At 67.3% G+C, this 56,221-nt stretch carries 50 protein-coding genes and 1 other RNA gene; 29 read left to right on the forward strand and 22 right to left on the reverse strand.

What is annotated here, in order from left to right; all coding sequences use genetic code 11:
* From AC1D3B_RS27235 to AC1D3B_RS27245, 3 genes are all read left to right on the forward strand, one after another.
* Positions 1–1,177, forward strand: a 1,177-nt coding sequence (locus AC1D3B_RS27235; RefSeq protein WP_478193790.1) for an excinuclease ABC subunit UvrA, incomplete at its 5' end; no start/stop codon positions are given.
* Positions 1,177–2,223 (forward strand): histone deacetylase family protein, encoded by a 1,047-nt coding sequence (locus AC1D3B_RS27240; RefSeq protein ID WP_478193791.1) that lies wholly within the window; start codon positions 1,177–1,179, stop codon positions 2,221–2,223. The genes AC1D3B_RS27235 and AC1D3B_RS27240, both read left to right, overlap by 1 nt.
* Before the next feature lie 90 nt (positions 2,224–2,313).
* Positions 2,314–3,270 carry a Bug family tripartite tricarboxylate transporter substrate binding protein gene (locus AC1D3B_RS27245; RefSeq protein ID WP_478193792.1) on the forward strand — a complete coding sequence of 319 codons (957 nt, stop codon included), beginning with the start codon at positions 2,314–2,316 and terminating at the stop codon, positions 3,268–3,270.
* A gap of 59 nt (positions 3,271–3,329) precedes the next feature.
* Here AC1D3B_RS27245 and AC1D3B_RS27250 read toward each other — a convergent pair whose 3' ends face one another.
* The 8 genes from AC1D3B_RS27250 to AC1D3B_RS27285 all read right to left on the reverse strand — a co-directional run bounded on the left by AC1D3B_RS27250 (position 3,330) and on the right by AC1D3B_RS27285 (position 14,364).
* Positions 3,330–4,361 carry a DctP family TRAP transporter solute-binding subunit gene (locus AC1D3B_RS27250; protein WP_478193793.1) on the reverse strand — a complete coding sequence of 344 codons (1,032 nt, stop codon included), beginning with the start codon at positions 4,359–4,361 and terminating at the stop codon, positions 3,330–3,332.
* 341 nt (positions 4,362–4,702) lie between these two features.
* Entirely contained in the window at positions 4,703–6,001 is a 1,299-nt protein-coding gene (locus tag AC1D3B_RS27255; RefSeq protein WP_478193794.1) for a TRAP transporter large permease, read from the reverse strand.
* Positions 5,998–6,558, reverse strand: coding sequence for a TRAP transporter small permease (locus AC1D3B_RS27260; protein ID WP_478193795.1), 561 nt, complete (start codon positions 6,556–6,558; stop codon positions 5,998–6,000). Before AC1D3B_RS27260 ends, AC1D3B_RS27255 begins: the two co-directional genes overlap by 4 nt.
* A gap of 177 nt (positions 6,559–6,735) precedes the next feature.
* On the reverse strand, positions 6,736–8,667 hold the full coding sequence (locus tag AC1D3B_RS27265) for an acyl-CoA synthetase (protein ID WP_478193796.1): 1,932 nt from the start codon (positions 8,665–8,667) through the stop codon (positions 6,736–6,738).
* Positions 8,667–9,803, reverse strand: coding sequence for an acyl-CoA dehydrogenase family protein (locus AC1D3B_RS27270; protein WP_478193797.1), 1,137 nt, complete (start codon positions 9,801–9,803; stop codon positions 8,667–8,669). The genes AC1D3B_RS27265 and AC1D3B_RS27270 overlap by 1 nt, the downstream gene beginning before the upstream one ends.
* Positions 9,804–9,813: 10 nt before the next feature.
* A complete protein-coding gene (locus tag AC1D3B_RS27275; protein WP_478193798.1) occupies positions 9,814–11,022 on the reverse strand; it encodes an acyl-CoA dehydrogenase family protein in 1,209 nt (402 codons plus the stop codon).
* A gap of 10 nt (positions 11,023–11,032) precedes the next feature.
* The gene (locus AC1D3B_RS27280; RefSeq protein WP_478193799.1) at positions 11,033–12,223 is read right to left on the reverse strand and encodes an acetyl-CoA C-acyltransferase; all 1,191 of its coding nucleotides are present in this window, start codon (positions 12,221–12,223) and stop codon (positions 11,033–11,035) included.
* Positions 12,224–12,234: 11 nt separating this feature from the next.
* Entirely contained in the window at positions 12,235–14,364 is a 2,130-nt protein-coding gene (locus AC1D3B_RS27285; protein ID WP_478193800.1) for a 3-hydroxyacyl-CoA dehydrogenase NAD-binding domain-containing protein, read from the reverse strand.
* A gap of 133 nt (positions 14,365–14,497) precedes the next feature.
* On the opposite strand from AC1D3B_RS27285, the gene AC1D3B_RS27290 reads away from it, so the two are divergent.
* The 3 genes from AC1D3B_RS27290 to AC1D3B_RS27300 all read left to right on the forward strand — a co-directional run bounded on the left by AC1D3B_RS27290 (position 14,498) and on the right by AC1D3B_RS27300 (position 19,431).
* Complete coding sequence (locus AC1D3B_RS27290) at positions 14,498–15,412, forward strand: LysR family transcriptional regulator (protein ID WP_478193801.1); 915 nt, start codon at positions 14,498–14,500, stop codon at positions 15,410–15,412.
* 67 nt (positions 15,413–15,479) lie between these two features.
* Positions 15,480–18,755, forward strand: coding sequence for an adenylate/guanylate cyclase domain-containing protein (locus AC1D3B_RS27295; protein WP_478193802.1), 3,276 nt, complete (start codon positions 15,480–15,482; stop codon positions 18,753–18,755).
* 22 nt (positions 18,756–18,777) lie between these two features.
* Positions 18,778–19,431 carry a redoxin domain-containing protein gene (locus AC1D3B_RS27300; protein ID WP_478193803.1) on the forward strand — a complete coding sequence of 218 codons (654 nt, stop codon included), beginning with the start codon at positions 18,778–18,780 and terminating at the stop codon, positions 19,429–19,431.
* A gap of 28 nt (positions 19,432–19,459) precedes the next feature.
* On the opposite strand, the gene AC1D3B_RS27305 is transcribed toward AC1D3B_RS27300, so the two are convergent.
* Positions 19,460–19,897 carry a JAB domain-containing protein gene (locus AC1D3B_RS27305; RefSeq protein WP_478193804.1) on the reverse strand — a complete coding sequence of 146 codons (438 nt, stop codon included), beginning with the start codon at positions 19,895–19,897 and terminating at the stop codon, positions 19,460–19,462.
* Between the two features lie 98 nt (positions 19,898–19,995).
* On the opposite strand from AC1D3B_RS27305, the gene pyrC reads away from it, so the two are divergent.
* The 4 genes from pyrC (at position 19,996) to htpX (ending at position 23,600) form a co-directional block, all read left to right on the forward strand.
* A complete protein-coding gene (pyrC, locus tag AC1D3B_RS27310) occupies positions 19,996–21,036 on the forward strand; it encodes a dihydroorotase (RefSeq protein WP_478193805.1) in 1,041 nt (346 codons plus the stop codon).
* Positions 21,033–21,782 (forward strand): NYN domain-containing protein, encoded by a 750-nt coding sequence (locus AC1D3B_RS27315; RefSeq protein WP_478193806.1) that lies wholly within the window; start codon positions 21,033–21,035, stop codon positions 21,780–21,782. The genes pyrC and AC1D3B_RS27315 overlap by 4 nt, the downstream gene beginning before the upstream one ends.
* On the forward strand, positions 21,779–22,525 hold the full coding sequence (locus tag AC1D3B_RS27320; RefSeq protein WP_478193807.1) for a DUF3025 domain-containing protein: 747 nt from the start codon (positions 21,779–21,781) through the stop codon (positions 22,523–22,525). Before AC1D3B_RS27315 ends, AC1D3B_RS27320 begins: the two co-directional genes overlap by 4 nt.
* 199 nt (positions 22,526–22,724) lie before the next feature.
* Positions 22,725–23,600 (forward strand): protease HtpX, encoded by an 876-nt coding sequence (gene htpX / locus AC1D3B_RS27325; protein WP_478193808.1) that lies wholly within the window; start codon positions 22,725–22,727, stop codon positions 23,598–23,600.
* 53 nt (positions 23,601–23,653) lie between these two features.
* Here htpX and AC1D3B_RS27330 read toward each other — a convergent pair whose 3' ends face one another.
* Together AC1D3B_RS27330 and cysK are read right to left on the reverse strand one after the other, a co-directional pair.
* Entirely contained in the window at positions 23,654–25,312 is a 1,659-nt protein-coding gene (locus tag AC1D3B_RS27330) for an NAD(P)/FAD-dependent oxidoreductase (protein ID WP_478193809.1), read from the reverse strand.
* Positions 25,313–25,384: 72 nt separating this feature from the next.
* Complete coding sequence (gene cysK / locus AC1D3B_RS27335; protein ID WP_478193810.1) at positions 25,385–26,305, reverse strand: cysteine synthase A; 921 nt, start codon at positions 26,303–26,305, stop codon at positions 25,385–25,387.
* A gap of 67 nt (positions 26,306–26,372) precedes the next feature.
* Here cysK and rnpB point away from each other — a divergent pair.
* Positions 26,373–26,708: RNase P RNA component class A (gene rnpB, locus AC1D3B_RS27340), an RNA gene on the forward strand.
* A gap of 137 nt (positions 26,709–26,845) precedes the next feature.
* Here rnpB and AC1D3B_RS27345 read toward each other — a convergent pair.
* Both AC1D3B_RS27345 and AC1D3B_RS27350 read right to left on the reverse strand, forming a co-directional pair.
* Positions 26,846–27,553, reverse strand: coding sequence for an RNA pseudouridine synthase (locus AC1D3B_RS27345; protein ID WP_478193811.1), 708 nt, complete (start codon positions 27,551–27,553; stop codon positions 26,846–26,848).
* 10 nt (positions 27,554–27,563) lie between these two features.
* Entirely contained in the window at positions 27,564–29,249 is a 1,686-nt protein-coding gene (locus tag AC1D3B_RS27350; RefSeq protein ID WP_478193812.1) for an MBL fold metallo-hydrolase, read from the reverse strand.
* Positions 29,250–29,375: 126 nt separating this feature from the next.
* Between AC1D3B_RS27350 and AC1D3B_RS27355 the strand changes: the two genes are divergently transcribed.
* From AC1D3B_RS27355 to AC1D3B_RS27365, 3 genes are all read left to right on the forward strand, one after another.
* Positions 29,376–30,380: a Bug family tripartite tricarboxylate transporter substrate binding protein gene (locus AC1D3B_RS27355; protein WP_478193813.1), complete on the forward strand. Its 1,005-nt coding sequence runs from the start codon at positions 29,376–29,378 to the stop codon at positions 30,378–30,380.
* 69 nt (positions 30,381–30,449) lie between these two features.
* Entirely contained in the window at positions 30,450–31,847 is a 1,398-nt protein-coding gene (locus AC1D3B_RS27360) for an NfeD family protein (RefSeq protein WP_478193814.1), read from the forward strand.
* A gap of 3 nt (positions 31,848–31,850) precedes the next feature.
* Entirely contained in the window at positions 31,851–32,636 is a 786-nt protein-coding gene (locus AC1D3B_RS27365) for a slipin family protein (RefSeq protein WP_478193815.1), read from the forward strand.
* 26 nt (positions 32,637–32,662) lie between these two features.
* Here AC1D3B_RS27365 and AC1D3B_RS27370 read toward each other — a convergent pair whose 3' ends face one another.
* A complete protein-coding gene (locus AC1D3B_RS27370; protein WP_478193930.1) occupies positions 32,663–33,583 on the reverse strand; it encodes a LysR family transcriptional regulator in 921 nt (306 codons plus the stop codon).
* A gap of 157 nt (positions 33,584–33,740) precedes the next feature.
* On the opposite strand from AC1D3B_RS27370, the gene AC1D3B_RS27375 reads away from it, so the two are divergent.
* Positions 33,741–34,490, forward strand: coding sequence for an SDR family oxidoreductase (locus AC1D3B_RS27375; protein ID WP_478193816.1), 750 nt, complete (start codon positions 33,741–33,743; stop codon positions 34,488–34,490).
* 67 nt (positions 34,491–34,557) lie between these two features.
* Positions 34,558–35,532 (forward strand): magnesium and cobalt transport protein CorA, encoded by a 975-nt coding sequence (locus tag AC1D3B_RS27380; RefSeq protein WP_478193817.1) that lies wholly within the window; start codon positions 34,558–34,560, stop codon positions 35,530–35,532.
* On the opposite strand, the gene AC1D3B_RS27385 is transcribed toward AC1D3B_RS27380, so the two are convergent.
* From AC1D3B_RS27385 to AC1D3B_RS27405, 5 genes are all read right to left on the reverse strand, one after another.
* Positions 35,502–36,302, reverse strand: a complete 801-nt coding sequence (locus AC1D3B_RS27385; protein WP_478193818.1) for a GntR family transcriptional regulator — start codon at positions 36,300–36,302, stop codon at positions 35,502–35,504. The two genes, AC1D3B_RS27380 and AC1D3B_RS27385, sit on opposite strands and share 31 nt — an antisense overlap.
* Positions 36,303–36,367: 65 nt before the next feature.
* The gene (locus AC1D3B_RS27390; protein ID WP_478193819.1) at positions 36,368–37,048 is read right to left on the reverse strand and encodes a response regulator; all 681 of its coding nucleotides are present in this window, start codon (positions 37,046–37,048) and stop codon (positions 36,368–36,370) included.
* Complete coding sequence (locus AC1D3B_RS27395) at positions 37,045–38,559, reverse strand: ATP-binding protein (protein ID WP_478193820.1); 1,515 nt, start codon at positions 38,557–38,559, stop codon at positions 37,045–37,047. The genes AC1D3B_RS27390 and AC1D3B_RS27395 overlap by 4 nt, the downstream gene beginning before the upstream one ends.
* A gap of 54 nt (positions 38,560–38,613) precedes the next feature.
* A complete protein-coding gene (locus tag AC1D3B_RS27400) occupies positions 38,614–39,507 on the reverse strand; it encodes a dioxygenase family protein (protein ID WP_478193821.1) in 894 nt (297 codons plus the stop codon).
* A gap of 78 nt (positions 39,508–39,585) precedes the next feature.
* Positions 39,586–40,212, reverse strand: coding sequence for an ATP-binding protein (locus tag AC1D3B_RS27405; RefSeq protein WP_478193822.1), 627 nt, complete (start codon positions 40,210–40,212; stop codon positions 39,586–39,588).
* Positions 40,213–40,468: 256 nt separating this feature from the next.
* Between AC1D3B_RS27405 and AC1D3B_RS27410 the strand changes: the two genes are divergently transcribed.
* The 5 genes from AC1D3B_RS27410 to AC1D3B_RS27430 are packed head-to-tail and all read left to right on the forward strand — an operon-like array spanning position 40,469 to position 45,185.
* Complete coding sequence (locus tag AC1D3B_RS27410) at positions 40,469–40,684, forward strand: DUF3311 domain-containing protein (protein ID WP_478193823.1); 216 nt, start codon at positions 40,469–40,471, stop codon at positions 40,682–40,684.
* Complete coding sequence (locus tag AC1D3B_RS27415) at positions 40,681–42,156, forward strand: sodium:solute symporter family protein (RefSeq protein WP_478193824.1); 1,476 nt, start codon at positions 40,681–40,683, stop codon at positions 42,154–42,156. Before AC1D3B_RS27410 ends, AC1D3B_RS27415 begins: the two co-directional genes overlap by 4 nt.
* A 37-nt stretch (positions 42,157–42,193) precedes the next feature.
* Positions 42,194–43,405 (forward strand): amidohydrolase family protein, encoded by a 1,212-nt coding sequence (locus AC1D3B_RS27420; RefSeq protein WP_478193825.1) that lies wholly within the window; start codon positions 42,194–42,196, stop codon positions 43,403–43,405.
* Positions 43,402–44,673: a cyanate transporter gene (locus AC1D3B_RS27425; RefSeq protein WP_478193826.1), complete on the forward strand. Its 1,272-nt coding sequence runs from the start codon at positions 43,402–43,404 to the stop codon at positions 44,671–44,673. Before AC1D3B_RS27420 ends, AC1D3B_RS27425 begins: the two co-directional genes overlap by 4 nt.
* 20 nt (positions 44,674–44,693) lie before the next feature.
* A complete protein-coding gene (locus tag AC1D3B_RS27430) occupies positions 44,694–45,185 on the forward strand; it encodes a nucleoside deaminase (protein ID WP_478193827.1) in 492 nt (163 codons plus the stop codon).
* A gap of 39 nt (positions 45,186–45,224) precedes the next feature.
* Here AC1D3B_RS27430 and aqpZ read toward each other — a convergent pair whose 3' ends face one another.
* Both aqpZ and AC1D3B_RS27440 read right to left on the reverse strand, forming a co-directional pair.
* A complete protein-coding gene (aqpZ, locus tag AC1D3B_RS27435; RefSeq protein WP_478193828.1) occupies positions 45,225–45,944 on the reverse strand; it encodes an aquaporin Z in 720 nt (239 codons plus the stop codon).
* Positions 45,945–45,958: 14 nt separating this feature from the next.
* Positions 45,959–46,783 (reverse strand): hypothetical protein, encoded by an 825-nt coding sequence (locus AC1D3B_RS27440; RefSeq protein ID WP_478193829.1) that lies wholly within the window; start codon positions 46,781–46,783, stop codon positions 45,959–45,961.
* A gap of 263 nt (positions 46,784–47,046) precedes the next feature.
* Here AC1D3B_RS27440 and AC1D3B_RS27445 point away from each other — a divergent pair, with 263 nt between their 5' ends.
* On the forward strand, positions 47,047–47,955 hold the full coding sequence (locus tag AC1D3B_RS27445) for a ketopantoate reductase family protein (protein WP_478193830.1): 909 nt from the start codon (positions 47,047–47,049) through the stop codon (positions 47,953–47,955).
* A gap of 18 nt (positions 47,956–47,973) precedes the next feature.
* On the opposite strand, the gene AC1D3B_RS27450 is transcribed toward AC1D3B_RS27445, so the two are convergent.
* Positions 47,974–49,539, reverse strand: coding sequence for a SidA/IucD/PvdA family monooxygenase (locus AC1D3B_RS27450; protein WP_478193831.1), 1,566 nt, complete (start codon positions 49,537–49,539; stop codon positions 47,974–47,976).
* Between the two features lie 21 nt (positions 49,540–49,560).
* Between AC1D3B_RS27450 and AC1D3B_RS27455 the strand changes: the two genes are divergently transcribed.
* The 7 genes from AC1D3B_RS27455 to AC1D3B_RS27485 all read left to right on the forward strand — a co-directional run bounded on the left by AC1D3B_RS27455 (position 49,561) and on the right by AC1D3B_RS27485 (position 55,824).
* Positions 49,561–50,196: a DsbA family protein gene (locus AC1D3B_RS27455; RefSeq protein WP_478193832.1), complete on the forward strand. Its 636-nt coding sequence runs from the start codon at positions 49,561–49,563 to the stop codon at positions 50,194–50,196.
* Positions 50,197–50,224: 28 nt separating this feature from the next.
* Positions 50,225–51,100, forward strand: a complete 876-nt coding sequence (dapF, locus tag AC1D3B_RS27460) for a diaminopimelate epimerase (RefSeq protein ID WP_478193833.1) — start codon at positions 50,225–50,227, stop codon at positions 51,098–51,100.
* Positions 51,097–51,786: a DUF484 family protein gene (locus tag AC1D3B_RS27465; RefSeq protein ID WP_478193834.1), complete on the forward strand. Its 690-nt coding sequence runs from the start codon at positions 51,097–51,099 to the stop codon at positions 51,784–51,786. The genes dapF and AC1D3B_RS27465 overlap by 4 nt, the downstream gene beginning before the upstream one ends.
* On the forward strand, positions 51,783–52,388 hold the full coding sequence (locus tag AC1D3B_RS27470) for a YdcF family protein (protein WP_478193835.1): 606 nt from the start codon (positions 51,783–51,785) through the stop codon (positions 52,386–52,388). Before AC1D3B_RS27465 ends, AC1D3B_RS27470 begins: the two co-directional genes overlap by 4 nt.
* A gap of 114 nt (positions 52,389–52,502) precedes the next feature.
* Positions 52,503–53,495: a tyrosine recombinase XerC gene (locus AC1D3B_RS27475; RefSeq protein ID WP_478193931.1), complete on the forward strand. Its 993-nt coding sequence runs from the start codon at positions 52,503–52,505 to the stop codon at positions 53,493–53,495.
* Positions 53,492–54,694: a class I SAM-dependent rRNA methyltransferase gene (locus AC1D3B_RS27480; protein WP_478193836.1), complete on the forward strand. Its 1,203-nt coding sequence runs from the start codon at positions 53,492–53,494 to the stop codon at positions 54,692–54,694. Before AC1D3B_RS27475 ends, AC1D3B_RS27480 begins: the two co-directional genes overlap by 4 nt.
* A gap of 83 nt (positions 54,695–54,777) precedes the next feature.
* The gene (locus AC1D3B_RS27485) at positions 54,778–55,824 is read left to right on the forward strand and encodes a CobW family GTP-binding protein (RefSeq protein ID WP_478193837.1); all 1,047 of its coding nucleotides are present in this window, start codon (positions 54,778–54,780) and stop codon (positions 55,822–55,824) included.
* Positions 55,825–56,221: the final 397 nt, after the last annotated feature.

Below are 56,221 nucleotides of genomic sequence, written 5' to 3' on the forward strand. Positions count from 1 at the left end.
GGGGTGCCCCCACCCCAACCCTCCCCCAGAGGGGGAGGGAGGACTGCAGTGGCTCACGGTGCGCGGCGCGGATCTGCACAACCTGCAGGACGTGACCGTGTCCCTCCCGCTGCATCGTCTGGTGGCGGTGACGGGCGTGAGCGGATCCGGCAAGTCGACGCTCGCGCGCGACGTTCTGCTGGCCAACGTGTACGCGGTCGTAGTGCAGCGCATGACCAAGGCCGGACGGGATGCCGATGCGGCCGGCAAGCATCCGAAGTGGGTGGGTTGCAGCGCGGTCGAAGGCTACGAGACCATCGACCGCGTGCTGGAGGTCGACCAGACCCCGATCGGCAAGACGCCGCGCAGTTGTCCGGCGACCTACATCGGCTTCTGGGACACGATCCGCAAGCTGTTCGCGGACACGCTGGAAGCGAAGGCGCGCGGCTACGGACCTGCGCGCTTCAGCTTCAACACGGGCGAGGGGCGTTGCCCGGGCTGCGACGGCGCGGGTGTTCGCACCATCGAGATGAGTTTCCTGCCGGACGTGAAGGTGCCTTGCGAGGTGTGCCATGGCGCACGCTTCAATCCCGAGACGCTGGCCGTGAGCTGGCGTGGCAAGAGCATCGGCGACGTGCTGCAGATGGAGGTCGACGAGGCGGTCGAGTTCTTCGCGTCGATGCCCAACATCAGCCATCCGCTGCAGTTGCTGAAGGACGTGGGGTTGGGCTACCTGACGCTGGGCCAGCCGTCGCCGACGCTGTCGGGCGGCGAGGCGCAGCGCATCAAGCTGGTGACCGAACTCAGCAAGGTGCGCGACGACGTCACGCGCCGCGGCAACAAGGCACCGCACACGCTCTACGTGCTCGATGAACCGACGGTCGGGCTGCACATGGCGGACGTCGAGAAGCTGATCCATGTGTTGCACCGGCTGGTGAACGGCGGGCACAGCGTGGTGGTGATCGAGCACGACCTGGATGTGATCGCCGAAGCCGACTGGCTGATCGATCTCGGGCCCGAAGGCGGCAACGCAGGCGGGCGCGTCGTGGCGGCGGCACCGCCGGAAGAGGTGGTGCGCCTGGGTACGCACACGGGGGTGGCATTGGCGCCGGTGCTGGCCCGTTCGCGTGAGAAGCATGTCGTGCTGACCTTGCCGGTACAGGAGATCGAACGCGTGCCGGTTCGGCGCGAAGCCTGATGCTGACGATCTACAACGATCGCCACGCGCTGCATCACGGCAAGGTGGAGATGTTCCGCGGCGAACTCGTGCCGTGCTTCGAGGTCCCCGCGCGCGCGGACTACGTGCTGGAGGCGCTGAAGCAGCGCCGGCTCGGCGCGATCGAATCGCCGGACACGTTCGACGATGCTGCCATCGCTGGCGTGCACGCGCCGCGCTACCTCGACTTTCTCGCCAACGCCTGGAACGAATGGGTGGCCATGGATCCGGCCAATGCCGAACGCGATGCCTTGCCTTCGTACTGGCCGATCCGGACCTTTCGCGCCGATGTGCTGCCGGCGAGCTTTCCGGCGCGGATGGGCCTGTTCTCGTACGACGCGGGCACGCCGCTGACTTCGGGCACGTGGCGTGCCGCACGCGCGGGCGCGGACTGTGCGTTGACGGCTGCGGCGCGCGTGCTGGAGGGGCGGCGCGCGGCCTTTGCCCTCACGCGTCCGCCAGGCCATCATGCCGGCGCGGATTTCTTCGGCGGCTACTGCTTCCTCAACAACGCCGCCATCGCCGCGCAATCATTGCGCGATGCGGGCGTGGAGCGTGTTGCCGTGCTCGACATCGACTACCACCACGGCAACGGCACGCAGGCGATCTTCTACGAGCGCGCGGATGTTCAATTCACAAGCATCCACGGCGATCCGCACACCGAGTACCCCTACTTCCTGGGTTACGCCGACGAGCGCGGCGCGGGCGAGGGCCTGGGCTTCAATCGCAACCTGCCGCTCGCGCGGGGCACCGGCTTCGCCGCATGGCGGGAAGCATTGAAGGACGCCTTGCAGCACATCGCCGCGTTCAAGCCCGGTGCAATGGTCGTGTCGCTGGGGCTCGACACCTTCGAGGGCGATCCGATCGCAGGCTTCACGCTCGCCACGCCCGATTTCCTTCGTATCGGTGAGGACATTGCGCGCGCCGGGTTGCCGACCGTCTTCGTCTTCGAAGGCGGCTACGCGGTGGCCGAGGTGGGCGCCAATGCGGTCAACGTGCTCGACGGATTCATGCAGCAAGCGGGCTGACTCGACCGGGACATTCCCCCATTGCCCATGGAATGTCCCTGCGGCCAAATGGCGGCCCGTCGAATTTCGACCCGTATCCGGAGCCAGCTCATGTTTCGTCGTTCCCTCTTGTGCGCCGCCCTTCTCGGCATCGCTGCCACGGCCGTGCACGCCCAAGGCTTTCCCAGCCGGCCCATCAAGCTCGTGATCGCGTTCCCTGCCGGCGGACCCACCGATATCACGATGCGGCAGCTTGCCGACAACGCGTCGAAGATCATCGGCCAGCCGATCGTGGTGGACAACAAGCCCGGCGCGGGCGGCACCTTGCCCGCGCAGGCCTTGCAGACTGCGCCGGCCGACGGCTATACCATCGGCCAGATCCCGCTCGGGGTGTTCCGCCTGCCATACACCACGAAGATCAACTGGGACCCGGTCAAGGACATCAGCTATGTGATCAACGTCACCGGCTACGCCTTCGGCATTGCGGTCCCGGCCGACAGTCCCTTCAAGACCTGGGCCGATTTCGTTGCCTATGCGAAGGCCAATCCGGGCAAGCTCACCTACGGCTCGACCGGCAACCTGACCAGCCCGCACCTGACGACCGAGCTGATCGCGCAGCAACTCGGCATCCAGTTGCAGCACGTGCCGTACAAGGGCAGCGCCGATCTCTCGCAGGCCGTGCTGGGCAACCACCTGATGGCCATCGCCGACTCGACCGGCTTCGCGCCGCTGGTGGAGTCGGGCAAGCTGCGCGTGCTCAACACCTGGGGCGACAAGCGCCTTGCCAAATTCCCGGATGCGCCGACGCTGAAGGAGCTGGGCATCGACATCGTGCAGAACTCGCCCTTCGGCATCGGCGCGCCCAAGGGAACGCCGCCGGAGGTCGTGAAGAAGCTGCACGATGCGTTCAAGCAGGCGATGGAAGAGCCGAGCTACGTCGCCGCGCTCGGCCGCTACGACATGCTGCCGATCTACATGAGTTCGAGCGACTACGCGAAGTTCGCGCAGACGACATTCACGCGCGAGAAGGCGTTGATCGAGAAGCTGGGGTTGGGCAAGCCGCAGTGAACGCACCAGCCAAATGAAAAAGCCCCGCATCGCGGGGCTTTTTCTTGGGCGTCAGCCTTTTACTGCTTGCGCGCGGCGACGGCCTGCTCGGCCTTCGTGACCAGGTCGTTGCCGATCGTCGGCTTCCACTTGGCATACACCGGCCGCGTGGCCTTCACGAAGGCATCGCGTTCGGTTGGCGTCAACTGGGTCACCGTCACGCCCATGCCCGCGATGTCCTTGAGCACGGGCTTGTCCCCGAGCAGACCTTTGCGGGCCAGGGCGATGTTCTGCTTGCCGGCGTCGATCGCGGCCTGGCGGACGATGGCCTGGTCGGCCGGTGTCCAGGAGGCCCAGACTTCCTTGTTGACGACGAACACCAGCGGGTCGCACACGTAGCCCCAGGTGGTCACGAATTTCTGGCCGACGGTGTGCATCTTGAGCACGGTGAACAGGAAGAGCGGGTTCTCCTGGCCGTCGACAGCGCCGCTGGCGAGTGCGGGCTGTGCATCGGCCCAGCTCATCTGCGTGGGGTTGGCACCGAGCGCGCTGAACATGTCGGAGAAGATGGGCGAGCCGACCACTCGGATCTTCATGCCCTTGAGGTCTTCAGGCGACTTGATCGGCTTCTTCGAGTTGGTGATTTCGCGGAAGCCGTTCTCGCCCCAGGCGAGGGGGACCACACCCGACTTGTCGAGGGTCGCAAAGATTTCCTTGCCTACTTCGCCTTGCGTGAGCGCGTCGACAGCGGCGTAGTCGGGCATCAGGAAGGGCATCGAGAAAAGGTTGAGTTGCTTGACCTGCGGGGACCAGTTGATGGTCGAGCCGACGGCCATGTCGATCACGCCCTGGCGCAGGGCACTGAACTCGCGGGTCTGATCACCCTGGATGAGGGACACGCCGGGGTACAGCTTGATGTTGATGCGGCCCTGTGTGCGCTCCTTGACGAGGTCGGCCCAGATGCGGCCAGCCTCTCCCCACGGCGTGGGCGGGCCCAGGACCAGGGACATCTTGTATTCGGCCTTGTAGCTCTGCGCGGGCGCAGCTACCGAGAAGGTGCTCAGGGTGGCAGCTACGGCCAAGAGGCCTAGCAGGGAACGACGGATATTCATGGGTCAGTCTCCTTGGGGTGAATCTTTGGAACGGTCTTTGTGTTGGGGGGTGCGCCGGTATGCGGTGCGGGCTGTGCAACCCCGCTGCGCCGGCCCTTCGGGCTGCCCTGCAGTGCTCGCCTCAGGCGGGGTCCGCGCAAACTCGCTTCGCTCAAACACGCGCGGCCCTTTTTCCGCCTGAGGCTGCGCGCTTCGGCGGCGCAGAGGGGTTGCACAGCCCGCACCGCATACCGGGCTCCGGGGTTGTGCGACGGACCAGGGTCTCTCGAACGTTGCGAGCCGGCACACAACAACGGTCGTGGAGGCGGACAGTTCAACCCCAACGCACACGTTTCGCATCTTCAGTAGCCCAGTTTGCGAGGCAGCCAAAGCGCAAGCTCCGGCCAGATGATCACCGCCACCATCACAAGGAACATCGCGAACAGCATCCAGCCGACCCAGCGCACGGTCTCTTCCATGCGCACATTGGCGATGCGGCACGACACCATCAGGTTCACGGCCAGCGGCGGCGTGAACTGGCCGAGCGCGACCTTGAGCGTGAGAATCACGCCGAACCACACAGGGTCCCACTTGTAGTACTGCACGATCGGCCACAGCAGCGGGACGAAGATCAGGAAGATCGACACGCCGTCGAGGAACATGCCGACGGTGATCAGCAGCAGGATCAGCAGCGACAGCACGCCGTATTCGCCGAGTCCCGAATTCACGATCGCACGCGTGACGGGATCGATCACGCCCAGCGTCGAGAGCGAATACGCGAAGATGCCCGCGAGCGACACCACCAGCAGGATCACCGCGGACAGCTCGCCCGATTCGCGCAGGATCACGAACAGGTCACGCACCTTGATCGTGCGATGGATCGCCATGCCTACGAAGAGTCCGTAGAACACCGCCACCACCGCCGCTTCGGTCGGCGTGAAAAGCCCGGCGCGCATGCCGCCGAGGATCAGCACCGGTGCCGCGAGGCCCCAGGTCGCTTCACGAAAGCTCTTCCAGAACGGCGGACGCGGCAGGCTCGATTCGAGCGCGCCCATCTTGTGCTTGCGAGCCAGCCACACGGCCGGGACGATCAGCGCGACGCCGGCCAGGATGCCGGGAATCATGCCGGCGGCGAACAGGGCTGGCACCGACGCACCGGGCACCAGCACCGAATAGACGATGAATGCCACCGACGGCGGAATCAGGATGTCCGTCGCGGCCGCCGCACCGACCACGCTGGCCGAGTACGCATCGGGGTAGCCTGCGCGCGACATCGCCGTGATCATCACCGCACCGACCGCAGCCGCGTTGGCCGGGCCCGAGCCCGAGATGCCGCCGAGGAACATCGCCACCACGATCGCCACCAGCGGCAGCATGCCGGGGCCGCGGCCGACGATGGCGATCGCGAAGTTGACCAGTCGCAGCGCGACGCCGGAGCGGTCGAAGATCGAGCCCACCAGCACGAACATCGGGATCGCGAGCAAAGGGTACTTGCCGAGACCCGCATAGAAGTTCTGCGGCACGGCCAGCAGGCCGAACCACTGGGCGTCGCCGTTGGCGAGCGCGATGCATGCCGCGCCTGCGAGACCGAGCGCCGCGCCGATCGGCACGCCGACCAGCATCATCAGCAGGAAGGCGACGAAGAGGAGCGTCGGGATCACTGGTCCGAGCCCCCGTAGTTCGTCTTGCGGCCACGGCGCACGAACAGGCCCACGGCCCGCAGCGCGATCGCGAAAGAGACGATCGGCAGCCAGATCGAATACCACCACTGCGGTACGCCGATGCCGGGCGAGGTTTCCTCGAAACGGTAGTCGTCCCACACCACGCGCACGCTCAGCGCGCCGATCAGCAGGAACAGGATGGCCACCATCAGCGCGCCGAACTGCGCCAGCCGCTTGCGCCGCGCCATGGTGCCGCTTTCGGCGAAGTACTCGATGCGGATGTGCCGGTCGCGCGCGACGGCGGCGGAGCCCGCCACCAGCGCCAGCAGGATCATCAGGAAGACGGAGAACTCCTCGGTCCAGGCAAAGGAGGAGTCGGTGAAGTAGCGCACCAGCACGTTGGCGAAGGTGATGCAGGCCAGCAGGCCCATGATGATCACCGTCGCCCAGTCCTCGATGGCGAGGGGTACGCGCGTCGGCTCGTCGGCGGCTTCGATTTCAGGGGGGAGGGGGCTGGCGGCGTCCAGCACGGGGCCGGACTCGGGGGGAGTGGTCATCGGGGGAAGCAGGAAGGTGTAGCCATCGTCGTGTCACCGGCCGGACGCCGGGACGCGATCCGTACACCTCGACAGGGAAACAGTGATGGATCGTAACGATGGATGACCTTTCATCCATCGGGGGTTTCCTTAGCTGCCGCCCCGTCCGCGGCCCCCGCAGCGCTTCACCCCGCGGCGCTATTTCAGGGTCACCTGGATCTTGACGGGCAGGCGGCCCAGCACCTGTTGCAACTCGCTCCGGAGTGCCTGCGCAGAGGCGCCCACTGAAGTTGCATCGACGATGACCTTCACGGCATTCTCGCCATCGGCCTGAACCTGCGGGTGCGCTGCGGCGTCGATGCCCAGCGCGGCACAGGCTTCATCGACCATCGCCGTGACCACCTTGCGTGCAGCCATCGAGCGCAGCTCGGGCTTGTAGATCTTGCCGACGTTGGTCATCGGCATCGTTTCGATCACGGTCACCGACTTGGGCTTGGCGGGCGCCTCATCGACGCGGCCTGCGGTGAAGGCCAGCAACTCCTCTTCGCTCACCGAAGCGCCGGGCACGAGCGTCGCGAAGACCACCGGCAGTTCACCCGCGTAGGCGTCGGGCGCGCCGACCGCGGCGCAGAGCTGCACGGCCGGGTGCGCGCTCAGTGCGTCCTCGATCACCTTCGGGTCGATGTTGTGGCCGCTGCGGATGATCAGGTCCTTCGAGCGGCCGCTGAGGTTCAGCCGCCCTTGATCGTCCACCCAGCCGAGGTCGCCGGTGGCGAGCCAGCCGTCGGCCGTGAAGGCCTTGGCGTTGTCGGCCGGATCGACGAAGCCCGAGAACAGGTTCGGCGACTTGAACAGGACCATTCCTTGTTCGCCCGCCGGCATGTCGCGGTCGCTGGCATTGCCGTTCTCGTCGAGGGCGACGATGCGCAGTTGCTCGTAGGGCAGCGGAAAGCCGACGCAGCCGGCAGGCCCTGTCACGCCGGGCGGCGTGATGGTCGAGATGCCGGCGGTCTCCGTCATGCCCAGGCTCTCGTGCACGTGCAGGCCGAAGAGGCGCTCGAAGCGCGAAGCGAGCTCCGGCGAGAGCACGGCCGCGCCGGTGCGGCAGTAACGGATCGACGAGATGTCCGCGCCATTCAGCGGCACATTCGCCAGTGCCGCGAGCACGGTCGGCACCGCCGACAGCGAGGTCGGCCGGTATTTCTCGACCAGGCGCCAGTAGTTGGCAAGTACCTCCTTGTTGCGAAGGAGCGAGGGCGTCGGGATGATCACCTCCACGCCTGCCGACAGCGAAGCCAGCGAGGCCGGCAGCACGCCCGCCACGTGGAACAGCGGATAGCCGTTGATGGAGATGTCGTCCGGACCCTGGCCCGTGACGTTGACGCTGGCCCAGGCGGTGAACACCTGGGCACCGTGGCTGTGGCGCGCCAGCTTGGGCGCGCCGGTGGTGCCACCGGTGTGGAAGTAGGCGGCGATGTCGCCGGGCTGGATGTCGCGGCCGCTCACCAGGCGGTCGGCCGGCTCGCGTGCGCGCACGGCCTTGAAGTCCGCCACGCCCTTGGGCAACACGCCCGCACTGCCCGGTGCTTCGTCATGCGGTGCCACGCGCAGCACGGTGGTGAGCGTGGGCACCTGGGTGCGAAGACGCATCGCCTTCGACCACATGCCGGACTCCGCATCCGAACCGTAGGCGATCAGCACCTTGGCGCGGCCGGCCGTCATCAGCGAGACCAGCTTCTCGTCCGTCAGCAGCGGATTGAGCGGTTGCACGATGCCGGCCGCCTCGCCACCCCACAGCGCGAGGTGGGACTCCAGGCACCCCGGCAGGAGCACGGCAACCGCATCGTCGGGCCCGACGCCGAGCGCGTGCAGCGCATTGGCGGTCTGGTGGATGCCGGCAAGCAGTTCGGCATAGGACCAGCGGATCGGCTCGTCCTCCGGCTTGCCCGTGCGCAGGAAGGTCAGCGCCGTCTTGTCGCCGAAAGCGGCGCCGGAATTGCGGAAGATCTCGTAGGTGCTGCGAACGGTCAGGACTTCCTGCAGCGGCGTTTCCTCGAGCCGGCGGATGTCCGCGAGGCTGTGGATGGGAAACGACGCGCTGAAGGGCTTCCCTGGCAGTGCGCCGGTCATCAATGGCGCTCCTGCCCCAGCGCGATGTAGCGCTGGAGGTGATGGTCCTCGTCGCCGAGCTGGTGATCGATCATCACCAGGCGCTTGGCATAGTGGGCCAGCGGCAGTTCCCAGGTCATGCCGATGCCGCCGTGCATCTGGATGCTCTCCTCGGCCACCAGCGTGCCGATGCGGCCGATGCTGACCTTGGCCGCCGACAGCGCGCGCTCGCGCGTCACGCGATCGGCATCGATGGCCGCGGCGGCGTTGATCACTGCCGAGCGCGCCTGCTCGATCTCCAGCAGCAAGTCCGCCATGCGGTGCTGCAGCGCCTGGAAGCTGCCGATGAGCGTGCCGAACTGCTTGCGCGTGCGCAGGTACTCCAGCGTGGCGGTCTTGGCGGCTTCCATCGCGCCGAGCGCCTCGGCGCACAGGGCGAGCAGGCCACGACCCGTCGCGCGTTCCAGCGTTGCGTAGCCCTGGCCTTCGGCGCCCAGCAGTGCGCTGGCGCCGAGCTTGACGTTGTCCAAGGTGAGTTCGGCCACGCGACCGCCATCGATGGCCGGAGAGCCGCGCAACACAAGTCCTTGTGCTTTCGCGGGGACCAGGAACAGCGAGATGCCCGCCTCGTCATCCACCGCGCCAGAAGTGCGCGCGGAGACCACGAACAGGTTGGCCTGCTCGCCTTGCTGCACGACCGCCTTCGCGCCGTTCAGCACCCAGCCGTCGCCGCTTCGCTCGGCGCGCGTCTGCACGCGGCTGAGCTCGTAGTGGGTCTCGGGTTCGTCATGCGCCAGCGCGGCGATCGTCGTGCCGCCGATGATCTCCGCGAGCACGCCCTTCTGCGCGTCGCTGCCGGCGACGGAAATCGCCTCGCCGGCCATCACCGCGCCCAGCAGCGGCTCGACCACCAGGCCGCGACCCAGTGCCTCGAAGACCACGGCGACATCGAAGCCGCCCCCGCCGAAGCCGCCATCGGCTTCGCTGAACAGTGCGCCGATCACGCCCAGCTCGGCGAACTGCTGCCAGATCTCGCTGCTGAACCCCTGCGCTGACTTGGCGATGCGATCGCGTGTCTCGAAGGCGTACTGCTCCGCAATGAAACGGTTCAGGCTGTCGGCGAGCATGCGCCGGTCTTCGGTGTGTTCGAAGTTCATGGCTGTTCTCTCAGAGTCCGAGGATCATCTTGGAGATGATGTTTTTCTGAATCTCATTGGAGCCGCCGAAGATCGACAGCTTGCGATTGTTGAAGTAGCGCGCCGCAATCGGTGCCGCATAGGCCGGGCCGACCGGTTGGCCATCGAAGCCTTCCTTCAGCGCCTCGACCACGAAGGGCCGCGCATACGCACCCAATGCACGACGGGCCAGCGCCGAGATCTCCTGGCGAATCTCGGTGCCTCGGATCTTGAGCATGGAACTCTCCGCGCCCGGCACGCCGCCGCCGGCCACCGCCGCGATCACGCGCAGGTTGGTGGTCTTCATGTTCTCCAGGTCGATCTCGACCTTCGCCATGCGCGCCGCGAAGGCCGGGTCTTCAGCGAGCGGACGCCCGTTCTTCGTCTGCTTCGCGGCGATCGCCTTGAGCTGTTCCATCGCGGCCACCGAGAAGCCGACGCCGGCGATGTTGGTGCGCTCGTAGGTCAGCAGGTATTTGGCGCAGGTCCAGCCCTTGTCCTCCTCGCCGACGAGGTTCTCGGCCGGCACGCGCACGTCGCTGAAGAACACCTCGTTGACCTCATGCTCGCCGTCGAGCGTGATGATCGGGCGCACTTCCACGCCGGGCGATGTCATGTCGATCAGCAGGAAGCTGATGCCCTCCTGCTTCTTCGCCTCGCGGTTGGTGCGCACGAGGCAGAAGATCATGTTCGCGTGCTGGCCGAGCGTGGTCCATGTCTTCTGGCCGTTGACGATGTAGTGGTCGCCCTGTGCATCGACGCCGCGCACGGCGGAAGTCTTGACCGAAGCGAGGTCGGAGCCCGCGCCCGGTTCCGAGTAGCCCTGGCACCACCAGTCGGAGCCGTCGAGGATGCGCGGCAGCCAGTGGCGTTTCTGCGCCTCGTTGCCGTACTTGATGAGCACCGGCCCGAGCATGTTCACGCCGAAAGGCACGATGCGCGGGGAATGCGCCAACGCGCATTCGTTCTCGAAGATGAACTTCTCGACTGCGGTCCAGCCCGGACCGCCGTACTGTTCGGGCCAGTGGTTGGCCAGCCAGCCGCGCTCGTTGAGGATGGCGTGCCATTCCTCCATGTCGGCTTTGGCCAAGTGCTTGCCGCTCCCGACCATGTCGGACAGGCGCTTCGGCAGCTTGGCGGCCAGGAAGCCGCGCACTTCGCCGCGGAAGGCTTCTTCTTCGGGGGTGAAGTTCAGGTCCATGGCGGACTCCTCAATAGATTTCGAAGAGGCCGGCGGCACCCATGCCACCGGCGATGCACATCGTGACGACCGCGTACTTCGCCCCGCGGCGCTTGCCTTCGATCAGCACGTGGCCGGCGAGCCGCGCGCCCGTCATGCCGAACGGATGGCCGATGGAGATCGCGCCGCCGTTGACGTTGAGTCGCTCGGCCGGGATGCCGAGCTTGTCCTGGCAGTAGATGGACTGCGAAGCAAAGGCTTCGTTGAGCTCCCAGAGGTCGATATCGTCGACCTTCAGGCCGTGGCGCGCCAGCAGTTTCGGCACCGCGAACACCGGGCCGATGCCCATCTCGTCGGGCTCGCAGCCGGCCACGGCCAGGCCGCGGAAGGCGCCCATTGGCTTCAGGTTGGCGCGCTCGGCCTCCTTGGCCTCCATCAGCACGCAGGCCGAGGCGCCGTCGGAAAGCTGTGATGAATTGCCCGCGGTGATGAACTTGTCCGCGCCCATCACGGGCTGCAGCTTCGCGAGCGCTTCGTAGGTGGTTCCGCGGCGGTTGCAGGTGTCGTGGTCGACCGTCACCTCGCGCTGCGTGACTTCCTTGGTCTCCTTGTTCGTCTCGGCCATCGTGGTGGTGCAGGCCACGATCTCGTCCTTGTAGCGGCCGGCGACCTGCGCTTCCTCGGTCTTGCGCTGGCTCTCGGCGGAGAAGCGGTCCTGCGCCTCGCGGCTGATGCCGTAGCGCTGGGCCACGATGTCCGCGGTCTCGATCATCGCCATGTAGAGCGCGGGCTTGTGTTCGACGATCCACGGGTCCATGCCGCTGTCGCCGCTGTCGGTGGCGCTGCGGGTGCGGATCTGCGAGATGCTCTCCACGCCGCCGGCGATCATGGCCGGCGCGCCTTCGACGATGATGCGGCCCGCCGCCATCGCGATGGCCTGCAGGCCCGAGGCGCAGAAGCGATTGACCGTGGTACCGGCGATCGAAATCGGCAGGCCCGCGCGGATGATGCTCTGGCGCGCGATGTTGCGGCCGGTGGTGCCTTCGGGATACCCGCAGCCGAGGATCGCGTCCTCGATCAACGCGGGATCGATGCCCGAGCGCTCGACCGCTGCCTTGACGGCAAAGGCCGCCAGCGTCGCGCCGGGAGTGATGTTGAATTCACCGCGGTGCGCCTTGGTGAGCGGGGTGCGGGCGGTTGAGACGATGACGGCTTCGCGCATGGGATATCTCCTTACTCGGATTGGTTGAGGCTTGCGAAATCGGCGCCTCGTTCGACGAGGTCGACCAGCAGCGGCGAGGGTTTCCAGAACAGCGGGTCCTGTTTCGCGAATTCGCGGATGTCGGCCAGCACATTGGCGAGCCCGACGGTGTCGGCGTACTTCATCGGGCCGCCGCGATGGCGCGGGAAGCCGTAGCCGTACAGGAAGGTCACGTCCACATCGAGCGGACGCAGCGCGATGCGCTGGTGCACGACGTTGGCGCCTTCGTTGATCATCGCGGCCATGTAGCGGCGCATGATCTCGTCGTCGGTGAAGCTGCGCGGCGTGATGCCGGCGCGCTGGCGCTCGGCGTCGATGATGGCCAGCACCTCGGGGTCTTCGCTGCCTGCGCGTGCGCCTTCCGGATACAGGTAGTAGCCGCGCTGGGTCTTCTGGCCGAACCAGCCGCGCTCGCAGATGCGGTCCGCGATCTGCACGTAGCGCGCCTTCGGGTCGCGCGTGGCGGCCTTGCGCTTGCGCGTGGCCCAGCCGATGTCGCCGCCGGCGAGGTCGGACACCTGGAACGGGCCCATCGGGTAGCCGAAGTCGCGCACCGCCTTGTCGATCTGGTAGGGCGAAGCGCCGTCTTCCATCATGTGGTCGGCGGCCTGCCGGTAGACGGCGAGGATGCGGTTGCCGATGAAGCCATCGCACACGCCGGCACGCACCGGCACCTTCTTCAGCTTCTTTGCGAGTTCGAAGCCGGTGGCGACGACATCGGCGCTCACCTTGGCGGGCACCACGATCTCCAGCAGCTTCATGATGTTGGCCGGCGAGAAGAAGTGCAGGCCCACCACGTCGCCCGGGCGCGAGATGCTGGCGGCGATCTCGTCGATGTCGAGATACGAGGTGTTGGTGGCCAGCACCGCGCCGGGCTTGCAGACGCGGTCTAGCTCGGCGAAGACGGCCTTCTTGACGCCCATCTCCTCGAACACGGCCTCGACCACGATGTCGACCTTGGCGAGCGCGTCGTAGGAGGTCGAGCCCGAGAAACGAGCCATCACGGCGGCCTTGGCCTCGGGCGTCATGCGGCCCTTCTGGACGAGGCCGTCGTACACCTTCTCGACATGGGCGCGGCCGCGCGCGAGGCTGGGCTCGTCGCGCTCGATCATGGTCACGGGCATGCCGGCGTCGAGCATCGCCACCGCAATGCCGGCGCCCATGGTGCCGCCGCCGATGATGCCGGCCGAGTCCAGCGGGCGGGGCTTCGCGACCTTGGTCTCCGGCGCCTTCAGCACTTCGCGTTCGGCGAAGAAAGCGTGGATCAGGCCCGCGCGCTGCGGGCTGTCGATGCATTGCAGGAACAGCTTGCGTTCGAGCGCCATGCCTTCGTCGAAGGGCTGCGTCAGCGCGGCCTCGACGGCTTCGATGATCTTCATCGGCGAGAACAGGCCGCGGCTCTTCTTGGCAGTGTCGGTGCGGGCCGCTTCGAGTGCGGCGCGGCTCGCTTCGGCATCGGCCAGCCCTTGTGCATCGCGCGTGCGGCGTACAGGCGCCTTGGCGGCGACGAGTTCATTTGCATAGGCCAGGCCCGGCGGCAGTGCGTCGGTGCCTTCGGCCAGGCGGTCGACCAGACCCAGCGAGAGCGCTTCCTTCGCGCCGGCGTGGCGGCCGCTCAGCATCAGTTCGAGGGCCGCCTTCGCACCGATCAACCGCGGCGCACGCTGCGTGCCGCCGGAGCCGGGCAGCAGGCCGAGCTGCACTTCAGGCAAGCCCAGCTTGGCCGAGGACACCGCCAGCCGGTAGTGCGCCGACAGCGCGATCTCCAGGCCACCGCCGAGCGCGGCGCCGTGGATCGCTGCCACGACGGGCTTGGAGCAGTTCTCGATCCGGCCGCAGACTTCCGGCAGCGACGGCGGTTGCGGCGTCTTGCCGAATTCGCGAATGTCGGCGCCGGCAATGAAGTTGCGCCCCGCGCCCACGACCAGCACCGCGGCCACGCCGCTGTCGGCTTCCGCTGCATCGATCGCGGCCACCAAGCCGCGGCGGACGTCGACGCCCAGCGCATTGACCGGCGGGTTGTCGATGGTCACGACCAGCACATTGGCATCGCGCTGGAACTTGACAAGGTCGGGCGTGGAAGGAACGGGGGACGTGGCCATGCTGTGTGTCTCCGGAGGGCGGAACCGGACGGTTCCTTGAGGATGAATCCGCGATTCTTGATCCGGCTCGCGCCTTTGACAATTGCATTCCGCGTTGACAGACTGTCAAAGGATTTTTGACAAAATAGGTGCCATGGACCTGCAATCGCTGACCCTGCTTGTCGAAATCCTCGACGCCGGCAACCTGAGCGAAGCCGCGCGCCGATTGAAGATGAGTCGCGCCAACGTGAGCTACCACCTCAACCAGCTCGAGCGCTCCGTCGGCGCGCAACTCGTGCGGCGCACCACCCGGCGCGCCGAGCCCACGGAGATCGGTTTGCGGCTTTACCAGCACGGCGTGGCGATCCAGGGCGAACTGCTGGCTGCGCGGGAATCGGTCACCACCCTTGGCCAGAGCCTCCAGGGACGCGTGCGGCTGAGCGTGCCTAGCGGCTACGGGCAGCTGGTCATGTCCGAGTGGCTCATCGACTTCAAGCGACAGTACCCGGGCATCGTGCTCGATGTGCTGTTCGAGAACCGCATCGAAGACCTGCTGCGCGACGAGGTGGACATCGCGATCCGGGTGATCCCCGAGCCGCCGCAGAACCTCGTCGCGCGCGAACTCGGTCCGGTGCGCTACGTGGCCTGCGCGTCGACGGGCTATGCGCAGGCGCATCCGCTGCCCACGCAGCTCGATGACCTGCAGGGCGCGCCGGTGGTGACTGCCGCGGTGATCGGGCGTCAGTTGCGCATCTCCGCCTACCAGGGCGAGGAGCGCCGGGAGGTGGTCCTGGAGCCGACGCTGATCTCCGAGAACTTCCTCTTCCTGCGGCAGGCCATCCTGGCCGGACTGGGCATCGGCCTCGTGCCCGACTACGTCGTGAACGACGACGTGCGCCGCGGCGACGTGGTGACCACGCTCGGCGACTGGCGGCTCAGCATCTTCGGCACGCAGATGTACATGCTCTACATGCCGAACCGCCAGCACACGCGCGCGACGCGGACCTTCATCGACTTCATCCTGGAGCGGGCGAGAGGCTCCGCGGCCGGCATCGTGCAGCCGGCGTAACGCCCCCGGGCGGCCGCCCATGGCGCGGTCTGTGGAAGTCGGGCAGCATCGGGGCACGGAACCTTCGATGACCACGACCTGTGCCGGCTGCGGCGCCGATGTGCTGCCCACGTCTTCCTTCTGCCAGCGCTGCGGGCGTCGGCTGGCCTGTTCGTGTGCATCGTGCGGATTCGAATGCGATTTCGACTTCGCGTTCTGCCCGCGCTGCGGTACGGCGCGCGCAGCGGCCGTGAGCCCACCCCCACCACCTCCGCCACCTCCGCCACCTCCGCCAGCACCCAGCGAAGCCACCCACGAAGCCGATCGACGGCAGGTCACCGTGGTGTTCGCCGACCTGACCGGCTTCACCTCATTGGCCGAAGGGCTCGACCCCGAAACGCTGCGCACCTTCCAGAACGCGCTGTTCGCCACGATGGCGGAGGCCATCGCGCGCTATGACGGCTTCGTCGAGAAGTTCGTCGGCGATGCGGTAATGGCGGTCTTCGGCGCGCCGCGCGCGCACGAGGACGACCCGCTGCGCGCCGTGGAGACGGCGCAGGACATGATGCGAGGCGTCGAGCAATTGAGCGGGCGTTGGCTGGCGCGACTCGGCCGGCCGGTGACCTTGCACATCGGCGTCCACACCGGCGCGGTGGTCGCCGGCAGCCTGGGCAGCGGCACCGGCGGCGCCTATGCCGTCACCGGCGACACGGTGAACACTGCGTCGCGCTTGCTCACGGCTGCCGAGCCAGGCCGGGTGCTTGTGTCGGAAGCCACGCACGCGATGGTGCGACACCGCTTCGAATTCGAGCCGCCCGCCGAACTGGCGCTGCGCGGCAAGGCCGAGCCCATGCGGGTGCATTGCCTGATCGGAGTGCGCTCGGATTTGGCCTCCGCCCGCGGGCTCGCCGACCTGGGACTCGCGGCGCCACTGGTCGGGCGGGGGGACTCCGTCGAGGGCCTGCTGGCTGCTTTCGATCGCATGCAGGGCGGGAGGGCACAGGTCGTGAGCGTCGTCGGCGAGGCCGGAGCCGGCAAGTCCCGGCTGCTCGCCGAGTTCTTCGCGCGCCTCGAAGGGGACGAGCGCCTGGTGGCGACGGGTGTTCGTCGCGCCAACTGTTCATCGCTCGGTGAGCCCACCTATGGCACCTTTGGCGCGCTGTTTCGCGATGCGTACAACGTGGACGCCGCCGAATCGCTCGAATCGGCCCGGCGCAAGCTGCAGGAGGGCTTGACGGCCCTCGGCGCGAATGCCGACGAGGCCGACGCGGTGGCGAAGGTGCTGAACTACCTGCTCGGTATCCAGGACACGAGGCCGCGCGACATCGAACCCGAGCAACTCCAGCGCCAGATCACGCTGGCAGCGCGCGCGCTGATCGAGCGCCGGCTGTCGCAACAGCCGGTGATGATCGTGGTCGACGACCTGCATTGGGCCGATGCGGCATCCGTCGATCTGCTCGGAGAGGTCATCGACCAGCTCGCGGACCGGCCCTTGATGGTGCTGGTCTTCCAGCGTCCGGGTTCGCGCTCGCTGCCCAGCGAAAGGGCCGAGGCATCCGTGATCGAGCTGGGTCCGCTCCCCGCGCAGGAGGCGCGCTCGCTCGTGCGTCACCTGCTGGACGCATCCGCGGATGACGACCTGGCGCCGGTGCTCGATTTCGTGGCGGCCCGCGCCGGCGGCAACCCGTTGTTCGTCGAGGAAATCGTTCGTTCCCTGGTCGGACGCGGCCTGCTGGTGCAAAAGGACGGACGCTGGGTCTGCGAGGACCCCTGCGACAGCGTGGATGTTCCGCCGACCCTGTACGGCCTGTTGCTGTCGCGCATCGACGGATTGGGCGCGGATGACCGGCGCGTGCTGCAGGAGGCGGCAGTGTGGGGCGCCGGGTTCGAAAGCGCGCTGTTGCAGCGTATCGCAAGCGAGCCGCGCTCGGTCGAAGCCGCGCTGCATCGGCTCGCGACGGCCGACCTCATCCGCGCCGATGGGCAAGGCTGGTGCTTCACCCACGCGCTCCTGCACGAAGTGGCCTATCAGAACCTGCTGCTCTCGCGGCGTACCGAACTGCATCAACGTGCCGGCCTCGCGCTGGAAGCCGTGCTGGGCGTCGACACGCAGGCGCCCATCGACGACGAGGCGCGCAGCACGCTGCGCCTGGCCGAGCTGGAGGCGCTGGCGCACCATTGGAGCCTGTCGCCGGACAAGGCGCGGGGCGCGCGCTATCTCGTGGCCGCCGGCGACTGGGCGCGTGCGGTCTACGCCAATGACGACGCCATTCGCCACTACGAACGCGCACTGCTCACGCTGTCCGGATCGGCGGCCGACACGGTCGCCGCGAAGGCCGAGGTCGAGACCGCGGAACTCGACGCGCGCGAGCGCCTCGCCGACCTGTTCGGCTTGCAGGGGCGGCGCGCCGATGCGCTCGCGCAATACGGGATCGTGCAGGCAGCGGACGAACGGCGGGACGATCCGGTCCGCACCGCGCGCGTGCTGCGCAAGACCGGCGGCCTGCATTGGGAGGCGGGCGAGCGCGAGCGCGCCGGCGCCTGCTTCAGCGCCGGTCTCGACCGGCTGGGCGAAGAAGGCGACCGGATCGAACGCGCGCACCTGTTCCAGGAAATGGGCCGGCTGGCTTTCCGGGCCGGCGACAACGACACCGCCTTGGCGCTGGCACAGCGCGCGCTTGCGGAGATACCGGCGGAGCCTGAGGGCCGCGAGCGGGAGGCCAGCGTCGTGCGCGCCGAGGCCTGCAACACGCTCGGCGTGGCGCTGGCAAGGCTGGGACGGCCGGCCGAGGCGGTGGAGCATGTCGAGAACAGCGTCGCGCAGGCCGAGGCCAACAACATGCTGCAGGCGGCCTGCCGCGGTTACACCAACCTGGGCGTGCTGTATGCACAGCTCGACCCTCAGCGCAGCATCGAAACCTGTCTGCGCGGCCTGGAAACTGCCCGGAAGGTGGGCGACCTCGGCTTCCAGTCACGCCTGTACGCGAACCTCGCGGTGGCCTATTGCGCGCTGACGAATCGTTGCGAAGCGGAGGGGATCGAGGCCGCGCGCGCCGCCGCCAGCCTCGATCGCCGGCTCGGATTGCTCGACCACCTGGCGGTGCCGCTCATCGTGCTGGGCCAGATCTACCAGTGCCACGGTGATCAGGCGCGCGCCTTCGCGTCCTACAAGGAAGCATTGGCGCTGGCCGAGCAGATCGACGAGCCTCAACTGCTCTTTCCCTGCTACGATGGTTTGGCTACGCTGTACCTCGATGCCGGGCGCCCCGCACAGGCGGAAACCTATCTCGCCATGGCACAGGCGGTATGCGAGCGCGCCGGCCTCGAGCCCGACGCCCTGATGGTGCTTCCGTTCCTCTGCTGAACCTGCCCGAAGGAGCCTCGACATGGCATACGTGATGAATCAACCCGTGGCGCCGGGCGACCCGGCCCCGGATTTCGCACTCCCGGCCGTGGCCGGCCCCGAGACGGTTTCGCTCGCCGACTATCGTGGGCGCAGTCCGGTGTTCCTCGCGCTGATGGTCGGCCTGTGGTGCCCCTTCTGCCGGCGACAGCTCGTCCAGCTCGGTGCGCTGGAACAGAAGCTCAAGGCGCTCGGCGTGGAGACTTTGGCCGTCGTGGCGACCGAGCCCGAAAACGCCCGGCTGTACTTCAAGTTCAGGCCGACGAAGCTGCGCCTGGCCTCCGACCCCGAACTGTCGACGCACCGCGCCTTCGGCGTGCCGAAGCCTGAGCCGACGCCCGAAATGCTGCAGCAGCTCGACGAGGTCCGCGTCAATCCCTTCGGCGACCTGCCCGAACCGCTGCCGATCTCCCAGGCCGCCAAGGTGATCGGCGACCTCGACGGCTACGTGTGCACGCCGACCGATACGAGCGAAGTCGACAAGCAATGGCCCCAGCTCAAGGCGCAGTACATGATCGACCGCGACGGCATCGTGCGCTGGGCGGAAATCGAATGCGCTAGCGAGGGCCTGCCCGGCATCGGCAAGCTCCCGTCGGAGGAAGTGATCCTGGGTGCTGCGCGCGCCTGCGCCGCCTGAAACTGCCCTGCGGGAAAACGCGGCAGGGTCAGATCAGGCCCTGGTCGCGGAAGCTGTAGAACTCGCCGTAGCCGATGATGATGAAATCCTGCAGCACCATGTCGTGCAGAGTGCCGAGTTCCTTCATGCGAAGTGCCACGGCGATGTCGGCTTTCGAAGGCTTGCAGGTGCCGGATGGATGGTTGTGGACGACGACCAGCGTGGACGCTCTCGCGAGCATGGCGTTCCTGAATATCTCCACCGGCTCGAGCACCGCGTGATGCGCCGTGCCCATGGATGCCACTTCATAGGACAGGATCTCCAGTTGGGGATTCAGGTGCAGGACGACGACCTTTTCCTTCGTCTCGTCCTGCATGTCCTTGAACAGCTCGTAGACCTGCAGTGGGTTCTCCACGGGTTTGTTCAGCAGGTCATCGTCCACTCGCCTTCGAGTGAACGTGACTTTCAGTTCCTTCAAGTACGCCATGCAGCCTCCTTTTTCATTCTGCCGCTCGATCGTATCAATCGGCGTCGACAGGAAGTTGGTACTCGCGAGGCTGCCGCGCGATGGGACAATCCCGCTCCATGACAAGCCCTGCCGATACCCTCACCATCACCCGCCCCGATGACTGGCACCTTCACGTGCGCGACGGCGCTGCGCTCCAGGCCGTCGTCCCGCACTCGGCGCGCCAGGTCGGCCGCGCGCTGATCATGCCGAACCTCCGCCCGCCCGTGACCACCGCGCAGCAGGCCGTCGACTACCGCGCACGCATCCTCGAAGCGGTGCCGCCCGGCGTTCGCTTCGAGCCCGTGATGTCGCTCTACCTCACCGACAGGCTCCCGCCCGAGGAAATCGAACGGGCCGCCAAGGCCGGCGTGCGTGCACTCAAGCTCTATCCGGCCGGCGCGACCACCAACAGCGATGCCGGCGTGACCGACATCCGCAAGACCTACGCGACGCTGGAAGCGATGCAGAAACACGGCCTGCTGCTGCTCATCCACGGCGAGGTCACCGATCCGGCGATCGACCTGTTCGATCGCGAAGCCGTTTTCATCGACCGCGTGATGATTCCGCTGCGGCGTGACTTCCCCGAGCTCAAGGTCGTGTTCGAGCACCTCACGACGAAGGAAGGCGCGCAATACGTCCGCGAGGCGAGCCGCTTCACAGCCGCCACCATCACCGCGCACCATCTGCTCTACAACCGCAACGCGATCTTCACAGGGGGCATCCGGCCGCACTACTACTGCCTGCCGGTGCTCAAGCGCGAGACGCATCGCGTGGCGCTGGTCGAGGCGGCCACCAGCGGCAGCGATCGCTTCTTCCTGGGCACCGACAGCGCGCCGCATCCGGCGCATCTCAAGGAACACGCGCTGGGCTGCGCCGGCTGCTACACCGCGCTCACCGCGATCGAGATGTACGCGGAGGCCTTCGACAACGCAGGTGCGCTCGACAGGCTCGAAGGCTTCGCGAGCTTCCACGGCGCCGACTTCTACGGCCTGCCGCGCAACACCGACACCATCACGCTGCGACGCGAAAGCTGGACCGTGCCCGAGACGGTGCCGTACGGCGATGCCACCCTGAAGCCGCTGCGCGGCGGCGAGACGGTCGCCTGGAGACTCGCATGAACGCGTCGCCGCGCGTGATGCTGCTGATCGACGCCGACAACGTCTCCGCGGACGTGATCGAGCAGGCCGTGCGGCTGACGATGGCCGAGCATGGTGCCATCCACGTGCGGCGCGCCTACTGCAATGCCGAGACGGCGATGAAGCAGCAGTCGCTGTTCAAGCGGCTGTCGGTGCGGCCGATGGTCAATCTCTCCGCTGGCAAGAACAGCACCGACATCGCGCTCGCGGTCGATGCGATGGACCTTGTAGTCGCCGAGCGGCCGGACATCGCCGTGCTGGTGTCTTCCGATTCGGACTTCGCGCCGCTCGTGATCCGGCTGCGCGAGAAAGGCTGCCGCGTCTGCGGCATCGGTCAACAGGGCAAGACCGGCGACGACACGGTGGCCGTGTACGACAGCTTCATCGATCTGCAGCACCACCAGGCACCGAAGACCGCGCCCGCGGCCAAGCGGGCCGTGCGTGCGCCACGGCGCACGAAGGCGACAGCGGCGCCCAAGGCCGTGCCTGCCGCTGCTCCCGCACCGGATTTGCCTGACGACGTGATCCGCATCCTCGAAGCGGTCGCCGAACTGGGCATAGGCAACAAGGTGGAGCTCAATCTGGCCGCCGAAAGGCTGCGGGCCGCGAAGCTCCTGGGCAAGAGCGCGAGTTCGCCGAAACTGTTCAAGAAATACCCGGAGCTGTTCGTGCTGACACCGGAGAAGACACCCAACAAGGTGCAGTACATCGGCCCGATGCCGTCGTGAATCCGCCCGAGGCCGCGGAACCCTGGTTGGCTCCCTACGCGCCGCGCGTGGAGCGCGTGCTGGCGCGGGTCGCGGGAGGCGTCGGTGCCGGGGAGGCGCTCTCGGCCGAATCGGTCGCCATCGACCTGCCTGCAGGGCCGTTGCGATTCGTGCCCGCGGACAGCGCACCGCCCGGCGAGGCGTACGAAGCCTTCATCTTTCGCACGGCCTGCGTCCCGACGCGCGACAACCTCCACGATCTGTTCAACGGACTGGTCTGGCTGCATTTCCCTCAGGCCAAGCGGCGCCTCAACGCGCTGCAGGCGGAAGAGATCGCCCGTCGCGGCGTCGGTGCCACGCGCGGTCCGTTGCGCGATGCGCTCACGCTGTTCGATGAAAACGGCGCCGTGCTCGATGCACCACCTGCGGTGTGGGACGCACTGATCGCGCGCGACTGGCAGCGGCTGTTCGTCACCCATCGCGGGCTGTGGCGCGAGGCGCGCGTGCTCGTCTTCGGCCATGCGTTGCTCGAAAAGCTGCGCACGGCCAGAAAGGCCGCCACGGCGCATGTCCTGATCGCGCCGAATGCCGGCAGATCGGTCGTGGGAACCGATGCTGACATTGCCTCGGCCCTGGAGCCGGCGCATCTTGCGCGCAAGCCCTTCACGCCGCTGCCCGTTCTCGGCGTCCCCGGCTGGTGGGGCCCCAACGAGGCGCCGGACTTCTACGACGACGCCCGGGTATTCAGGGCGCTCGTGCCCTGAAACGCTCGAAGGTCCTTGCCGGCGCAGGGAATTGTGGACGCGCCTTGTGCTCCTACTATGATGGCGCTCGTTCAGGCGCCGCACGGGCCAGAGACAGCGAAGAACAACAGCCGGCCCGAAGCGCCAACCCTTGCAAGACGGGTGGCAACCCTCATTTTGCCGAGGCGGGCGACCGCCTGTTCCCCACGGAGATTCCAACTTGAAACGCATCCTTCTCTTTGTTCTGACCAACGTCATGGTGGTGGCGGTGCTGGGCGTCGTCGCGAGCCTGCTCGGCGTCAACCGCTTCCTCACGGCCAACGGCCTCAACCTCACGGCGCTGCTCGGGTTCGCGCTCGTCATGGGCTTCGGCGGCGCGATCATCTCGCTGCTCATCAGCAAGCCGATGGCCAAGTGGTCGGCCGGCGTGCGGATCATCAACGACCCGCAATCGCCCGACGAAGCCTGGATCGTGCAGACGGTCAAGAAGTTTGCCGACAAGGCTGGCATCGGCATGCCCGAGGTCGGCATCTTCGAGGGCGACCCGAATGCCTTCGCCACCGGCGCATTCAAGAACTCGTCGCTGGTCGCCGTGTCCACCGGCCTGCTGCAGAACATGACGCGCGAAGAGGTCGAGGCCGTGATCGGCCACGAGGTGGCCCACGTTGCCAATGGCGACATGGTCACGATGACGCTGATCCAGGGCGTGATGAACACCTTCGTCGTGTTCCTCTCGCGCGTGATCGGCTATGCGGTCGACAGCTTTCTGCGCCGTGGTGACGATCGCTCGTCCGGCCCCGGCATCGGCTACTTCATCACCACCGTGGTGCTCGACATCGTGCTCGGCTTCGCCGCCGCGATCGTGGTGGCCTGGTTCTCGCGCCAGCGCGAATTCCGCGCGGACGCCGGTGCGGCGCAGCTCATGGGCCGCAAGCAGCCGATGATGAATGCGCTGGCCCGCCTGGGTGGCCTGACGCCCGGCGAACTGCCGAAGTCGGTCGAGGCGATGGGCATCACCGGCAAGCTCGGCAGCCTGTTCGCGACGCACCCGCCAATTGAAGAACGCATCGCTGCGCTTCAGAACGCGCAGGGCTGATTGGTCGCTCGCAAAGAAGAAAGCCGCCTTCGGGCGGCTTTTTCATGGGCGCTTCACGCGGATCGGGTAATGCCGAGCGCCACGGCTTCGGCCACCCTGATGCCATCGACGCCCGCCGACAGGATGCCGCCGGCATAGCTCGCGCCTTCACCCGCCGGGAAGAGCCCGCGCACGTTGAGGCTCTGGAAGTCCTCGCCGCGCGTGATCTTGATCGGTGACGACGTGCGCGTCTCGACGCCGGTCAGTACCGCGTCGTGCAGGTCGAAGCCCTTGATCTTGCGGCCGAAGGCCGGAAAGGCTTCGCGCATGGCCTCGATGGCATAGGCGGGCAGGGCGGCATGCAGGTCGGCCGGCGTCACGCCCGGCTTGTACGAAGGCTCGACGCTTCCGAGTTCAGTCGACGGCTTGCCCGCGATGAAGTCGCCGACCAGTTGGCCCGGCGCGCGGTAGTCGCCGCCGCCGAGTACGAAGGCGTTCGATTCCAGCTCGCGTTGCAGCGCAATGCCGGCGAGCGCCGATCCCGGGTTGCCATCGCTCCAGCCCGGATAGTCGCGCGGATCGATGCCCACCACGATGCCCGCATTCGCATTGCGTTCGTTGCGCGAATACTGGCTCATGCCGTTGGTCACGACGCGGCCCGGCTCGCTGGTCGCCGCCACCACCGTGCCGCCCGGACACATGCAGAAGCTGTAGACCGAGCGCCCATTGCTCGCGTGGTGCACCAGCTTGTAGTCGGCTGCACCCAGCAGCGGATGGCCGGCATGCCGGCCCCAGCGGGCACGGTCGATGAGTCCTTGCGGATGCTCGACGCGGAAGCCGATCGAGAAGGGCTTGGCCTCGATGTGCACCCCGCGTTCGTGCAGCATCTCGAAGGTGTCGCGCGAGCTGTGGCCGAGCGCCATCACCACGTGGTCGGCGCGCAGCTCGCTGCGCTCGCCGGTGCGCTGGTCAAGCACGGTGAGGCCGCGCAGGTGCTTGCCTTCCGGGGCATCCTCGATGTGCACGTCGATCACGCGCTGCTCGAAGCGGATTTCGCCGCCCAGCGAGACGATCTGTTCGCGCATGTTCTCCACCACCTTCACCAGCTTGAAGGTGCCGATGTGCGGATGCGCGACATAGAGGATCTCCGGCGGCGCGCCGGCCTTGACGAACTCTTCCATCACCTTGCGGCCGAGGAAGCGCGGGTCCTTGATCTGGCTGTAGAGCTTGCCGTCGGAGAAGGTGCCGGCGCCGCCTTCGCCGAACTGCACGTTCGACTCGGGGTTGAGCACGTTCTTGCGCCACAGGCCCCAGGTGTCCCTGGTGCGCTGGCGCACGGTCTTGCCTCGCTCCAGCACGATGGGCTTGAAGCCCATCTGCGCCAGCATCAGCGCGGCGAAGATGCCGCAGGGGCCGAAGCCAATCACCACCGGGCGAAGCGGCAGTTCCGCCGGTGCCTGTGCCGGTGCGCGCCATGTCATGTCGGGCGTGGGCCCGACGCGCGGGTTCTCGGCGAACTTGGCGAGGACCTTGGCCTCGATCGCCGGATCGGCGAACGTCACGTCGACGATGTAGACCTGTAGCAGCTCGGCCTTGCGCGCGTCGAAGCTGCGCTTGAAGACGTGGATGTTGCTGATCGACTCGGGCGGCGTGCCCAGCGTGATCGCAACGGCCTTGGAGAGCGCCGCGTCATCGTGGTCGAGCGGCAGTTTGATTTCGGAGATTCTCAGCATGTCGTGGGCTTGTGTTTATCAAGCAGGGATGCCGATTATCGGCAACGCCAGCCGGCGCCGCCAGCGGGGGGCTCAGGCGGGCAGGAAGCCGTCTACCGACAGGTAGCGCTCGCCGGTGTCGTAGTTGAAGCCCAGCACCACCGCGTTCGGCGGCAGCGAGGGCAGCTTCTGTGCGATCGCGACGAGCGTCGCGCCGGACGAGATGCCGACCAGCATGCCTTCCTCCCGCGCGCAGCGCCTCGCCATCTCGCGCGCCGGCTCGGCATCGACCTGGAGCACGCCGTCGAGCAGCTCGGTGTCGAGGTTCTTCGGGATGAAGCCCGCGCCGATGCCCTGGATCGGATGCGGCGAAGGCTGGCCGCCGGAGATGACGGGCGAGGCCACCGGCTCGACCGCGAAGACCTGGAGCTTCGGCCACTTCTTCTTGAGCACGCGGGCGCAGCCGGTGATGTGGCCGCCCGTGCCGACGCCGGTGATGAGCACGTCGATGCCTTCCGGAAAATCGGCCGCGATTTCCTCGGCCGTGGTGCGCTCGTGCACCGCCACGTTGGCCGGGTTGTTGAACTGCTGCGGCATCCACGCGCCGGGGGTGCCGGCCACGATTTCCTCGGCGCGCGCGATCGAACCCTTCATGCCCTTCTCGCGCGGCGTGAGGTCGAAGCTCGCGCCGTAGGCCAGCATCAGCCGGCGGCGCTCGATCGACATGCTGTCGGGCATCACGAGGATCAGCTTGTAGCCCTTGACGGCCGCGACCATCGCGAGGCCGATGCCGGTGTTGCCGGAAGTGGGCTCCACGATGGTGCCGCCGGGCTTCAGCGCGCCCGATCGCTCGGCTTCTTCCACCATCGATAGCGCGATGCGGTCCTTGATGGAGCCGGCCGGGTTGGCACGCTCGGATTTGATCCAGACCTGCTGCGTCGCGTGACCGAACAGGCGCTGGATTCGAATGTGCGGCGTGTTGCCGATGGTCTGGAGGATGTTGTCGGCTTTCATACGGTCTCCATGGGGCTGGCCCCGGATGAGGAAATGAGGATCGCCATTGTGGCGATAATCGCCGCGTGAAGCACGCTGGACCGCCGCTGGTGCATGTCTCGAAAGAGCGCACTGGAGGAACGTCCGGACTGCACAGGACAGCGCAGGAGCTAACGGCTCCCCACCGCGAGGTGAGGATCAGAGCAACAGAGACGAGTCGGCCAGGGGCAACCTTGGCCGGGTGAAACGGGCAATCTCTGCGCGCAGCAACACCAAGTAGGCCAGCGTCGATGTGGTTCCGCAGAGCTGGCGGGTAGGTGGCACCGAGCCGTTTGGTGACAAACGGCCCAGAGTAATGGCGGTCACGCTGAAGTCCCGCAAGGGCTTCAGTGCACAGAATCCGGCTTATAGGCGTGCTTCACATTATTTTGGCTCGCCCCCAGGCTTCGCGCACTTCGTGTCGCTTCGCCAACCCCCTGCCGGGGGCGGGCCGGCCGCTTCGGGCGGCCGGGCGCGGCGGCCCTCACGAAGGGCGCCGGCCGGTCCGGCGGCTTTCTCTTCCTAGAAGCGCTCGCTCGGGGTCAGGTAGCGCCACTGGTTGGGGAGCAGGCCTGCCAGGGGGACGCGGCCGATTCTGATGCGTTTCATGGCCAGGATCTGCAGGCCGGCGTCGTCGCAGATGCGGGCGATCTGGCCGGGGCGGGCGCCCTTGAGGGCGAAGCGCAGGCCGGTGTGGCCTTCGGCCTGCTGGCCGATGCTGACGCGGGCGGGGGAGCGTTCGAGGCGGGCCAGCGTTTCGGGGCCGACCGGGCCGGCGACGTCGACCATGACTTCGTTTTCGAGGATGCCGGCGTCTTCCTGCAGCTTGCGCTCGATGCGCCATTCCTGGGTGAAGACGACGAGGCCGCTGGCGCCGGTTTCCAGCGGCGTCATGCAACGCTGAGCGGCCACATGGCGCGGCAGGAAGCGCAGTCCGGCGCGTTCGGGGTCGTGGTGGTTGGCGGGCACGAGCAGGCGGTGCGCGTTGTCGGTGGGCATGCCCGCGGGCTTGTGGAGCAGCAGCGTGACGGGCACCACCGGTTGCGGCCGGGCGCCGGCTTCGATCTCGACGTTCTGGTCGGCGCGCACGCGGGATTGCGGCAGCAGCGCGGGTTCGCCGTCGACGCGGACCGCGCCGTTCTCGATCAGCAGTTCGGCTTCGCGTCGCGAGCATGCCGCGAGTGCGGCGACGCGCTTTGCGAGGCGTACGCCTTCTTCGGCTTCGGTCACGCGGGCATCCTCATGGCTTGGCCGACTGCAGGATGCGCTCGACATGCGCCGCCAGCGAACGCGCGGCCACGGGCCACATGCGCTCGGGCACATCGTCGTAGGCGATCGGCAGCCAGTCCTCGGGCGTGCCGTCGGGCAACTGACGCATGGCGGCGGCGATCTTGGCCTCGCGCTTCAGGCGGTGCGCCTTCAGGTAGGCGATGGCGGTGCGCGCCTCGCCCAGCACATAGCCGTGCGCCGGGAGGATGAAGGTGACGCCGCCCGAGGTGCAAGTGGCGGCCAGCCTGTCGAGGGAATCGAGGTAGGCGTTCATGTTGCCGTCCGGCGGATCGACCACGGTGGTGCTGCCATTGAGGATGTGGTCGCCGGAGAACAGGAGACCGTCTTCCTCCAGGACCAGGCACAGGTGGTTGGCCGCGTGGCCGGGGGTGTACACCACGCGCAGCGTGTGCGTGTGCGCCCTGGCTTCGGCCTTGTCGACCGCTGCCTGCGGCGCCAGTATGAGGCGCTCCCTGTCTTTCAATGCGCGGTCCGGCTTGAACCGCGCCGTGGAGCGTGCGGTCGGCGCCGAGGGCAGGCCGAGGATCGGCGGCTGGGTCTTGCACAGCTTCTGCAGCGGCAGGGCGCCGGGCGAATGGTCGGCGTGCGAATGCGTGCAGACGATCATGCGGATGTCGCCATGCGTCGCGCGCCACAGCCGGCCGATGTGGTCGAAGTCGTTCGGGCCCGGATCGATGACGATGTAGCCGGTGCTCGCATCGCCGACGATGTAGGTGTTGGTGCCGGGGCCGGTCATGGGGCTCGGGTTGGGCGCGGTCAGGCGCTGCAGGTTCTTCAGTAGCGGCACGACATGCTCGCTCTGCCAGTCGAGCGTGTGCACGAGCTGCCCGTCGGGGCTGACCATCGCCAGTTCGCCGAAGGGCGAATCGGTTTCCATGTAGCGTGCTTCCTGCCCTGCGAGCATGCCCGCGCGGGGGCAACTGGTCCACAGCGGGCCTTCGCCTCCATGGCGGTTGGCGCAGGCGTCGAGCACGGCGTCGACGGTCTCGTAGACCGCCAATCGTTCGAGCGTGCGCAGCGTCGGGAAGATCATGAAGAAGGTGCCGGCCTTGTGGCGCGCCAGTGCATCGGCCGGCCGCACCCAGCAGGGCTCGAACTGCTCGGTCTCGTCGGCCGCCGGCGTCTGGCCCTCGGGCATGCGGGCGACGAGAAAGGGCACATCGAAGCGCTTGGGCAGGTCGCGGTCGGTGATCCAGTGCGCGAAGGTGTAGACCTTGTCGGTCGACAGCAGCAGCCCGCGTTCGATGCACTGGTCGGCGAAGGCGACGGTGGTCGTGGCGGTGCTGCGATCCATGGAGGCGACCTCTTCGGCGCTCACCGGCCGGCCGTCCGGATGGTGGGCCAGCAGGACGCCCAGTTCCTCGAAGCTCTCCCGAATGGCGGCGATGGCCTGCGTGAGCTGCACGCGACTCTGCGTGCGGCGGCGCGTGGCGATGGACCGCGCGGTCGTGTCGCCTTCGTCGATGCGTCCGCCGGGGAACACGTAGGCGCCTGGCGCAAAGCTTGCGGTCGGCGAGCGCCGCGTCATCAGCACCTCGACGCCTTCCGGCGTATCGCGCAGCAGCAGTACGGTCGCCGCAGCCCGCACGGGCGCCGGTTCGCGTTGGGGATGGAGCAATTGGGTGGGGCGTACCATGGGTCGCGATTATCGGGAGTGAGGTCAAAAGTCCATACGGAGCGACCGTGTGCATAAGCTTCTACACGATCCACCATGAGCAAAACGCCACAATTCCGGCCTGCTCATCCGTCTCGAAAGACTGTCATGTCCGATTCTCCCCCCAGCCGCGCTCGGCGTCTTCTTGCGCTCTCGGCGGTTGCCTTGTGGGCCGCAGCGCCCGTCGCCTTTGCCCAGCCCGACTGGCCCCAGCAGCCCGTGACGCTGATCATGGGTTTCCCGGCCGGTTCCGGCGTCGACGTGGTCGCCCGCGCGATCCAGGAGCCGCTGCAGCACAAGCTCGGCCAGCCGGTCATCATCGACTACAAGTCGGGCGCCGCCGGCAACATCGCGAGCGAGTACGTCGCCCGCGCCAAACCCGATGGCTACACGCTCGCCTTCGGCACGGCGGCCACGCATGGCAGCAATGCGGCGCTCTACAAGAAGCTGCCTTTCGACGTGGAGGCCGATTTCATCCCGGTCGCGCCCGTGCTCGACGTGTCGAACGTGCTCACCATCAATCCCGACGTGATGAACGTGAAGACGCTCAAGGAATTCGTCGACCTCGTGAAGGCCAATCCGGGCAAGTACAACTACGCCTCGACCGGCAACGGCGCCGGCACGCACATGGCTTTCGCCGAGTTCAATTCGCGGCTGGGCCTCGAGATGGTGCATGTGCCCTACAAGGGCGGGCCGGAGGCCATCACCTCCGTCGTGCGCGGCGAGACCTGCTGCATCATGAACCAGGTGCAGACCGTGCTGCCGCAGTACAAGGCCGGCAAGGTGCGCCTGCTGGGCGTCACCACGGCAAAGTCCGTGGCCGCCATCAAGGAAGTGCCGACCATCGCGTCGAGCGGCATCCCCGGCACCAAGGGCTTCGACAGCTCGATCTGGTTCGGCATCTTCGCGCCCAAGGGCACCGACCCGCATGTCGTCGACAAGCTCAACGCCGCCGTCAAGTCCGTGCTTGAGCAGCCCGAGATTCGCGAAAAGTTCGAAGGCCAGGGGAACACGGTGCGCATCGAGACGCCCGCGCAATTCAGGCAGACAGTTCACGACAACCGCGTGAAATGGGCCGAAGTGGCCAAGGCGGCCAACGTCAGTATTGACTGACCCCCAGGCTTCGCGCCTCGCGCGTTACTTCGATGTGACAGCGCTTCTTGAGGTCCCTAGAATGAGGCGATGAGGTCCGCCAGCGCATGGTTGATGGGACTGGTCCTCCTCGCCCTTGCGGCGGGCGTGGTCCATGCCCAAGCCGTGCCTCCCGCCGGCTCGTCATCCTCTTCCGCAGGCCCCGGCCGCGTCGTGCTGATGGACCTCGACGGCGCCATCGGACCTGCCTCCGTCGACTACGTGCGCCGCGGGCTCAAGCAGGCCGCGGCGGAGAACGCGCGGCTCGCCGTGATCCAGATCGACACGCCCGGCGGGCTGGACGCCTCGATGCGAAGCATCATCAAGCACATCCTGGCCTCGCCGGTCCCGGTGGCGACCTTCGTCGCACCGGATGGCGCACGCGCCGCCAGCGCCGGAACGTACATCCTCTACGCCAGCCACATCGCTGCCATGGCGCCGGCCACCAATCTCGGGGCCGCGACACCGGTGGCCATCGGCATGCCGACCCCGGCGGCGCCGGCCGGCAAGCCCGACGCTTCCGACAAGAGTCCGGAGCACGTTGGAGACGCAATGACCGCCAAGCGCCTCGCCGATGCGTCCGCCTACATCCGCAGCCTTGCGCAACTGCGTGGGCGCAATGCGGACTGGGGCGAACAGGCGGTGCGCGAATCCGTCAGCCTCTCGGCGCAGGAGGCGCTGGAGAAGAACGTCATCACCCTGATTGCGCAGGACGTGAACGATCTGCTGAAACAGGTGAACGGCCGCGAAGTCCGCACGATCCAGGGCAACATCCGGCTGGCCACCCAGAACGCCGAGCTGCTGGTGGTCGAAGCCGACTGGCGCAGCCGGCTGCTGTCGGTGATCACCGAGCCGAGCCTGGCGCTGATCCTGCTGATGGTGGGCGTCTATGGCATGCTCTTCGAGTTCTCCAATCCGGGCTTCGTGCTGCCGGGCGTGGTGGGTGCCATCAGCCTGATGCTTGCGCTCTTCGGGCTGCAGATGCTGCCGGTCAACTATGCGGGGCTGGGGCTGATCCTGCTCGGGATCTCCTTTCTCATCGCCGAGGCCTTCCTGCCGACCTTCGGCGTGCTGGGCGTGGGCGGCGTCGCGGCCTTCTCGATCGGCGCGCTGCTCCTGATCGACAACGACGTGCCCGGTTTCGGCGTGCCGCTGTGGCTGATCGGCGTGCTGGCGGTGGGTTCTGCGGTGTTCATCCTCGTGGTGGGCGGCATCGCCGCCAGAACGAGACGCCGTCCGCCCGTGCTGGGCGTCTCGACGCTGGTCGGTGCCACTGGCGAGCTGGTCGAGTTCGCGGACGGCGAAGGCTGGGCGCAGATCCAGGGCGACTACTGGAAGGTGCGCGGTGCGGAAGGCCTGCTTCCGGGGCGGAGGATTCGCGTGACCCGCGTGCAGGGCCTCGCCTTGCAGGTGGCCGAAGACATCCAGGAGAGCCCCGCCGGGGCGTGACGCATGTCCATCAATTTCAGCCTCGTGTCGGTCGGCTTCCTCGTGCTGTTGGGCGCGATGCTCGCGGCGGCTTCGTTGCGCGTCCTGCGCGAGTACGAGCGCGGGGTGGTCTTCCAGCTCGGCCGCTTCTGGAAGGTCAAGGGGCCGGGGCTGGTGATCCTGCTTCCCGGCATCCAGCAGATGGTGCGCGTGGGATTGCGCGTGATGGTGCTCGATATTCCCAGCCAGGACCTGATCACCCGCGACAACGTGTCGGTGAAGGTGAACGCTGTTCTCTACTTCCGCGTCATCGACCCGGAGAAGGCCATCATCCAGGTGGAAAAGTACTTCGAGGCCACCAGCCAGCTCGCGCAGACGACGCTGCGCGCGGTGCTGGGCAAGCACGAGCTCGACGACCTGCTGGCCGAGCGGGAGCGGCTCAACCTCGACATCCAGAAGACGCTGGAGGCGCAGACCTTCCAATGGGGCATCAAGGTGACCAACGTCGAGATCAAGCACGTCGACCTCAACGACAACATGGTGCGTGCGATCGCGCGACAGGCCGAGGCCGAGCGCGAACGGCGCGCCAAGGTGATCCATGCCGAAGGCGAGTTGCAGGCCTCGGTCAAGCTGGCCGAGGCCGCCGAGATCCTCGGGAAGCACCCGCAGGCGATCCAGTTGCGCTATCTCGAAACGCTCACGGTGATCGCGGCCGACAAGAACTCGACCATCGTGTTCCCGTTGCCGGTGGACATCATCGGCCCGCTGCTGCAGGGAATGAATCGCCGGAGCGAAGGGCCGAACACCTAAGCACCTGACGGAGCCGATCGGCCCGCTCAACGGGCGAAAGCGTCCACCCCCTGCACCAGCCGCTTGGCCAGGCGTGCCTGCCTGAGCTGCTCCAGCCACCAGTCCAGCGCGCGGCCTTCGTGTTCACCGCGCCAGGCGACGTAGAGGATGTTGGGCTCGCGCGGATCGGCCGTCTGCTTCTCGACCAGTTCACCGCGCTGGAGCAGCGAAGCGACGCGCTGCCGAGGCAGCCAGCCGACGCCGAGGCCTTCGCGCTGCACCTGGATCTTCGCGTGCATGGTTGGTACCGCCAGCGTCGCCTGTCCGCCCTGGACGCCATAGACGCTGCCCTCGGTGCTGCGCGATGTGTCAGCGACCACCACGGCGCGGTGGCTGACGATCAGGTCGCGGCCCAGCGGCTCCTTCACCTCGGCAAGCGGATGCCGCGGTGATACGGCGAACACCCATTCCATCACGCCGAGCTCGAACCAGCGCAGCCCCTGGATGGAGGGCGGCTCGTTCGTCGCTCCGACCACGATGTCGGCGCGACCGTCGCGCAGCGCCTCCCAGGTCCCCCTCAGGACCTCGTGGGTCACACGCAGCGGAACGCCGGACTCCAGGGCGTCGAAGGCGTTGATCACCGGGATCAGCGTCTCGAACTCGATCACCTCGTCGGTCACGATCCAGAGGCGATCCTCCCAGCCGCTCGCGACCTGCCGCACGCGCTGGGAGAGCCGCGACACGTCCAGCGCCAGCCTCGCCGACTCCTGCGCAAGGAGCTGCCCGGCGGGCGTCAGCTGCAAGCGGTAGCGACGGCGATCGAACAACAGCGCGTCGAAGCGCTCTTCGAGCTGCCGGGCCGCGTGGGAGACGGTCGAGGGCGCCTTGCCGAGCCGTGCGGCGGCGCGCGAGAGGCTGCCGTGTTCGCGGATGGCTTCCAGCAGCGCGAGTTCGTCATCTGACAGCATCTTGAAGTCCTCGAACCAGTTCGAGAGGATGATGGCATGTCCGGCCAACATGTTCGATGCCTTCGCACATGTGCATCGCGAAGACGGCACGTCAAACGGGGCTCAAAGGCGGACCATTCAGATCACGGTAATTCACCGCAAACCACTGGAGTCCACCATGAATCGCTTTCAAGACAAGACAGTCCTCGTCACCGGCGGCACGAGCGGCATCGGCCTCGCAACCGCCAAGGCCTTCGCCGCCGAAGGTGCGCGCGTGATCATCACCGGGCGCGACGACGCTGCCCTCGAAAAGGCGCAAGCCGAGCTGGGCCCCCGCGCCCTTGCCATCCGCAACGATGCCGGCGCGCCCGGATCGGCGAAGGAACTCGCCTCGGCCCTCTCCGGCCACGGCGTGAAGCTGAGCGCGGTCTTCCTCAATGCAGGCATCGCCCGGTTCGCCAGCCTGCCGGACGTGACCGAAGCCTTCTGGGACGAAGCCTTCAACATCAACGTCAAGGGTGTGTTCTTCCAGATCCAGGCGCTCACGCCCCTGCTCGACAAGGGTGCGTCCATCGTGATCAACGGTTCGATCAATGCGCACATCGGCATGCCGAATTCGTCGGTCTACGCGGCGAGCAAGGCGGCTGTCATCTCGCTGGCGAAGACGCTGTCGGCCGCGCTGCTGCCGCGTGGCGCCCGCGTCAACGTGGTCAGCCCCGGTCCGGTGCACACCCCCCTCTACGGCAAGCTGGGGCTCGACGCGGCGACGCTGGAAACCACCGCCGCGCAGATCCAGTCGCAAATACCGCTGGGCCGCTTCGGCACCCCCGAGGAAATCGCATCCACCGTGCTGCACCTGTCCGCACCGGAGTCAGCGTTCATCGTGGGCACCGAAATCATCGCCGACGGCGGCATGAGCCAGCTCTGATCCGCGCGATGACTGCGCGAGCCCGTGGCAAGATGGCCCCGTCATCGTCATTGCCCGGGCTCTTCGCATGCTAGTCAATTGCGTCGTCTACGAAGACGGCACCAAGCTCGCCGACATTCCGGTCTCCCGGATCAGCGACTACGTTTCGCTGCCGGGCTGTTTCGTGTGGGTGGCGCTGCACGATGCCACGCCCGAGGAACTGGGCGAAGTGCAGGCGGAGTTCGGCCTGCACCCGTTGGCGGTCGAGGACGCCCAGCATGGGCATCAGCGGCCCAAGGTCGAGGAGTACGACGATTCGCTTTTCGCAGTCATGCACCTGCTGGAGCCGGAGGGGTCGGAGACGTCAAGGCTGAACATCGGGGAGATCGATGTCTTCGTGGGCCGCAGCTACGTGGTGTCGGTGCGCAATCGCAGCGAGCACGGCTTCACCGAAGTCCGCGAACGCTGCGAGCGCGAACCCGAACTGCTCAGGCACGGCCCGGGTTTCGTGCTGTACGCGCTGATGGACGCGGTGGTCGATCGATACTTTCCGATCATCGACGCGTTCGAGGTCGAGATCGAAACCATCGAGCAACGGATCTTCACCAAGGGCGCGGCGCGCGAGAGCATCAAGCGGTTGTTTGACCTGAAGCAACGCCTGACGGTGCTGAAGCACGCGGTCGCGCCGTTGCTCGAAGGCGCGGGCAAGCTGCACGGCGGCCGGGTGCCGCAGATCTGCCTGGGATCGCAGGAATACTTCCGCGATGTGATCGACCATCTCGGGCGCATCAATTCATCCATCGATACCATCCGCGACTCGATCGGTACCGCGATCCAGGTCAATTTCTCGATGGTCACCATCGAGGACGGCGAGGTCACCAAGCGCCTGGCCGCATGGGCGGCGATCTTCGCGGTGTGCACCGCGTTCGCCGGCATTTGGGGCATGAACTTCAAGAACATGCCGGAGCTGGAATGGCGCTACGGCTACCTGGCCGCGCTGGCGCTGATCGCCGGCTTTTGCGGCTACCTGTACTACCGCTTCAGGCGCGCGGGCTGGGTCTGAGCCGATCCCTCGGCGAAGAGGCTGGCCAGGTCGACTTCCTGCTCGGCCGAGGCGCCGGCGATCACGCGCTGCTCCAGTTCGTCGAGGTGCTCCATTGCCGAATCGACCGCGCGTTCGAGCGATGGGCCCATCAGGGCTTCGATGATCTGCTCGTGCTCGCGCGGTGCGCAGCTCGCGGCCTCCACGGTGTCGTAGAGCGCCTTGTAGAGCTCGGTGTTGGACACCAGGCGCTGGAGGTAGGAGAGCAGGTCCTCGCTCCCGGCCATCTGCGCGAGCAGCAGGTGGAACTCGCCCGCCAGCCGGATCGCGTCTTCGCGACGGCCTTCCTTGAATGCACGCTGCTCGGCCTGGACATGCTTGCGCAGTGTCGCCGTCTGTTCGCGCGAGAGCTGGCCGAAGAGCGTGGTGATCAGTCCCGCCTCGACGATGCGCCTCGCACGGTAGACGCCTCGCATGTCCTCGATCGACGGATTGGGGACGAAGGCACCGCGGTTGTGTTCGAGCACGAGTCGCTTCTCGCTGCCGAGTCGGGCCAGCACCTTGCGGATCGCGCCGCGTGTGCAGCCCAGCGCTTCGGCCAGCGCGCGTTCGCGCAGCGGCGTGCCGGGGCGGAGCTTGCCACTCAGGAGTGCCTTCGACACGGCTGCGTACACGCGTTCGTCCACGCTCGCGTCGGTGGTCGGTGCGTCGTCCGTCGCGTCGTTGACTGGGGCTCCGGGATTCCGGGGCGAGGCGGGGGCGGGAATGCGGCGACGGACGGATGTGGGCATGAAGATCCGGGGATGGGCGCCGGCAAGGGCCGGCGATCACCGGAAATGGTAACCGTGTGCGGGCGTCAGTCGCCGGGCTCTTCGAAGGCGAAGCCGACGCCATAGACCGAGCGGATCCAGTCGTGCGTCGGCCCTGCGGCGGCCAGCTTGCGGCGCAGGTTCTTGATGTGGCTGTCCACCGCGCGCTCCGTCACGTCGGCGGTGTCCTCGTAGGCGAGGTCCAGCAATTGCGATCGGGAGAAGATGCGGCCCGGTTGTCGTGACAGCACCTGCAGTAGCCTGAATTCGAGGCGTGTGAGGTTGAGCGGCGCATCGTCGAGCGCGGCGCGCCAGTGGACGTCGTCCAGGACGACCCGCTTCCGTGTCGGCGGCGTTTCCTTGCCGGCAAGGCTGCGCCGGAGTACGGCACGAACGCGTGCGACGACCTCGCGCGGCGAGAAGGGCTTGCACACGTAGTCGTCGGCGCCGAGTTCGAGTCCGAGCAGGCGATCGACTTCCTCGATGCGCGCGGTGATCATGATGACCGGATGGGCCGTGTGCTCTCGCGCCCGCTGCAGCACGGACAGGCCGTCCAGCCGCGGCAGCATGATGTCGAGCAGCGTGAGATCGGGCGGACTGGCGATCATCCGTTCGAGCGCGCTCTCACCGTCGGCCACGCGTTCCGTGTCGTAGCCCGCGTGCCGCAGATAGTCCACGAGCACCGAGCCGATGTCGTCTTCGTCCTCGACCACCAGGATGCGTGTCATGCCGGATCCTCCAGCGGCAAGGTCACGGTGATGCGCAGCCCGCCGAGCGGCGAGGCGGCTGCGTCGATTGATCCCTCGTGGGCCTCGATGGTGGCGCGGCAGATCGCCAGCCCGAGTCCCGAACCACCCAGCGCCCGGCTGCGCGAGGCCTCGCCCCGGAAGAGGCGTTCGAACAGGCGCGGCAGTTCGCCCGGGGGGACTGCCGGCGTGCTGTCGTCGAACTGGAGAACCAGCCGTTGCCCGCCTTCGATGCGTGCGTCGGTTCGCAGTCGGCCGCCGGTGTCCGTGTACGACAGCGTGTTCTCGATCAGGTTCATGAAGACCTGGTGCAGGCGGCGCGCATCGCCCTGCATCAGCGGCTGGTGCGCGGCGGCCAGTTCCTCAAGAGGCGCTGCGTCGAGCGTGATCCCGCGCTGCACGAAGCGTTCGCGCGTGAGCGCCAGCGCCTCCTTCAACAGCGTGAGCGGAAACACTGGCGCGAAGGGCGGTGTCGCATCGTCCTGCTCGCGCATACTGCTGCGCAGGTCGTCGACCAGTTGCCCGAGCCGCATCACCTGCCGGTGCAATCGAAGGGCGGTCTTGTCGTCGAAGCTACGCACGCCGTCCTGCAGTGCCTCGATCTCGGCGCGCATCGCGGCGAGCGGCGTGCGCAACTCGTGGGCGACGTCGGCCAGCCAGGCGCGGCGCGAAGCCTCGATGTGGTCGAGGCGCTCGGCCATGTCGTTGAAGGTGCGGCCCAGCAGGGCGAGCTCGTCCTGCCCGCGCACGGGTACACGTGCATCCAGGCGCCCCTGCGCGATGCGTTGCGCACCTTGCGTCAGCGCGTCGATGGGCGCGAACCATCGGCGTGCCAGCACCCATGACAACAGCAGCGCGATGGCCAGGCCCGCGACGCCGGTCCAGATGACGAAGCTCGACTGTCGCGCGACGAAGGCGCGGTCGGCATCGGTCTCCAGTCCCTGTAGCGGTGCGAGGACGAGGCTGCCGATCAGGCGCTCGCCATCGCGCAGCGGAAGGCGGGCGGCGATCGACGGGTCGATCTTGGCGCCGGCCACCCAGGCGCCGGTGGCGTCGACGAGACCCAGGCGCTGGTAGACGGAATCCGGATTGCCGCGCGGGTCGCCGGAAGCGTCCGGGGGCGGAGGCGGCATGCGACGCGAGGGAAGCAGGTCCGGTGGCGGCACGGGCGGTGGTCGACCTGCGTCCCGGAGCGGCGGTCCGTCTTGCCATGGAGGCGGCCGGGCATCGCGCATCGGGCCGAACCCGCCCATCTGCACCTGATGCCACGCGGCGGGGTCGTTGCGCAGGGTGTCCCAGTTGCCCTTTTCCGCGTGATGCTTCTTGAGCAGTTCGGCGAGCCAGTCCATCCGCCGGATCTCGATCTCGGCGACGTAGGGTCCGAGCCCGCGTTGCAGCCCGAGCCGCGAGAAGCCCGCGAAGATCAGCAGCAGCGCCAGCAGCAGGACCGCCAGCGCAAGGAAGATCTTTCGGAAGAGCGTCAGGCGAGGCATGGTGGCGGCGGGCGGGCGAGCCGATTGTGCGGCATGCCCCCGAGGGACCGACGGCTAGACGGCGATCGCGATGGTGATGTTCGCGCTATAGCCGCTGTCCGCGTCGCCGCTGAAGTTCACCATTTCGAGCGAGGTGCCGTCGCTGAACACGTTGTCCGTCGCGAAGCTGATCGCGTTCAGGTTCGCCACGCTCTGCGAATAGCCCGCGGCGTTGTTGTAGATGGCGCGCAGCGTCTCGGTCGGGAAGGCGAGCTGCGTGGTCTTGACCTTGCTCCCCGACGACTTGGCGTTCGAAAGGCTCGGGTAGATCTCCAGGTGCATGTGCGGCATGCGGCCCGCATAGCAGCCGGGGACGACCGTCTTGAAGCCGACCGTGCCATTCGCGTCCGTCTCCTGCACGCCGCGCAGGTGGTTGTCGCTCAGGCTTTGCGTGGTGTAGACCGAGTAGGTGCCTTCGCGGGTGCAGTGCCACAGGTAGATGGCGTAGCCTGCGAGCGGCGCGCAACTGGTCTTCGTGTTGGTGAGCGTGACCGTGATCGTCAAGGGCGCGCCAGCGACCTGCGCCGTGCGGCCGATGTTCGTCCGGATGTCCGAGCGGACGATGCCGTCGAGGGCGAGCACGTTGTAGGTGCTGTTGCTTGCGTTCGAGCCGTCGGCGGGATAGGGGCCCGCGGTTTCCTCGGGCACGACCTGACAGCCGCTGGTGCTGGTGCTGGTGCTGGTGCTGGTGCTCGTGTCCGCGGCGGCCGCCGTCGCAGTGGCGGTCGTGGTGGCGGTCGTTGCCGCGGTGCTCGTGCCGGAGAACAGGATCGGAGCCAGCGTCGATGTGGCTGAGGTTCCCGAGCTCCCGCCACCACCGCATCCGCTGAAAGCGACCACGCCCAGCGAGCCGAGTGCGCCCAGCACGTGGCGCCGTGCGCCGTCGGGCCGGGATAAAGCCTTTGCCATGTTGATTTCTCCTGCGCGAAATGCGCACTGCGCCGACTGTGCTTGGCGATCTGGGAGAAAACGTGGAAGGCGGAAGGCCTAGAGCGCTGGCGGTGCGCCGCGGCCCGTACGGACGCCCTGCAGCGGCAGCCGCAGCGTGATGCCCAGACGCCCGAGCGGCGACGGGGCCGCGTAGATGCGGCCCCGATGCTCTCCCACGATCTGCGTGCAGAGCGCGACGCTTGCGATCGAATCGCTGTCGCCCCCCGACCGTGCGACGCGTGCGGATGCCGCATCGAAGCATCGCGCGAGACGCGAGTCGTCCGCGCCGGGCGCGCTGTCCATGAAGTTGACGACGGCTTGCGTGCCATCGATGCGGCCCAGTACACGCAGGGTGCTGCCGGCCTTCATGGCGCGACAAGCCAGTTCGACGATGTTCGCGAAGACTTCCTGCATCCCGGACCGGTCGAGCAGTACCGGCAGCGGATCGGCTGAAAACTTCAGCTCCAGCGCCATGCCGGCCTCGTGGAGCCGGTCTCTCAGGGATCCGGACATCTGGTGCAGAAGCTGCCGGATATCGGCCTGGCTGCATGGTCGCGAGGTGGAGGCGATGGATTCCGGACGCGGGTTGCTGCGCGCGCTGTCGCTGTTCTGCTTCAGGAGGCGCCACAGCACGGTCAGCAGGATGGTGACGAAGACGGCAATGGCGATTCGGGCTGGGTTCATGCAGGTGAGGAGTGGTTGCGAAGAGTCGCATTAATCCCTGTCGCCGCCGCCCGCGCAACAGCTCCCGCGCAAGGCGTCGGGCCTTCAACATCTCTCCCAGATCCGGTCGCATTGCCATGGATTCCGGCCTGTCGCCTAGGTATTAACGCGAGATTGACCTTCTGCGTGGTCGACCATAACATCTAGTTTGGTTAACCAAACTGTATTTATCAGGTTGACCATCAAATCCAACCCTACACAGACAGCGAGGTCTCGAATGAACCCCGTCAAATGGCTGGCCTTGTTGCCGGTGATTGCCTTTTTCAGCGGCGGATGGCTTTCCGCCTACGCGCCGACCTTCGTGCTGGGCCTGCCCTTTCTCATGGTCTGGAACGTGAGCTGGCTGGTCCTGACCTCGCTGATCATGGTCGTCATCGACCGCAGCGAGGGCGACCTCGACGCCGCCGATGCGGCGACAGGAGACGCACGATGAACGCCGCATTGCTGATCATTGCCCTGTTCGTCGTCGGCGCGCTCGTGCTGGCCGTGCTCGCGCGCCGCGGGCGGAAGATGAGCCTCGAGCAGTGGGCGCTCGGCGGGCGCGGCCTCGGCGCGCTCATGGTGTTCCTGCTGATGGCGGGCGAGTCCTTCTCAACCTTCACCTTCCTCGGTGCCAGCGGCTGGTCGTACAGCAAGGGCGCGCCGGCCTTCTACATCCTGGCCTACGGCGGCCTGGCCTACCTGCTGGCGTTCTGGATGCTGCCGGCCATCTGGCGCTACGCGACGGCGCACAAGCTGGTGTCGTTCTCGGACTTCTTCGCGAGCAAGTACGACAGCCGGGCGCTGGGCGTGCTCGTGTCCATCGTGGCGCTGATGGGCATGGTGGCGCTGCTCACCATCCAGTTGCGCGGGCTCGGCATCATCGTGTCCGAGGCTTCGTACGGCACGATCGCGCCACAGGTCTCGATCTGGATCGGCGCCATCGTGATGGTGTCGTACATCCTGGTCTCGGGCGTCCACGGCTCGGCGAGCATCGCGATCGTCAAGGACTTCATGATCCTCGCGCTGGCGATCTTCCTGGGCGTCTACCTGCCGCTTCACTACTACGGCGGCGTGACGCCGATGTTCACCGCCATCCACAGCGCGAATCCCGAGTTCTTCCAGTTTCCCAAGGAGGGGCTGAACCTCACCTGGTACAACTCGACGATCCTGCTCACGGCGCTGGGCTACTACCTGTACCCGTTCAACCTGACGTCGGTGTATGCGGCCAAGAGCGCGAGCGCTGTGCGTCGCAACACGATGCTGATGCCGCTGTACCAGATCGTCATCGCCTTCCTGTTCCTGGTCGGCTTCGCGGCCATCCTCAAGGTGCCGGGGCTCAAGGGCGCGGAGATCGACCTCGCGCTGTTCGGCCTGGCCAAGGCCACCTTCGATCCGTGGTTCGTCGGCATCATCGGCGGAACGGGCGTGCTCACCGCGTTGGTGCCCGGCGCCATGATCCTGCTGACCGCCTCCACGGTCATCGGCAAGAACGTCTACAAGGAAGGCTTCGTGCCGCGCGCCACCGACCGCCAGGTCTCGATGGTCGCGCGGGGCGTGCTGCCGGTCTTTGCGCTGGTGGCGGTGTACTTCGTGTTGCGGGGCGGCGGCACCATCGTGTCGGTCGCGATCTTCGCTTCGAGCCTGCTGACGCAGTTGCTTCCGTCGCTGCTGTTCAGCATCCTGCCGCGACCCTTCGGCACCAAGCAGGCCGCATTCGCGGGCATCCTCTCGGGTGGTGCGGTGCTGGGCTACACGATGATCGCCGGCACCACGCTCGCGCAGATGTTCCCTGACGCACCGGCGGTCTTCAAATCGCTCAATATCGGGCTGGTGGCCCTGGCGACCAATGCGCTGGTCTTTACCGTCGTGACGCTCCTCGGCCGGCGGCCTGCGGCGCAGCGCGTCGCTGCGGTGCCGGCCTGATCCGGCGATCCGAAGCAGTTCCTCATCGAAGCTTTCCATGTCTCATTCCTCTTCGCTCCTCATTCGCAATGTCCGTCCCCTGGGCGGCGCTCCGGTCGACGTGCTGGTGCAAGGCGGCCGGCTCGCCGCGCTCGGTGCGGCGTTGCAGCCGACGGGCGACTGTGCGGTGGAGGACGGCCGGGGTGCATTGCTCCTTCCCGGCCTTGTCGAAGGCCACACGCATCTGGACAAGACGATGTGGGGCATGGAGTGGTACCGCAACGAGGTCGGCACGCGACTGATCGACAAGATCGACAACGAGCGCGCCTTCCGCGAGCAGAGCCGCCATGACGCAGGCACCCAGTCGCTTGCGCTGGCGAAGGCCTTTCTCGCGCTGGGCACCACGCGGTTGCGCACGCACGTGGACGTCGATACGCAAGCCGGGCTCCGCCATCTCGAAGGTGTAAAGCGCACGCGCGAGACGCTGCGCGAAGTGCAGCAGATCCAGATCGTGGCCTTCCCCCAATCTGGCTTGCTGCAGCGTCCGGGCACGGCGGAACTGCTCGACCAGGCGATGGCGCAGGGCGCGGACGTGCTCGGCGGGCTCGACCCCTGCGCGATCGACGGTGACCCGGTGCGCTCGCTGGACACGCTCTTCGGCATTGCCGATCGCCACGCCTGTCCGATCGACATCCACCTGCACGAGCCGGGTGCCATGGGCGCTTTCTCGCTCGAACTGATCCTGGAGCGCGCGGCAGCGCTCGGCATGCACGGTCGCGTCGCGATCAGCCATGGCTTCTGCCTGGGCGAACTGCCGGAACGCGAGCGCGACGTCCTGCTCGCGCGCATGGCGAAGTTGGGGATGGTGCTGATCACCAGCGCGCCGCCTTCGCGCATCGTGCCGCCGCTCGCGGCCTGTCGACAAGCCGGCGTGACGGTGCTGGGCGGCAACGACGGCATTCGCGACACCTGGTCGCCTTACGGCAATCCCGACATGCTGGAGCGCGCCATGCTCATCGGCCTGCGCTACAACCTGCGCCGCGACGAGGAACTGGAAGTGGCGCTCGATTGCGTCACGCATGCCGGCGCCCGTGGCTGCGGCTTCGAGTCCTACGGGCTGGTGCCGGGCAGTCGGGCGGATCTCGTGCTACTGGACGCTCAGACGGTCGCTCATGCCGTGGTGGCCCGTCCGCCGCGGCGTCTCGTCGTGGCGGGTGGGCGTGTCGTCGCACGCGACGGGGTGCTGCTGCCGGAGGCCGTGCCAGCGTGATTCAACCCGGCAAGGCCCGGCCGGGCGAGGGCGGCCTGGGCCTGGCACTCGTGATCGTGCTGGTGGCGCTCAATCTGCGCGCCTTTCTTACTTCGACCAGTCCGCTGCTCGACGACATCCGCAGCGCCACGGGCCTGGGCTTTCATGGGGCGTCGATGCTCACCGTGCTTCCCATGCTGGCGATGGGGGCGATGTCGCTGATCGGCGTTGCAGTCGGTCAGCGGCTGGGTCATCGCGCGGGCATTCTCGTGGGCCTGGCGACCATCGCGCTGGCATGTGCAAGCCGCTTCATCGCGAACGACGTGTGGCTGCTGATGGGCACAGCCGCGCTGGCGGGCATCGGCGTGGGACTGGTGCAGGCGCTGATGCCGGCAGTCATCAAGCGTGCCTATCCGATGCGGATGGGCGTGGCGATGGGCCTCTACTCGGCCGCGCTCATGGGAGGCGGCGGGCTGGGCGCCATGGGCAGCCCGTGGATCGCACGACTCAGCGGCGACTGGCAGGCAGGGCTTGCCGCGTGGGCGCTGCCTGCGGTGCTCGCGGCGCTGGCGTGGTCGCGCTTGGAGCGCTCGGACCCGGATGGCGTTCGCGGCATGCGCGCGGACGCGCCATGGCTGCGCTGCTTCGGCAACCGGCGTGCCTGGTTGCTGGCCACGTACTTCGGCCTGATCAACGGGGGCTACACCAGCCTGGTCGCGTGGCTGCCCCATTTCTATGCGCAGCAAGGCTGGAGTGCCGAGCGGGCCGGCTTCATGCTGGCGCTGATGACTGCAGCCCAATTGATCGCGGCACTGACGATGCCCGCACTTGCGCGCGGTCGGAGGGATCTCCGGCCCTGGCTCGTCTTGACATTGCTGGCCCAACTCGCAGGCTTTGCAGGGCTGTTGTTCAACACACAGCCGGCAGTGGCCGTCGTGGTGCTGCTGGGCTTCGGCCTGGGCGGCGCCTTCTCCTTGTGCATGGTCCTGGCGCTCGATCACTTGCCTGATCCGACGCAAGCGGGCACCCTTGCCGCGTTCATGCAAGGGTTGGGCTTCATGATTGCGGCGCTGGCGCCCTTCGTCACGGGATGGGTGCGCGAGCACAGCGACAGTTTCGCCTATGCGTGGGCCTACCTGGCCGCCGTCGTCGTGCTGTTGCTGCCGTTGACCTTGTGTTTGAACCCGCGTCTCTACGCACGGGCGACGGCGGGACTTTTCGGCCCGCGAAAGCACGCGACATCGGCAGCGAACGGACGGGTGCCGGGCGCTCCCGCCGTCATCGAATGATCGAGAAAGAAGGAACGACGATGTACCAGGAAGAATTCATGCAGCGCGCCATCGCGCTGTCGGCCCAGGCGCTGGACACGCCGGGCACGGAGCCCTTCGGCGCCGTGGTCGTGAAGGACGGCCAGATCGTGGGCGAAGGCTTCAATCACTCCGTGGCCCATTTCGACCCCACGTCGCATGGCGAGGTCGAGGCCATTCGCGATGCCTGTCGCAACCTGAAGAGCGTCGACCTGGGTGGTTGCGACCTCTACACATCGTGCGAGCCGTGCGCGCTGTGCGTGGCCGCGATGCGGATCGTGGGCATCGGCAAGCTCTATTACGCTGCGTCGTTCGCGCAGTCCGGCGAGGCGTTCGCGGGAGTGTCCGTGGAGGCGCGGCACCCGATCGACGTGGAAGAACTGCGTGCCGAGGCGGGCGCACCGCTCGCCGGGCGTGCCATGCCTTCGGAGCAAAAACTCGACTGCGCGGCGGTCGAGGTCCTGGAGGCCTGGGCGGCAGGCCGGCGCGTCTAGCGCGACAGCCCGCGAGGTCCCCGTGTCAGGCAGTCAGGTTCAGGCGGCCTGTGCCGCGACGCGCGGCTCGGACAACGCCAGGCGATAGACCACGGCGCCGATGACCGCGCCGAGAAGCGGCGCCGCCCAGAACATCCACAACTGATCGATGGCCCACTGCGGTGCGAAGAGCGCCGGACCGGTGCTCCGCGCGGGATTGACCGATGTGTTCGTTACCGGGATCGAAACCAGGTGGATCAGCGTGAGGCACAGCCCGATCGTGAGACCTGCGAAGGCGTTGGAGGCGCGCTTGGCGGTGGCGCCCAGGATCACGATCAGGAAGAACGCGGTCATCACCACCTCGCAGGCCAGCGCGGCAGCCATGGAGTATTGCCCGGGCGAATGGGCGCCGAAGCCGTTGGAGGCAAAACCGCCGAGGTCGACGCCGGGCTTGCCGGATGCGATGAAGTAAAGGACAGCCGCGGCGACGCATGCGCCCGCCACCTGCGCCACCACGTAGCCCGGGAGTTTGCCGGCCGGCATGCGGCCGGCGACCACGAGGCCGAGCGAGACCGCCGGGTTGAAGTGGCCGCCGGACACAGGGCCGAATGCATAGGCGCCGGTCACCACGGTCAGTCCGAAGGCGAGCGAGACGCCGAGCAGGCCGATGCCCAGTTCGGGAAAGGCGGCGGCGAGCACTGCGCTGCCGCAGCCGCCGAAGGTGAGCCAGAAGGTGCCGAGGAACTCGGCGGACCAGATCTTGAAGTTGTTGTGTTGCATGGGAGGCTTTCGATTCAGTTGTAGGAAAGGAGCGTTGACAGAGGGGACCGGGTGGCGGGAAGAGGCCGCTCGGCACGCGTCAGCTGATAGCCGGCGTGAGGATAGGTTTCAAGCGTCCAGCCATGCAAGCCGCGCAATTTGAGAGCGGAACGCACGTCCTTGATGACGGAACCGATGTTGTCGATGCGGTACAGGACGTGTCCGCGTTCGCCGGAGGGCAGCATCAGGCGCAGGGCCGCCCTGGTAACCCTCTGGTCGGCGTTGAAGAACAACTCGAGGGCGACATCGAAGGCGACGGGGTCCAGTCGCGTTTCGCGCCTTTCGAAGGCGACGACGCGGGTGAAAGGGTCGAAGGAATAGTCGTCCCACACGAGACGCGAGCGCACGGTTTCGAACCCATTGGCTGCCAGGAATGAAAGGATCAAGCCGTGCAGGTCACTGAAGAAGCGTGCCGATACGGTGTCTGAACCGCCGTGCGCCGGGACAGGCTGGAGTCGCACGCTGAGCATTGGCAAGTGCGGCCCGACCACGTTTCGGACGCCTTCGAGGACGGGGTTCCCCTCGTCGTCTTTCTCCGGCAGGTCGCCGAGCAGGAGGAGGTCGAGGGTCCTCGCGCCTTTGCCCATTGCGCTGAGCTCGTCGAGGCTCGTGAACACGAGGGGCGCGTAACCCTGCGAGCGCAGCGCACGACGCATGTATTCGCGTGCACGAACGGTGGAGGCAAGTACACCCGCGCGCCGGGTTGCGGCAAGACGAGACATGACGAAAAAGGGTTCCCTGATCTGCCGCGCATGCATGTGCACGACATGACGTGATGTTGAAAGAATGGGTCTGAACAATGACAAAAGCCGTCAATTGACGGCTTTTCGGATCGCGTGACAACGGCCGCAAAGTTTAAGGTTGGCCTCGGTTTGAGTGGGCTGAGCCGAATCCTGAAATCTCTTGAAATCAGTCTGAGATCTCCTGAGCGAGAAGGCTGGGACCTTCGAAGGTCATTGGGACCGTGAAATCATGGGCGCCCCAATTCGTCAAGCCTGCGAAAGAGCCAATCCATGACAGCCAAGCCGATGAAAGTCCCTGGTCCCGACCGAGCGAGGCAGTCATGAAGATCGCAGTGATGGGCGCCGGTGCGGTGGGCTGCTTCTATGGCGGCATGCTGGCGCGTGCCGGCCATTCGGTGACGCTGATCGGCAGGCCGCAGCACGTCGAGGCGGTCCGGCGCGATGGCCTGCTGCTCGACACGCAGACCTTCAAGGCGCATGTGTCGATGCAGGCGAGCACCGATGCCAGCGCGGTGGAGGGCGCGGAAGTCGTGTTCTTCTGCGTCAAGTCCACCGACACCGAGGGTGCCGGCATGGAGATCCGACCTCATCTCATGCCGGATGCGCTCTTGATCACGCTGCAGAACGGCGTCGACAACGCCGAGCGATTGCAGGCGCTCGTGCCGCAGGAGGTCGCCGCGGCGGTGGTCTACGTGGCCACCGAGATGGCGGGTCCCGGCCACGTCAGGCACCACGGACGCGGCGAACTGGTCATCGCGCCCTCGAAATCCAGCGAGCGGGTCGCCGCGATGCTCGCGGAAGCGGGCGTGCCGACGCAGATTTCCGACAACGTCGTCGGATCGCTGTGGGCCAAGCTGATCATCAACTGCGCCTACAACGCGCTGTCGGCCATTTCGCAGCTTCCCTATGGCCGCGTCGTGCAAGGCGTTGGCGTCGAAGCCGTGATGCGCGATGTGGTGCGGGAATGTCTCGCCGTCGCCGAGGCGGGCGGCGTGACCGTGCCTGGCGACACCTGGCAGGCGGTGGAGCGCATCGTGCAGACCATGCCCGCGCAGTTTTCATCCACGGCGCAGGACCTGGCGCGCGGCAAGCGCAGCGAGATCGACCACCTCAATGGCTACGTGATACGCAAGGGCGAGGCATTGGGCGTGTCGACGCCGGTCAATCGCACGCTCTACGCGTTGGTGAAGCTGATCGAGGATCGCCAGGCGCACGCCGCGGCGCAGTGATCGCCGGGCGTCGCGACGTCAGTCGGGCCGCTGGTCCGCCACGTACCAGCGGGTGGCGATGAGCTCGGGCTCCTCGTGTGCCTGCAGGCGATCCCAGTGCCGGTCGGCGTCTTCCACGAAAAGGTCTCGCGCGATCGCCTGCGCGAGCCGGGTGGCGCCGATGGCCAGCCCGGGAATGTCCCCTGCCAGTGCCCCGTGGCTCATCGTGGCGCCCCAGTTGAAGAGGCGCATGCGCGCCAGCGCCCCGGCCTGCGGGCCGGCCGGGTCCGCGCTGCGCAGCTCGAAGCCCGCGCCCAGGTAGGGAAAGCGCGCCGGCTCCGGGTGATGCCCTGCTTCGGTCGGCGAGACGTGATTGGCCCACGTGTCGATCTGCGTCGTGTAGGGCGCGATCTCGGGTCGGTCGAGCAGGTCGACGTCGAAGCCGGTGCCGAAGATCACGGCATCGAAGCGCTCGCTGCCGCCGTTGGGCAGGGTGACGGCGACGCCGTCCTCGTCGGGTGCGACGTCGTCCCAGGGCGTGCCCAGACGCAGCTCAAAGGCGTCGTGCGCGTCGCAGCGCCGCACCGTTTCCCAGGGCGGCGGCACCTGCTCGTCGAAGATATAGGTGTAGACGCGCCATTTGCGCGGATCGTCGAGCCCCTCGAAACCCCGCAGGAAGCCATGGCTCGACGCGGCCTTGCTCTTGTTGACCTGCGGCAGTTGCGTGCGGCGCGCGAACAGCGTCACCTTTGCGGCACCGGCTTCGAGCGCGCAGGCCGCGTTGTCGAAGGCCGACGCTCCGGCGCCGAGGACGGCGATGCGCTGGCCCTCCCAGGCCGCGAAGTCGATCGGATCGGCGGAATGGAACACGCGGCCCGCAGCGAGCGGGTCGCCGCGCCGCAATGACGGAAACGCCGGCCAGCGCGGCGCGCCGCTTCCGTCCCGCCCCAGCGCCAGCACGAGCTGTCGTGTGCGCACGGTCTCGCGCCGGCCTTGGGCATCTTCGATGTCGATCAGCAGCAGTCGGCCATCGTCGGCGTGCGAGACCGAGCGCAGCGATACGCCGTTTTCGATCGGCAGCCCGACGGTGTCGCGCACCCACAGCAGGTAGTCGCGCCAATCGACGCGTCCGATCTTGTGCAGCGCCTGCCAGCCCGGCGTGCCTTCGATGGGGCTTTCGCTGCCTTCGCCGTGCTGGGCCTCGTACCAGGCGCGGAAGCTCAACGATGGCACGCCCAGCTCCGGACCGCCGACATGCTTGGGGCTGCGCAGGGTCAGCATGCGCGCATAGGTGCCCCAGGGGCCTTCCTCTCCGCGTGCGGCCCGATCGATGACCCGGATGTTCGTGATGCCTTCGCGGCGCAGTGCGTAGGCGGCGGTCTGCCCGCACATGCCGGCACCGGCGACCAGCACGTCGAGCACGGGCGCGTCGGCCGTCGACGATTCGGCGGGCAGCGCCCACGCGGGCGGCGGCACGTTGATGCGTTCGAGGTCGGCGCGCGCCTGGATCGCCAGGCGTTCGAGCGCCGCGGTGTCGCGCGGGCTCGCGATGAATTGCAGTGGCACCGGGGGCAGTGCGTCGGGATGGAAGTCTTCGGAAGCCATCGCCTGAAGATAATCCAGAACATGATCGCTCTCGACTGCTACTACAGCCTCTCTTCGCCCTGGGCCTACCTCGGCGGCCCGCAATTGCAGGACATCGTGCGCCGCCACCATGTGCAGCTCACGCTCAAGCCCTACGACTTCCAGGCCGTGGTCCCGCAGACCGGGGGCATCCCGCTCAAGACCCGGCCGGAGCCGCGCCGCACCTATCATGCGCTCGAACTTGCGCGCTGGCGGGATCACCTCGGCATGCCGCTCAATCTCGAGCCGGCCCACTATCCAAAGGGAGCGGCTATCGATGTCAACTGGAACAAGTACCCCGGCTGGATGGTGATCGCCGCGCAATTGCAGGGGCTCGACGCGCTGCCGCTCTCGCATGCGCTGCTGCGCGCGCTGTGGGCGGAGGATCGTGACACCTCCGATGCGTCCGTGCGCATCGCCGTGGCGGACGAGAACGGCTACGACGGCCCTGCGCTGCAGGCGCTGGAGCAGCTGCCGGAAACGCAGGCCGTCTATCGCGCGAACAGCGCCGAGGCGGTGGAAAAGGGCGTGTTCGGCGCGCCGACCTTCATCCTGGACGGCGAGCGCTTCTGGGGCCAGGACCGCTTGCCCTTCCTCGACCGTGCGCTGGACCGACTCAGGGTCGCGCGCGGCGCGTAGCGCGTCGGGCGCAGCGGATAATCCCACGATGCGAATCCGCTTCACCAAGATGCAAGGCGCCGGCAACGACTTCGTCGTGCTGGACGAAACACGCGGCACGCTCGGCCTCGACGCCGCGCAATACCGCTTCCTGGCCGACCGCCATTTCGGCGTGGGCGCCGACCAGATCCTCACCGTGCGGCCTTCGCCAGGCGAGGGCATCGATTTCCAGTACGTCATCCACAACGCCGACGGCGGCGAGGTCGAGCAGTGCGGCAATGGGGCGCGCTGCTTCATGCGCTTCGTGCGCGAGCAGGGCCTGACGCCCAAGGACACGGTGCGTGTGCAGACCCTCTCCGGCGTGATCGAGCCGCGCATGGGCGCCGACGGCCGTGTGACGGTCGACATGGGCGCGCCGATCTTCGAACCCGCCCGCGTGCCTTTCGACACCGCCGGGCTCGATCCGCAGCCCGAAGGCGCCTGGGAGAAGTGGCACCTGGCGATGGGCACCCGCGCCGGCACGGCCATCGTGTCGGTGGCCGTGCTGTCGATGGGCAATCCGCACGCGGTGCAGATCGTCGACGACGTCGACACCGCGCCGGTCGAAACCCAAGGGCCGCTCATCGAGCACCATCCGCGCTTTCCGCAGCGGGTCAATGCCGGCTTCATGCAGGTGGTCGACCGCAGGCACGTGCGTCTGCGCGTGTTCGAGCGCGGCGCCGGCGAAACGCTGGCCTGTGGAACGGGCGCGTGCGCGGCCGTGGTCGCGGGCATCCGGCTCGGCCTGCTCGACCAGCGGGTCGACGTCCAGACGCGCGGCGGTCTCCTCACCATCGAATGGGCCGGCGACGGCGCGCCGGTGCTGATGACGGGCCCCGCCGTCACCGTGTTCGAAGGCGACATCGAGGTCCCGGACCAGCCATGAATCATTACAACCAGAACGCCATGAATCCCATCACCGAAGACGATATCGCCAACTACCTGTCGAACACGCCCGACTTCTTCGAGCGGCACGCGCAGTTGCTGGCGCAGGTGCAACTCACCAGTCCGCACGGCAATCGCGCCGTGAGCCTGCAGGAGCGGCAGGCTGAGATGCTGCGCGAGAAGATCAAGGCGCTGGAGCACCGCGTGATGGACATGGTGCGCCACGGCACCGAGAACGTGGTCACGGCCGACCGGCTGCAGCGGTGGACGCGCGGACTGTTGACGGCGCGCGACCCGCGGGCGCTGCCGACGCAAATCGCGTCCCAGCTCCAGACCCTGTTCCTCGTGCCGCAGACCGCGATCAAGATCTGGGATTGCGACAGCGCCTACCAGGACGAGTCCTATGCCCAGTGGGTCAGCGACGACGTCAAGGCGCTGGCCACGTCGTTGACCGCGCCCTATTGCGGCCTGAACGCCGGCTTCGAGGCCGCCAACTGGCTGCCCGAGCCGCACGCCGCCGTGTCGATTGCACTGATCCCGCTGCGGCCCGAGGCCGACGCGCCCGCATTCGGCCTGCTGGTGCTCGCATCGCCCGACGCCCAGCGCTTCAATCCCGAAATGGGGACCGACTTCCTCGAGCGCATTGCCGAACTCGCCTCGGGCGCTCTCTCGCGGCTGCGGTCTTGAGGCCTGTTGTCCGGCGCTGGGTCGTGGGCGCGCTGCTCGTCCTCTTGCTGGGGTACGCGGCGATCCACATCACGATCTGGCGACACGGATTGCAGCTTCTGGCGCATCCGCCCGAGCGCGATGCCGACGCGGCGCTGATCCTCGGCAATCGCGCGTACCGCGATGGCAAGCCCAATCCCTGCCTGACGGGCCGCGTCGACGCCGGGATTGCCCTGGCGAACGCGGGCCGCGTGAAAGGCCTCTTGCTGAGCGGCGGGGTCGACTGGGAAGACGGCCGCATCGAGGCCGAAGTGATGGAGCGCCACGCGCGAATGTCGGGCTTCACGGGGCCGTTGATGTTGGAGCCGGTGTCTTCATCGACGCGCGAGAACCTCTCGATGTCGCGCGCCCTGCTGGAGGCCGCGGGCGTGAAGAGCGTGATCATCGTCACCGAGCCCTATCACCTGTGGCGGACCGAACGCCTGGCGCGTGCGTCGGGATTCGATCGTGCCTTCGACGTGCAATATGCCGCTGCATCCACTTCGTGCTGGGAGCGCTGGGGCATGGCATTCAAGGGCGCTTTGCGCGAGCCGCTGGCGATCGTGAAGAATGAGATCTTCTAGTACTCCCCCAGGCTTGCCCACTGCGTGTGGCCTCCTACCCCCTCGCCGGGGGCAATACCGGCGGACCGGCGGAGCCGGATCCGCGGTATTTCTGGAAGGGGCAAGACGGTGAGTTTGGAGTTGATTGAGCGCTATTTGGAGCACGTTCGGGTGGAGCGGCGGCTGGCTGCGCGCACCGTTGAGCTTTACTCCATTCATTTGAAGACGCTGGCCGAGAAGGCTGCGGCTGCGGGCGTTGCGCTGGACAAGGTGCAGACCGCCCATGTCCGGCGCTGGATGGCGCAGTTGCACAGTGCGGGGCGCGAGTCGCGCGGGATTGCGCTGGTGTTGTCGTGCTGGCGCAGCTTCTACCGGTGGCTGGGCAACGAGGGGCTGGTGGTGGCGAACCCCGTGCAGGACGTTCATGCGCCGAAGGCGGGGCGGCCACTGCCGAAAGCACTGGCGGTGGACGAGGCCGTGCAGCTCGCCGATCTACACGACGCCGAGGCCGATCCGTGGGCGGAGGCGCGGGATCGCGCGATCGTGGAGTTGCTCTACGGCTGCGGCTTGCGGGTCGGCGAGCTGACGGGGCTGGACGCGCGCGCCAGCAGCACCGCGCGCGGCTGGGTCGACCTCGATGCCGGCGAAGCCAATGTGCTGGGCAAGGGGAGCAAGCGGCGCGTCGTGCCGCTCGGCGCCAAGGCGGCGGAGGCCCTTCAGGCGTGGCTGGCGGTGCGGGACGACTGTCCGGCGCTCGGCGCCGCGCGGCTGCGCGACCCCGAAAGCGCAGCGGCGCTCTTCATCGGTCGCAACGGCACGCGTTTTTCAGCGCATTCCGTGTGGACCCAGTTGCGCCGGCGCAGCCTGAAGGCGGGGCTGGCAGCGCCGGTGCACCCGCACATGCTGCGCCATTCGTTTGCGAGCCACATCCTGCAATCCAGCAGCGACCTGCGCGCGGTGCAGGAGTTGCTGGGCCACGCCAACATCTCGACCACGCAGGTCTACACGCGGCTGGATTTCCAGCATCTCGCCAAGGCCTACGACGCCGCGCATCCGCGCGCGCAAGCCCGCGACGAGGCACCACCGATCGGCGAGACCCTCCGAAGGAACAAAAGCAGGAACCCATGAAGCAACTCCGACTCCGGCCCGGGAAGGAGCGCTCGCTGCTGCGGCGCCACCCGTGGGTCTTCGAATCCGCGATCGCCAAGGGCGGTGGCGATGCGGGCGAAACGGTGCGCATCGAGTCCGACGAGGGCAAGTTCCTGGCCTGGGCCGCGTTCAGTCCGCATTCCAAGATCCGCGCCCGTGCGTGGAGCTTCGACGAGAAGCAGCGTATCGACGCCGCGTTCCTGACGGCGCGGGTCAAGAGCGCGGTCGAGGCGCGGTCGCTGTTCGACCTGCAGAGCGACGGGGTCCGTCTCGTCCACGGGGAGGCCGATGGCCTGCCGGGCCTGATCGTCGACCGCTATGGCGACACGCTGGTGGCGCAATTTCTCTCGGCGGGTGTCGAGCGCTGGAAGGCGGTGCTCGCCGATGCGCTGCTTGCTGCGACCGGGCTCGACAAGCTCTACGAGCGATCCGACGCCAGCGGCAGGGAGCGCGAGGGGCTGAAGCCAGTGACAGGCTGGCTGCGCGGAACCGGACCGACCGAAATTACCATCCGCGAGCACGACTGGCGGCTCACGCTGGATGTCGCGACCGGCCACAAGACCGGCTTCTACCTGGACCAGCGCGACAGCCGGCAGCGATTCGCCGAACTGGCCGAGCGTCGGCGATTCAGGCGTGTGCTGAACTGCTTCTGCTATACGGGCGGCTTCACCGTCGCTGCACTGGCCGGGCTGAAGGCGGCCGGGGCGGTGGAGGGTGCGGAACTGGTCTCCATCGATTCATCGCAGCCCGCGCTGGAACGGGCCCGTGCCCATGTGGCGCTGAACGGCTTCGAAGGCGCCCGCGCGGAATTCCTCGACGCCGACGTCAACGCCACGCTGCGCCGATTCGTCGAGGAAGGCCGCAGTTTCGACGCCATCGTGCTCGATCCGCCGAAGTTCGCGCCGACGGTGGCCCATGCCGAACGCGCCGCTCGGGCCTACAAGGATCTCAACCGGCAGGCCTTCAAGCTGCTCGCGCCGGGCGGGCATCTGCTGACCTTTTCGTGCTCCGGCGGGATCGGTGCAGACCTGTTCCACAAGATCGTGGCTTCCGCGGGCATCGACGCGGGTGTCGACGGCTACATCACCGAGCGACTCGGCGCGGCGCCTGACCATCCCATGACCATCGAGTTTCCCGAGGGCGAGTACTTGAAAGGCCTCGTCGTGGTGCGCAAGTAGCGTTTGACCTTGTCGCTGCGTTGCCGCGGCGCCGTGGCTAAACTTCCCGCCCTTCCCCCGATTCCTGATCTCCGGAGCATTCCATGGCCCTCATTCCCGCCACCATCCTCACCGGCTTCCTCGGCTCCGGCAAGACGACCCTCCTCAAGCGCATCCTGAGCGAGGCGCACGGCCAGAAGATCGCGGTGATCGAGAACGAATTCGGCGAGGAGAACATCGACAACGACATCCTCGTCACCGAATCGAAGGAGCAGATCGTCCAGATGAGCAACGGTTGCATCTGTTGCACGATCCGCGAGGACCTGCGCGAGGCGCTGCAACTGCTGGCCGCCAAGAAGCGCAAGGGGCTGCTCGACTTCGACCGCGTGGTGATCGAGACCACCGGGCTGGCCGATCCGGGCCCCGTGGCCCAGACCTTCTTCATGGACGACGAGATCGCCGAGAGCTACCTGCTGGACTCGATCCTCACGCTGGTGGATGCCAAGCACGCGCCCCAGCAACTCAACGACCGGCAGGAGGCCCGTCGCCAAGTCGGCTTCGCGGACCAGATCTTCATCAGCAAGACCGACCTGGTCGCAGGCGACGAGACCGAGGCGCTGATCCACCGCCTGAAGCACATGAACCCGCGCGCCCCGCAGCAGAAAGTGCACTTCGGCGAAGTGCCTCTGAAGGACGTGTTCGACCTGCGCGGTTTCAACCTCAACGCCAAGCTCGACATCGACCCGGACTTCCTCAAGGAGGAAGACGAGCACGACCATGACCATGTGCATGGCGAGGACTGCGACCACCCGTCGCACGCCCACGAGGGGCACGGCCACCACCATCACCATGACGATGACGTGAAGAGCTTCGTCTATCGCTCCGACCGGGCCTTCGACCCGGCGCGCCTCGAGGACTTCCTCGGTGCGATCGTCAACATCTATGGTCCGCGGATGCTGCGCTACAAGGGCGTCCTTCACATGCAGGGCACCGAGCGCAAGGTGATTTTCCAGGGCGTTCACCAGCTCATGGGCAGCGACCTCGGCCCCGCCTGGGGGCCCGACGAAAAGCGCAACAGCCGCATGGTATTCATCGGCATCGACCTGCCGCGCGAGATCCTGGAACAGGGTCTCGACCAGTGTCTCGTCTGATTCCCCGGGCGACTTGACTTCTCTATACAATCGCGCGCCTGTTGCGGAGGCATGCTCCGTTTCGCTTTAACGACGAAGTGTGGCTTCCGCGTGGGACGGAGTGCGTTTCCGGGCTGAATTCGGGGGTATAACCCCGGGGTTCGCCATCGGCGAGCACCCTGACAACATGGGCTCCGCGAGGCCGCAAGGCCCCGTGGGTTCCATGGGGAAGACACCCATTGAATGTGCGTTCGAGTTCGTCGAAGGAGCCAGTCACTGTGAAGAAGCCTGCCGCCAAAGCCCAGCCCGCGCCGAAACCGGCCGTCAAGAAGACGTCGGTTGCCAGGCAGGTTGTGCCCGCGGCGAAGAAGGTTTCCACCGCAAAGTCCGTCCAGCCCGCTGCGCCATCAAAGGCTCC

This window comes from Variovorax sp. P5_A3 (genome assembly GCF_056400665.1).

Bases quoted from the DNA above. Each gene is read 5' to 3' on its own strand.
- AC1D3B_RS27240 (WP_478193791.1), top strand. From the start codon at position 1,177: ATGCTGACGATCTACAACGATCGCCACGCGCTGCATCACGGCAAGGTG.
- AC1D3B_RS27250 (WP_478193793.1), bottom strand. From the start codon at position 4,361: ATGAATATCCGTCGTTCCCTGCTAGGCCTCTTGGCCGTAGCTGCCACC.
- AC1D3B_RS27330 (WP_478193809.1), bottom strand. From the start codon at position 25,312: ATGCTGAGAATCTCCGAAATCAAACTGCCGCTCGACCACGATGACGCG.
- AC1D3B_RS27365 (WP_478193815.1), top strand. From the start codon at position 31,851: ATGTCCATCAATTTCAGCCTCGTGTCGGTCGGCTTCCTCGTGCTGTTG.
- AC1D3B_RS27375 (WP_478193816.1), top strand. From the start codon at position 33,741: ATGAATCGCTTTCAAGACAAGACAGTCCTCGTCACCGGCGGCACGAGC.
- AC1D3B_RS27245 (WP_478193792.1), top strand. From the start codon at position 2,314: ATGTTTCGTCGTTCCCTCTTGTGCGCCGCCCTTCTCGGCATCGCTGCC.
- AC1D3B_RS27445 (WP_478193830.1), top strand. From the start codon at position 47,047: ATGAAGATCGCAGTGATGGGCGCCGGTGCGGTGGGCTGCTTCTATGGC.
- AC1D3B_RS27315 (WP_478193806.1), top strand. From the start codon at position 21,033: ATGAACGCGTCGCCGCGCGTGATGCTGCTGATCGACGCCGACAACGTC.
- AC1D3B_RS27355 (WP_478193813.1), top strand. From the start codon at position 29,376: ATGTCCGATTCTCCCCCCAGCCGCGCTCGGCGTCTTCTTGCGCTCTCG.
- AC1D3B_RS27350 (WP_478193812.1), bottom strand. From the start codon at position 29,249: ATGGTACGCCCCACCCAATTGCTCCATCCCCAACGCGAACCGGCGCCC.
- AC1D3B_RS27370 (WP_478193930.1), bottom strand. From the start codon at position 33,583: ATGCTGTCAGATGACGAACTCGCGCTGCTGGAAGCCATCCGCGAACAC.
- AC1D3B_RS27485 (WP_478193837.1), top strand. From the start codon at position 54,778: ATGGCCCTCATTCCCGCCACCATCCTCACCGGCTTCCTCGGCTCCGGC.
- AC1D3B_RS27465 (WP_478193834.1), top strand. From the start codon at position 51,097: ATGAATCATTACAACCAGAACGCCATGAATCCCATCACCGAAGACGAT.
- AC1D3B_RS27290 (WP_478193801.1), top strand. From the start codon at position 14,498: ATGGACCTGCAATCGCTGACCCTGCTTGTCGAAATCCTCGACGCCGGC.
- AC1D3B_RS27260 (WP_478193795.1), bottom strand. From the start codon at position 6,558: ATGACCACTCCCCCCGAGTCCGGCCCCGTGCTGGACGCCGCCAGCCCC.
- AC1D3B_RS27390 (WP_478193819.1), bottom strand. From the start codon at position 37,048: ATGACACGCATCCTGGTGGTCGAGGACGAAGACGACATCGGCTCGGTG.
- dapF (WP_478193833.1), top strand. From the start codon at position 50,225: ATGCGAATCCGCTTCACCAAGATGCAAGGCGCCGGCAACGACTTCGTC.
- AC1D3B_RS27415 (WP_478193824.1), top strand. From the start codon at position 40,681: ATGAACGCCGCATTGCTGATCATTGCCCTGTTCGTCGTCGGCGCGCTC.
- AC1D3B_RS27380 (WP_478193817.1), top strand. From the start codon at position 34,558: ATGCTAGTCAATTGCGTCGTCTACGAAGACGGCACCAAGCTCGCCGAC.
- AC1D3B_RS27305 (WP_478193804.1), bottom strand. From the start codon at position 19,897: ATGGCGTACTTGAAGGAACTGAAAGTCACGTTCACTCGAAGGCGAGTG.
- AC1D3B_RS27395 (WP_478193820.1), bottom strand. From the start codon at position 38,559: ATGCCTCGCCTGACGCTCTTCCGAAAGATCTTCCTTGCGCTGGCGGTC.
- AC1D3B_RS27430 (WP_478193827.1), top strand. From the start codon at position 44,694: ATGTACCAGGAAGAATTCATGCAGCGCGCCATCGCGCTGTCGGCCCAG.
- AC1D3B_RS27450 (WP_478193831.1), bottom strand. From the start codon at position 49,539: ATGGCTTCCGAAGACTTCCATCCCGACGCACTGCCCCCGGTGCCACTG.
- AC1D3B_RS27400 (WP_478193821.1), bottom strand. From the start codon at position 39,507: ATGGCAAAGGCTTTATCCCGGCCCGACGGCGCACGGCGCCACGTGCTG.
- AC1D3B_RS27285 (WP_478193800.1), bottom strand. From the start codon at position 14,364: ATGGCCACGTCCCCCGTTCCTTCCACGCCCGACCTTGTCAAGTTCCAG.
- AC1D3B_RS27275 (WP_478193798.1), bottom strand. From the start codon at position 11,022: ATGGACCTGAACTTCACCCCCGAAGAAGAAGCCTTCCGCGGCGAAGTG.
- AC1D3B_RS27405 (WP_478193822.1), bottom strand. From the start codon at position 40,212: ATGAACCCAGCCCGAATCGCCATTGCCGTCTTCGTCACCATCCTGCTG.
- AC1D3B_RS27480 (WP_478193836.1), top strand. From the start codon at position 53,492: ATGAAGCAACTCCGACTCCGGCCCGGGAAGGAGCGCTCGCTGCTGCGG.
- AC1D3B_RS27280 (WP_478193799.1), bottom strand. From the start codon at position 12,223: ATGCGCGAAGCCGTCATCGTCTCAACCGCCCGCACCCCGCTCACCAAG.
- AC1D3B_RS27295 (WP_478193802.1), top strand. From the start codon at position 15,480: ATGACCACGACCTGTGCCGGCTGCGGCGCCGATGTGCTGCCCACGTCT.
- cysK (WP_478193810.1), bottom strand. From the start codon at position 26,305: ATGAAAGCCGACAACATCCTCCAGACCATCGGCAACACGCCGCACATT.
- AC1D3B_RS27385 (WP_478193818.1), bottom strand. From the start codon at position 36,302: ATGCCCACATCCGTCCGTCGCCGCATTCCCGCCCCCGCCTCGCCCCGG.
- pyrC (WP_478193805.1), top strand. From the start codon at position 19,996: ATGACAAGCCCTGCCGATACCCTCACCATCACCCGCCCCGATGACTGG.
- AC1D3B_RS27420 (WP_478193825.1), top strand. From the start codon at position 42,194: ATGTCTCATTCCTCTTCGCTCCTCATTCGCAATGTCCGTCCCCTGGGC.
- AC1D3B_RS27410 (WP_478193823.1), top strand. From the start codon at position 40,469: ATGAACCCCGTCAAATGGCTGGCCTTGTTGCCGGTGATTGCCTTTTTC.
- AC1D3B_RS27360 (WP_478193814.1), top strand. From the start codon at position 30,450: ATGAGGTCCGCCAGCGCATGGTTGATGGGACTGGTCCTCCTCGCCCTT.
- aqpZ (WP_478193828.1), bottom strand. From the start codon at position 45,944: ATGCAACACAACAACTTCAAGATCTGGTCCGCCGAGTTCCTCGGCACC.
- AC1D3B_RS27265 (WP_478193796.1), bottom strand. From the start codon at position 8,667: ATGACCGGCGCACTGCCAGGGAAGCCCTTCAGCGCGTCGTTTCCCATC.
- AC1D3B_RS27300 (WP_478193803.1), top strand. From the start codon at position 18,778: ATGGCATACGTGATGAATCAACCCGTGGCGCCGGGCGACCCGGCCCCG.
- AC1D3B_RS27270 (WP_478193797.1), bottom strand. From the start codon at position 9,803: ATGAACTTCGAACACACCGAAGACCGGCGCATGCTCGCCGACAGCCTG.
- AC1D3B_RS27455 (WP_478193832.1), top strand. From the start codon at position 49,561: ATGATCGCTCTCGACTGCTACTACAGCCTCTCTTCGCCCTGGGCCTAC.